This window comes from Streptomyces sp. NPDC093111 (genome assembly GCF_040683955.1).
Classification (GTDB): Bacteria; Actinomycetota; Actinomycetes; order Streptomycetales; family Streptomycetaceae; genus Streptomyces.
The window spans coordinates 1-57,146 of the sequence record NZ_JBFBNW010000016.1 but is presented as its reverse complement, the minus strand read 5'-3'; the positions used below and the strand labels follow the sequence as shown (position 1 = coordinate 57,146).

Sequence of the window (57,146 nt, the reverse complement as noted above, 5' to 3'; positions counted from 1 at the left end):
CCGACGATGCCCAGCGTCTCGCCCTGGTAGAGGTCGAAGGAGACCCCGTCCACGGCCTTGACCGCACCGACCTGCTTCTTGAACAGGACGCCCTGCGTCAGCGGGAAGTGCTTCTTCAGGTTGCGCACCTGGAGGATCGGCTCACCGCGCCCGACGGGAGCGTCGAACGCCGCGGCCACGGCCTCGTCGTTCTTGCTGAGCTCAGCCATGGATCGTCTCCTTCCAGAAGTGGCAGGCGCTCTTGCGGCCCGGCAGATCGGCGCCGTCCTGCTCGGTGACCGGCGCCAGGGCCGGGATCTCCGTACGGCAGATGTCCTCGGCCTTCGGGCAGCGCGGGTTGAAGGCGCAGCCCGTGGGCACGTGGAGCAGGTTGGGCGGCAGGCCCTTGATCGCGTAGAGCTCCTGGCCCTTCTGGTCCAGGCGCGGGATCGAGTCCAGCAGGCCGCGGGTGTACGGGTGCGCCGGGCGCTTGTACAGCTCGTGCACGGGCGCCTGCTCGACGATCCGGCCGGCGTACATGACCGCGATCTTGTCCGCGACGTCGGCGACGACGCCGAGGTCGTGGGTGATCAGGATCAGGCCCATGTTGTACTCGCGCTGGAGCTCCGCGAGGAGGTCCATGACCTGGGCCTGGACCGTCACGTCGAGCGCCGTGGTGGGCTCGTCCGCGATGATCAGGTCCGGCTCCAGGGCGAGCGCCATGGCGATCATGATGCGCTGGCGCATACCGCCGGAGAACTGGTGGGGGTAGTCGGAGACCCGCGCCTTGGCGGCGGGGATCTTGACCTTGTCCATCAGCTCGATGGCCTTGGCCTTGGCGTCCTTCTTGGACAGGCCGTGGTGCACGCGGAACATCTCGCCGAGCTGGTAGCCGACGGAGAGGACCGGGTTGAGGGAGGACAGCGCGTCCTGGAAGATCATGGCGATCTTCCGGCCGCGGACCTTGCGGCGCTCCTCGTTGGACATCTTGAGCATGTCCTGGCCGCGGAAGAGGATCTCGCCGCGCGGGATCTTGCCGGGCGGCATGTCCAGGATGCCCATGATGGCCTGGGCGGTGACGGACTTGCCGGAGCCGGACTCGCCGAGCACGGCGAGCGTCTCACCGGCGTCGACCGAGTAGTTGACGCCGTTCACCGCCTTGGCGACACCGTCACGGGTGTGGAACTCCACGTGCAGGTCACGGACTTCGAGCAGCGGACCGGTCTGGCCGCCGTCACGCGGCGCGGGGACCGTCGAGGTGTTGTCGATGATGGTCACGTACGCCCTCCTCAGCGCATCTTCGGGTCGAGGGCGTTGCGGACCGCTTCGCCGAGCATGATGAATGCCAGCACGGTGATGCTCAGCATGATCGAGGGCCACAGCAGGATGTGCGGGGACACTCGGATCTGGTCGACGGCGGTGGAGATGTCGACGCCCCAGGAGACGGTCGGGGAGGCGAGGCCGAGACCAAGGTAGGACAGGGTCGCCTCGGCCGAGATGTAGCCGCCGAGCGAGATGGTCGCGACGACGATCAGCGGGGCCATGGCGTTCGGCAGGATGTGCCGGAACAGGATCCGCGTGGTGCCGGCGCCGAGCGCCGTGGCGGCGTGGACGTAGTCGGCCTGCTTGACCGTGATCACGGCGCCGCGCATCACGCGGGCCATCTGCGTCCAGCCCAGGAAGGCCAGCGCTCCGACGACGACCCAGACGGTGCGCTCGGTGAAGGACTGGAGCACGACCATGGCGCCGAGCAGGAACGGGATGCCGAAGAAGATGTCGGTGATCCGGGAGAGGAGCGCGTCGATCACGCCGCCGAAGTAGCCGGCGAGCATGCCCACGAGGCCACCGAAGATGGTGACGATCAGGGTGACGCAGACGCCCACGATGATCGAGGCACGGGTGCCGTGGATCAGACGCGCGTACACCGAGCGGCCCTGGCCGTCGTAACCGAGCCACTCGGCCGAACCTATGTGGCTCAGCTCGGGCTTGCCCAGGAAGTGCTTCACGAGGTCGCCGTCGGTGGGCGAGGCGCTGGTGAAGAGTCCGGGGACGGCGGCGATCAGCAGCAGGATGAAGATCATCACTGCCGAGATGATGAAGTACGGGTTGCGGCGCAGGTCCGACCACGCGTCGCCCCAGAGGCTGCGGGTCTTCTCCGGCTTCGCGGCCGGCACGGACGCGTCGGCCGAGGGGGTGGCGACGGCGTCCTCGACGGCGGCCGCGGTCTTGGTCACGTCAGGCATACCGGATCCTCGGGTCCAGGACCGCGTACAGCAGGTCGATGAGAAGGCTGGTGAGGAGGTAGACGATCACCAGGATCGTGACGAGGCCGACCAGCGTGGTGCCCTCGCGACGGGAGATCGACTCGGCGATCAGACCACCGATGCCCTTGATGTTGAAGATCTTCTCGGTGACGACCGCACCGCCCATGAGGGCGCCGATGTCGGTGCCGAGGAAGGTGATGACCGGGATCATCGAGTTGCGCATCAGGTGGACACCGATGATGCGGCGCTTGGGGAGACCCTTGGCGATGGCCGTGCGCATGTAGTCGGCGCGCAGGTTCTCCGCCATGGTCGTCCGGGTCAGTCGCGCCACATAGGCGAGCGAGAGTCCACCGAGCACGATCGCCGGGGCGATCAGTTCGTCCCAGTTCACCTCGGTCGACACGTTCGGCGCGATCCAGCCCAGGTTGAACGCGAACTGCATCTTGATGAGGAAGCCGAGCACGAAGACCGGGATCGAGATGATCAGCAGCGTGAAGATCAGGATGGCGTTGTCGGCCAGTCGGCCGGCGCGCAGACCGGCGATGATGCCGAGGCCGATACCGAAGATCAGCTCGAACGTGAAGGCCAGGAAGGCCAGCTGGAGCGTGACGGGGAACGCCTCACCCAGCACCTCGGTGACCGGCCGGCCGTTGCGGATCTGGGTGCCGAAGTCCAGATGCAGGATCATGTCCCGCATATAGACGAGGTACTGCTCCGGGAGGGAGCGGTCGAGACCCAGTTCATGGCGCTTCGCGGCCAGGGTCGCAGGATCTGCCCCCTTGTCACCGAACATCGCGAGCACGGGGTCACCGGGCAGGCTGTGCACCATGAGGAAGATCAGCAGGGTTGTCCCGAGGAAAACCGGGATCATCTGGAGCAGTCGTCGTGCGACATAGCGCCCCATCATGCCTCCGTTGAGATGTGACGGCCGCAGCCGACGGGCCCTCCCCGACAGCCTGCCCAGATCCGGGCACGCTGATGTCGTGGAAGGGCCCCCCAGCCACTGCGTAAGGCACCGAGGCGGGGCTGACGATCCGTCAGCCCCGCGCTACGGCGAGCGGACTACGCTTGGGTGATTACTTCTTGACCTCGACGCCGGTCAGGATCGGGTCGCCGTCCTGTCCGTACGCCACGCCGGTCACCTTCTCGGAGTAGCCCGCGTTGACCTTGTAGTACCAGAGCGGGATCGACGGCATGTAGTTGACCAGGTCCTTCTCGATGGCCTGGTATGCCTTGACCGACTCGTCCAGCGTCTTCGCCGAGTCAGCCTTCGCGATCTTGGCGTCCAGCTCCTTGTTGGAGAAGTCGCCCTGGTTGCCGCCCGCACCCGTACGGAACAGGTCCGAGATGAAGTTGGCGTTCACCGGGTAGTCGAGCACCCAGCCGGAGCGGTACAGGGACTTGACCTGCTTCGTCTTACGAGCGGTCAGGTCGGCCTGGAAGTCCGGCTTGCCGTCGCCGACGCACTGGACGCCGGTGGACTGGGTGATGCTGTTGCAGACAGCCTCCACCCACTCCTTGTGACCGCCATCCGCGTTGTACTGGATGGAGATCTTGTTGTTCGGGACGCCGCCGCCGGCCTTGATGAGCTCCTTGGCCTTGGTCGGGTCGAACTTCGTGACCTCGACCGCGTTCGGCTGGTAGCCGAGCACGCCCTTGGCGACCCAGCCGGTCGCGGGCTCACGCGTACCGTTCAGCACCGTCTTGGTGATGGTGGCACGGTCGATGCCCATCGACAGGCCCTGGATGACCCGCGGGTCGACCTGCTTCGGCTTCTTCCACTGGTCGGCGTAGAAGGCGACGGCGATCGTCTGGATCGCGGAGTACGCCTGGTCGACCGCGCGGTCGCCGAGGTCCTGGCGGTAGACCGGCAGGTCCTTCGGGGCGAGCTGACGCAGAACGTCGACGTTGCCCGACTTCAGGTCCTCGTACGCGGCCTCGAGGGTGGTGTAGTTCTTGAAGACCACACCGCCGTTCTTCGCCTTGTTCGGGCCCTTGTAGCCGTCGAAGCGGGTGATCTCGATCTGCTTCTTGTGGTCCCACGACTTGAACTTGTAGGGACCGTTGCCGACCGGCTTCTCGCCGCCGGCCTTCGGGTCCTTGTAGAAGGACTCCGGCAGCGGAGCGAAGACGATGTAGGCCAGCTTGTGCGCGAAGTACGGAACCGACTTCGTGAGCTCGATCGTGAAGCTCGTGTCGTCGATGACCTTCAGGCCGTCCAGCTTGTCGGACGTGGGCTTGGCGCCCTCGGCCTCCGGGTGGACCTTGTCGTAGCCCTTGATGTCCGCGAACCAGGACGAGAGGCCCTGGGCGTTCTTGACGTTGGCGTTCCAGTTCCACGCGTCCACGAAGGACTTCGAGGTCACCGGGGTGCCGTCGTGGAAGGTCCAGCCCGGCTTGAGCTTGACGGTCCAGGTCTTCGAGTCCGTCGTGGTGACCGACTCGGCGTTGATCATCTCGAGCGAGCCGTCGGCCTTGTAGTCGACCAGGGTCGAGAACAGGCCGGCCATGACCGCGGAGCCGTTGGACTCCATCGTGTCACCGGTGAGCAGGGGCTTCTCAGGCTCACCCAGCTCGATGGAGAAGATGCCGTTCGGGTCAACAGCGCCCTTGGCGTCATTGCTGCCGCCGTCGCTCTTACCCCCGCCACAGGCGGTCGCTGCCAGGGCGACGACGATCGCGCCCGCTACCCACTTGGCGCTCTTGGCACCGCGCATGGGTTCCTCCTCATGAGTCCACTTGTCACTACAAGAGGGGCACTTCGAGTTCTGCCGACACCCCTGACGGCGTTGCACTCAAGTGCCCCGAGTGTGCTCGTGAGTCGGCACTCCCCACAGTGCGTGACCCATTGACCCGAGCTCAATGGAGCCAACTATTAAGTACGTCCGGGCCGTAAACCACACTTAAGTGGTCTCGTTTTGACAACATCGCCAAGCCACCGAAGACCGAAATCCGGACAAAGCGAGCACAGACAGACACCGACGAAACGGACCGTTAACACACGTTCCGGAGAGCGACGACCGATATCCGGACAGCTGGGTTCCGTAATGAACTTGACTGAACGTTGAAGAAGGGCCCGGCCCCCCGCCTGTTCAGGCGGGGGGCCGGGCCCTTCGACAGGGAGCCGCGTCAGAGCGACGCGGAGCCGTGTGTCAGCCGTTCTTGGCGCGCGAGGAGGCGCGACCGCGGGCGTTCTGGTCCAGGATGACCTTGCGGATGCGCACGGCCTCCGGGGTCACCTCGACGCACTCGTCGTCGCGGCAGAACTCCAGGGACTGCTCCAGGGACAGCTTGCGCGGCGGGACGATCGCCTCGAAGGAGTCGGCGGAGGCGGAGCGCATGTTGGTGAGCTTCTTCTCCTTGGTGATGTTCACGTCCATGTCGTCGGAGCGGGAGTTCTCGCCGACGATCATGCCCTCGTACACCTCGGTGCCGGGGTCGGTGAACAGCACACCGCGCTCCTGCAGGTTCGTCATCGCGAAGGCGGTGACGGCACCCGCGCGGTCGGCGACCAGCGAGCCGTTGTTACGGGTGGTCAGCGTGCCGAACCACGGCTCGTGGCCCTCGTGGATCGAGTGGGCGATGCCCGTACCGCGGGTGTTGGTGAGGAACTCCGTACGGAAGCCGATGAGGCCGCGGGACGGGACGACGAACTCCATGCGGACCCAGCCGGAGCCGTGGTTCGACATGTTGTCCATGCGGCCCTTGCGGACGCCCATGAGCTGCGTGACGGCGCCCATGTGCTCCTCGGGCACGTCGACCGTGAGGCGCTCGACGGGCTCGTGGGTCTTGCCGTCGACCTCCTTGGTGACGACCTGGGGCTTGCCGATGGTGAGCTCGAAGCCCTCACGGCGCATCTGCTCGACCAGGATGGCGAGCGCGAGCTCACCACGGCCCTGGACCTCCCAGGCGTCCGGACGCTCGGTGTCGAGGACGCGGAGCGAGACGTTACCGATCAGCTCGCGGTCCAGACGGTCCTTGACCTGGCGGGCGGTGACCTTGCGCTGCTTGACCGCGGACTTGGCCTCGGCGCCCTTGCCCGTGCCGCCACGGCCGACGAGCGGCGAGGTGTTGGTGCCGATGGTCATGGAGATCGCCGGCTGGTCGACCGTGATCAGCGGCAGCGCGATCGGGTTCTCCGGGTCGGCCAGGGTCTCGCCGATCATGATGTCCGGGATACCGGCGACGGCGCAGATGTCGCCGGGGCCGGCCACCTCGGCCGGCTTGCGGGTGAGCGCCTCGGTCATCATCAGCTCGGTGATGCGGACGTTGGAGATCGTGCCGTCCCGCTTGATCCACGCGACCGTCTGGCCCTTGCGCAGCTCGCCCTGCTCGACGCGGAGCAGCGCGATGCGGCCGAGGAAGTTGTCGGCGTCCAGGTTGGTGACGTGCGCCTGGAGGGGGGCCTCCTCGTCGTACGACGGGGCCGGGACGTGCTCCAGGATGGTGCTGAAGAACGGCTCCAGGTTGTCGCTGTCCGCGGGGACCGTGCCGTTCTCCGGCTTGGTCAGCGAGGCGATGCCGTCACGGCCGCAGGCGTAGACGATCGGGAACTCGATCTGGTCCTCGTCCGCGTCCAGGTCGAGGAACAGGTCGTAGGTCTCGTTGACGACCTCGTCGATCCGGGAGTCCGGGCGGTCCGTCTTGTTGATGCAGAGGATGACGGGCTTGCGCTGCTGGAGGGCCTTGCGCAGCACGAAGCGGGTCTGCGGGAGCGGACCCTCCGAGGCGTCCACGAGGAGGACGACCGCGTCCACCATCGACAGACCGCGCTCGACCTCGCCACCGAAGTCGGCGTGGCCGGGGGTGTCGATGATGTTGATCGTGATCGGGGCCCCGCCGTCCTTGGGGTGATACTTCACCGCCGTGTTCTTGGCGAGGATCGTGATGCCCTTCTCACGCTCCAGGTCGTTCGAGTCCATCATGCGGTCGTCGAGCTGCTGGTGGGCGGCGAAGGCACCGGCCTGCTTGAGCATGGCGTCGACGATGGTCGTCTTGCCATGGTCGACGTGGGCGACGATGGCGACGTTACGGATGTCGTGGCGCGTGGGCATGGGTGCTTGCGCTTCTCTCGGATCGTGGGATGCGGCGTCAGTTCCTCTTACGCCCGCCGGGCGGACGCGCCACGGCTATGTCCTATGGTACGGGGCTGCCGTGCAAGGGGCTTCCCCACCCGGGATCCGAGGGGTGCTACTGGGGGGTTCCGCCGGCGCGGGGACGCCTGCGGAACCGCGTGGGGGCATACGCGGGGAGTGCGGTACGGGTGACGTACGGGTGTGGTGAGGAGGTCGTGCGGCCGGGTCAAGGGGCCGACGCGATCCTGCCCGCCGGGATCACCGGCGGGCAAGGAACTTGAGCTGCTTCTGAGCTTGCGACTTGGACTTTCGGCGGCTTTAGGGTATTGCGCTCACTTGCGGGTGTTGCGCTCCGGTCCCTGTGCGGACGCGGGCTTCTTGTAGCCGATGTCCTGGTACCGCGGGGCGGCCATCCCCCACGCCCCGGCGTTCACCACGTCGCTCTTGGCGGCGACCAGCTGGGGGCGCTGGTACAGGGGGATGGAACCGGCCGCGGCCCAGATCCGGGCGTCGGCCTGGCGGACCAGGTCACGGGCCTCGTCCTCGTCGAGGGTGCCCACCGCCTGGTCGAAGAGCTGGTCGATCCGGTCGGTGCCGACCCGGGCGTAGTTCTGCTCGACCAGCAGCGAGCCGTCGGAGGCGGGCTCCGGCTTGGCGAAGATCGGCCGGGCGTCGGTCGCCGGGAAGGCGCTGGCGGGCCAGGAGTAGAGGGCCAGGTCGTAGTCGCCGGAGGCGATGTGGTCCTTGAAGAAGCTCTCGTCGGAGACCTTCGTCACCGCGGTGCGGATGCCCACGGCGTCGAGCATCCGGACGATCCGGTCGCCGACCGCCCGCAGCGACTCCGAACCGGGGCCCGAGGGCAGCACGAAGCGGAGGCTGAGCGGCTTGCCGTCCTTGCCCAGCGCCTGCGCCGCCGCGTCCACGACCGCCGGGGCGGCGGAGCCGCGCGGGGCGTAGGCCCCGGCCACGCCCTTGGCCTCGGACCTGGCCTCGGACCCGGTCTGCGCCTGCGCCTGCGACTGCGCCTTCGCGGCGGCCGGGGCGCCGGCCCCGGTCCCGGTGGCCGTGCCGGTGCCGGTGTCCAGCGCCTCGGCCTGCCGGAGCAGGGCCGCGCTCTGGAAGGCGGCGACGGGGGCGGGGGCGAGGACGTTGGTGCCGTTCTCGGGGCCGCCCGCGCCGATCAGGGGGGCGGCCGGGCGGGCGCCGGGCTTGTCGTCGCCGACGATGTAGAGCCCGTCGTCGGAGGCGGTGTCGGGCTTTCCGGCGGGCTTCCCGGCGGCCTTCCCGGCGGGCTTCTCCTCCCCTTCCTTGCCCTCCTCCCCCGGCTTCGCCTTCTCCGTCCCCGCCGCCTTCTCCTTCTCCTTCTCCGTCTTCGTGGCGGTGCTGCCCGCCTTCGCCCCGGCCGGCTTCTTCAGGGCGCCGCCCGGCACCCAGCCCGCGTCGGCGAGGAGCGCCCGCGCCTCCTTGGTGTCCTGGTCGCCGAGCGCGTCGCTGCTGTCGGCGTAGGCGGCCTGCCCGGCGAGGGCCAGGTGGCTGCCCGGGGGCTTGGCCGGGAGGCCGAGCGGCTTCAGCACGGTCTCGGCGAGCTCCTGGCGGTTGATCGCGCGGGCCACCGCCCGGCGGACCCGCTCGTCGGACAGCGCGCCGGACTCCCCGTTGAGGGAGAGCTGGGTGTACGCGGGCTCCAGGGACTTCCGTACGACGTACCCGGCCAGCGCGTTCTGCTCGGTCGCGTACCGGGCGACGGCCTGCTGGTTCTTCTCGCGGGCGGCCTGGACCTCGGCGGCCTTCTCCTCGTCGGAGCCGTGCGCGAGGGCCCAGGAGCGCAGGGCCGCGGCGGGGGTGATCCCGGCGCCGGGCCCGTGGGTGAGGGCCTGCCCGCCGTTGCGGCCGGCCCGGGCGTCCCGTACCGCGAGCGCGATCCGGTCGGCGGCGGAGCGGTCGATCTCGGCCAGGTCCAGCTTGCCCGCGGCGAGCGCGGTGGCCCGGTCGGCGCGGGGGACGGCCTTGAGGACGATGCTGTCCAGCTTGGTGGTCCGGCCCCACCAGCGCGGGTTGCGGGTGAGCGTGACGTCGCCGCTCTTGCGGTCCACCGTCTTCAGCAGGAACGGTCCTGCGGTGGCCTTGAGCGCGGTGCGCGCGCCGTCGTTGAAGGCGCTCGGGGAGCCCATCACCTGCTTCGGGTAGAGCGGGGTGAAGAGCGAGCGCCAGTCGGCGTACGGCTTGCCGAAGGTGACCCGTACCTCCAGGTCGTTCTTGCCGCGCTCGATCTTCTCGATCCGCTCGTAGCCGGCGTTGCGCGCGGTCCAGTACGCGGTGTCCCGGCCGCTCAGCGCGCGCCACTGGGCGACGAAGTCCGGGGCGCCGATCTCGCGCCCGTCGCTCCAGACCGCCTGCTGGTTGAGCTTGTAGAGGACGACCTGCTTGGGCTCGGTCTCGACGACCGCGGCGGACTCCAGGTAGTCCGGGTTGATCTGCGGACGGCCTCGGCCGTCCAGGGTGTAGAGGGAGGGGAGCACGGCTCCGGCGATGCGGTTGGTGGCGCCGTCGGCGTCGGCCTGGAAGGCGTTCAGCGTGGTGGGCAGCGCGTCGACGGCCCAGCGCAGGGTCCCTCCGTCGGCGACCTGGTCGCGGGCGGCCGGCGCGTTGTCCTGGGCGGCGGCGGGGGTCTCGTCGGCGCTGTCGCCGGAGCCGCATCCGGTGAGCACGGCGAGGGCGAGCACGGCACTGCTGAGGGTGGCTACGGAGCGGAGCGTGCGGGAGCGGGGGCTCCTGGAGCATGTCCTCCCGCGAGGGGCGCCGACCTGGGACATGACTTGTACCCCTTCGTCCAGTTTTATGCCATTTGGAGATGATCACACCTATTGCTCATACACTGAAAAGGACGGAGCGGATCCGGCCACGGCGACACGGCGGCACGGACGGCGAACCCCACTCGTGCGGCCCAACCGCCGACAGATCGGGACGCTCCGGACGAGTGGAATCCCGTACGCACTGCTTCACAAGCGCGATGTGACGCGCGACACTCTCCCCCAGGTCCCGGCTTCGCCCGACCGGAGCTCGACCAGCGGGGAACCCCCTCGCGTGATCACGGACCGCGCGTTCGCGGAAGTGAGGGCAACCATGTCCGTTCAGGACGATCTGGCGGCCGTCAAGCGTCGCCTGCAGGACCTGGAGCACACGGTCGAAGAGCTGGAACGCCGCGTCGGGACGGAGCGGGCCGCACCCCAGCCGCCGGAGGGCCGCGCCGAGAGCCTGGTGACCATCCCCGACGCCCCGTACGACAGGGGACTGTGGACGGACGCCGACGACGAGGGCCTGGGAGCGCGCGACCACCACGCGCCGTAGAACCGAGGAGGCCCCGTTGGCCACAGGTACCCGACCCCCGCCCAGGACCGGAGCGGCGACGGGGGTGCGCTCCCCGGGGCGCGCCTCCCTCGCCGCCCGCCATCTGCGCACCGACCGCTGGTGGCTGGCGCCCGCCGTCACCGCCGCGGGACTGCTCGCCTTCGTCGCGTACTCGACGTGGCGGGCCTTCGCGAACGCCCACTACTACGCCGCCCCCTATGTGTCGCCGTTCTACTCGCCGTGCCTGGCGGAGAACTGCGTCCCCATGCGCGGCGGGCCGAACTGGGCGCTCTTCGGCAGCTGGTGGGGCCTCTCCCCCGCGCTGCTGATCCTGGTCTTCCCGCTCGGCTTCCGGCTGACCTGCTACTACTACCGCAAGGCGTACTACCGGGGTTTCTGGGCGTCTCCCCCGGCCTGCGCGGTCGCCGAACCCCACCGCGCGTACACCGGCGAGACCCGGCTCCCGCTGATCCTGCAGAACGCGCACCGGTACTTCTTCTACCTGGCCCTGCCGGTCGCCGGCATCCTCACCTACGACACGGCGCTGACCTTCCGGGACTCCTCCTACGCCTGGGGCCACGCGGGGCTCGGGACGGTGCTGTACGTCGTCAACATCGCGCTCATCTGGTCGTACACGCTCTCCTGCCACTCCTGCCGGCATGTCGTGGGCGGGCGGCTGCGGCACTTCTCGAAACACCCGGTCCGCTACCGCCTGTGGACCTGGGTGGGCCGGCTGAACCGGCGCCACATGCTGCTCGCCTGGTCCTCGCTGATCAGCGTCGCCGTCTGCGACCTGTACGTGTACCTGCTCGCCACCGGTGCCTTCGACGACCCGAGGTTCTTCTGAGATGAGTCCTGTGGAACGACAGCGCTGGGACGTGGTCGTGGTCGGCGCCGGCGGCGCCGGGCTGCGCGCGGCGATCGAGGCGCGGCGCCGGGGCGCCCGTACCGCCGTGATCTGCAAGTCCCTCTTCGGCAAGGCCCACACGGTGATGGCCGAGGGCGGCATCGCCGCCTCCATGGCCAACGCCCATCCGCACGACAGCTGGCAGGTGCACTTCCGCGACACCCTGCGCGGCGGGAAGTTCCTCAACCAGTGGCGGATGGCCGAGCTCCACGCGCGGGAGGCGCCCGAGCGGGTGTGGGAGCTGGAGACCTGGGGCGCGCTCTTCGACCGCACGCCCGACGGGCGCATCTCCCAGCGCAACTTCGGCGGCCACGAGTACCCCCGGCTCGCGCACGTCGGCGACCGGACCGGGCTCGAACTGATCCGCACCCTCCAGCAGAAGATCGTCTCCCTCCAGCAGGAGGACTTCCGTGAGACCGGGGAGTACGAGTCGCGGCTGAAGGTCTTCCAGGAGTGCACGGTCACCCGCGTCCTGAAGACGGCGTCCGGGGAGCGGGTCGGCGGTGTCTTCTGTTACGAGCGGGAGACCGGCCGCTTCTTCGTCCTGGAGGCGCCGTCGGTGGTCCTCGCGACCGGCGGGATCGGCAAGTCCTTCAAGGTGACGTCCAACTCGTGGGAGTACACGGGCGACGGGCACGCGCTCGCCCTGCTCGCGGGGGCGCCGCTGGTCAACATGGAGTTCGTGCAGTTCCATCCGACCGGGATGGTCTGGCCGCCGTCGGTGAAGGGCATCCTCGTCACCGAGTCGGTGCGGGGGGACGGCGGCGTGCTCAGGAACTCCGAGGGCCGGCGCTTCATGTTCGACTACGTCCCCGAGGTCTTCAAGGAGAAGTACGCGCAGTCGGAGGAGGAGGGCGACCGCTGGTACGAGGACCCCGACCACAACCGGCGCCCGCCCGAGCTGCTGCCCCGCGACGAGGTGGCCCGCGCGATCAACTCCGAGGTCAAGGCGGGGCGCGGCTCCCCGCACGGCGGGGTCTTCCTCGACGTGTCGACCCGGATGCCGGCGGAGGTGATCCGACGCCGGCTGCCCTCGATGTACCACCAGTTCAAGGAGCTGGCCGACGTCGACATCACGGCCGAGGCGATGGAGGTCGGGCCGACCTGTCACTACGTGATGGGCGGGGTGGCCGTCGACTCGGACTCGGCGGCGACGGTCGGCGTTCCGGGCCTGTTCGCGGCCGGCGAGGTCGCGGGCGGGATGCACGGATCCAATCGCCTGGGTGGCAACTCGCTGTCGGACCTGCTGGTGTTCGGGCGCCGGGCGGGGCTGCACGCGGCGGAGCACGCGCTGGACCCGGGATCGGGTGCCCGGGAACCTGGATCCAATATCCAGGATTCCGGATCCACCGCCCGAGGCACGGGATCCGATCTCCACCGTCCTGGATCCGATCTCCACCGTCCTGGATCCGATCCCGTGCCCGAGGAAGCCGTGGCCGCGGCGCGGGCGGAGGCCCTGGCCCCCTTCGAGGGCGGCGCGGCGGCCCCGGAGAACCCGTACACCCTCCACCAGGAGCTCCAGCAGACGATGAACGACCTCGTCGGGATCATCCGGCGGGAGGGCGAGATGGCGGAGGCGCTGGAGCGGATCGCGGAGCTCCGCGAGCGGGCGGACCGGGTCGCCGTGGAGGGGCACCGGCAGTTCAACCCGGGCTGGCACCTGGCCCTGGACCTGCGGAACATGCTGCTGGTCAGCGAGTGCGTGGCCCGGGCGGCGCTGGAGCGCACCGAGAGCAGGGGCGGCCACACCCGCGAGGACCACCCGACGATGGACCGCGCCTGGCGCCCGGTGAACCTGCTGTGCCGGGTGGACGGCCCCCGCGTCGCCCTGGAACGGGTGGGCACCGAACCGATCAGGGCCGACCTCCTCGCGCTCTTCGAGCGGGAGGAGCTGGCCAAGTACCTGTCAGCGGAGGAGCTGGAGTCATGAGCACGTACCAGGCCCGCTTCCGGATCTGGCGGGGCGACGCCGACGGCGGCGAGCTGACCGACTACACCGTGGAGGTGCACGACGGCGAGGTGGTCCTCGACATCGTGCACCGCCTCCAGGCCACCCAGACCCCGGACCTCGCCGTCCGCTGGAACTGCAAGGCCGGCAAGTGCGGCTCCTGTTCGGCCGAGATCAACGGGCGCCCACGGCTGATGTGCATGACCCGGATGTCGGTCTTCACCCGCGAGGAGACCGTCACCGTGACCCCGATGCGCGCCTTCCCCGTCATCCGCGACCTGGTCACGGACGTCTCCTTCAACTACGCGAAGGCGCGCGAGATCCCGGCCTTCGTCCCGCCGGCCGGGCTCGCCCCGGGCGAGTACCGGATGCGACAGGAGGACGTCGACCGCTCGCAGGAGTTCCGCAAGTGCATCGAGTGCTTCCTGTGCCAGGACACCTGCCACGTCGTCCGCGACCACGAGGAGAACAAGCCCGCCTTCGCCGGCCCCCGCTTCCTCATGCGGATCGCCGAACTCGACATGCACCCCCTCGACGCGGCCGAGGAGTCGGGCCTGGACCGCCGCCGCACCGCCCAGGACGAACACGGCCTCGGCTACTGCAACATCACCAAGTGCTGCACGGAGGTCTGCCCGGAGTCCATCCGGATCACGGACAACGCCCTCATCCCGATGAAGGAACGGGTCGTGGACCGGAAGTACGACCCGGTGGTGTGGCTGGGGAGCAAGATCCGGCGACGGGGGCGGTGATCAAGGGGGAGGATCCGGGGGTGGTGACCCGGGGTGCTGACCTCTGAGGTGGTGACCCGGAGGCGGTGACCCCGGGGGCGGTGACCCCGGGGGCGGTCAAGGGGGCCCGACCCGCCGCTCGACGGGCCACCCGTCGGCCAATTTGGCATGCTCACGTAACGAGAGGGTCACGAAGGGGTGCTCCGGCCCGCGCCGTGGGGACGCTCGGACGCGTCGGCAGGACGCACACCTCGTGCCTGCCGGCGCCCCGGCGGATTCCGGCGGCGGTCGCCGGACACCCCGTGGCGAGCGACGTCGGACCACACACCACGGAGGTCCCACGTTGCAGACCCGCAGGCGCCGCGGCGCCGTCCGCTCGCTCCTCGCCACCGCCCTCGCCCTCGGCCTCGCGGCCGTCACCACCGGCACGGCGCAGGCGGCCACCCCCGCCGCCGCCCGCACGGCGAACGCCGTCACCGGAGCCGGTGCCACGGCGGACTGCTCGGGCTCGGTGTCGGTCTACGGAGCCCTGGCCGACGGCCGTCTGACCTACTCGCAGATCGACCCGTCGAACGGCGACCGGGTCAAGACCCTGGTCGGCCCCGACCTCGGCTTCGTCCCCAAGGCCCTGGCGACGCTCAACTTCAACACCGTCCTCGCCACCGACAGCGCCGGCACGCTCTACCGGATCGACATCAGGACCAACAACCTCTCGCTCGCCCTGCTCAACGCCCCGGTCGCCATCGGCACCGGCTGGACCCACGACAAGCTGACGTACGACGGGCACGGGCACCTGTACGGGACCGCCGGGGGCGTGCTCCTCCAGTACCTGGTGTCCCAGCCCAAGCCGGCCGGCTCCCAGCACATCGGCCAGCGCGTCGAGATCGGCACCGGCTTCGTCCTGAAGACCCTCACCGCCACCGGCGACGACCGGCTGCTCGCGAACACCTCCGACGGGCGGCTCCTGGAGTACCGGATCGACGGCGCCGGCGGCTGGTCGAGCCGGCTCCTCGCCGCCGCCAACTGGTCCGGCTTCGACCGGCTGGTCTCCCCCGGCGGCGGCCTCTACTACGGCGTGACCGCGGCCGGCGGCATGTACTGGTACCAGGACGTGAACCCCACCGACGGCTCGGGCGCGGACATCGTCTACCACAACGACGACCCGGTCGACCTCTCCGGCTGGACCCAGACCGTGCTGTCCGCGGAGCCGGAGACCGCCACCTGCGCCGGCCGCGACTTCGCCTACGTGCTGCCCGCGGGCGCCGTCCCCCGCACCGAACTGGACGACCCGCACCACGACTACGCGGCCATCGACATCCAGGTCCCCGTCGGCACCCCCGTCTACGCGATCACGCGCGGCACGGTCGGCTACATCGACGGCGGATTCGGCAACGGCATCACCCTGACCGGATCCGACGGCACCACGTACATCTACGGGCACCTCGACTCGCGCGGGGTCGCCGCGGGCAGCACGGTCAGCCCCGGGCAGTACCTCGGCGAGTCCGGCAACACCGGCCAGTCGACCGGCCCGCACCTGCACGTCGAGATCCGGATCGGCGGCGTGAAGCACTGCCCCCAGCCGCTGCTCCTCGCCCTGTACGACGGCACGACCCCACCCGCGCCGAACACCCTCCCCACCAGCGGCTGCTCCTACTGAGCCGGCACCCGGGGCCGCGCGGGGCGGCACCCCCGGTCCCGGGCCGGCCCCTGGGCCCGCGCGGTCAGTGCCAGCCCTCGCGGTAGGCCGCCCAGTCCTCGTCCCGGGCCGCGAAGTCGACGTACAGGGCGAGGCCGAAGCGGGCGCGGTCCGGGTCGGTGCGGCCGAGGCCGAGGCGGGCGCCGCGCACGGCGGCCTCGACGGTCTCGGCGGACTCGTGGTGGCCGAGGTCGTCCTCGTGGAAGAACGGCAGGCCCATCAGGAGGTCCGTGCTCTCGGGGGTGACCTCCAGGGCGAGGCTGGTCTGCTGGGCGACATACCCGCCGTAGAGGCCCTCCAGGGGCATCCAGGTGTCGTACGACATGAGGGCGATCTGGTCGACACGGCGGGCGACCTGGCCGAAGAACGCCTGCGACCACCACTTCTCGCTGCCGCTGAGCCCGCCGAGGACGGTGTGCGCGGCCGGCAGCGGGTCGATCTGGTGCGCGGCGACCGAGAGCCACGCCTTCCGGGAGCGGGTCAGGGCGCCGAGGTCGTCGAGGAGGGAGAGGTAGGAGGCGTCGTCGGAGTGCAGGGGCTCCAGGTCGAAGTGGACGCCGTCGAAGCCCGCGTCCAGCACCTGCCGGGCGGAGGTCACCACGGCGGCGCGGGAGGCGGGCCGCTCCAGGCGCAGCCCGTCGGGGCCCTCGGTGGCCAGGACGTCGCCCAGCCAGGCGTGCACGCGGATGCCGGGCAGGGTGCGGTGCACGGCGCCGACGAGCCAGGTCGCTCTCGGGTGGCGGGCGGCGGGCAGGGTGCCGTCGTGTTCCAGGGGGCCGGCGTGGACGTACAGGTCGCGGATGCCGGTCCCCTTGATGCGGGCGGCGAAGGCGGCCAGGTCGGCGTCCTTCTTCCGGCCGTCGACCCAGGCGTGGCCGAGCCAGATGGCGTCCTTGCCGCGGCTGAGCGTGCCGTCCCGGAGCTCACCGCCGTAGTTCAGGCGCAGCGCGAGTCCGCCGGCGAGCGGCGGGAGGACCAGCAGCAGGGCGAGCGCCAGGGCCCACCGGCGGCCGCGCCGCCACCGTCGTGTGCCTCGTCCGTCCATCTGGGCCCCCCGGTCGCGTCCTGTCGCCTCGGCCACCGTAGCGGCGGCTACCGACAGTGACGCCGGACGGTCGCACGCGGTTTCGCCCCGGGCGGCCCGGTCGCGGAGGTCCCGGGGCGGACATAGCCTCCGTTCTGTGACGCGAACAGCCACCCGAGCCCTGCTCGCGGTGCTGGTGGCGGCGTGGTGGCTGGTCGTGCCCGCCGTCCCCGGTGCCCGCGCCGACGACCCGGTCACGCTGTCCCGTGAGGGGCAGATCACCGACCGGGTGGGAGCGCTGGGCGACCGGCGTCCCGAGGTGGTGCGGGCCCTCGACGCGCTCTACGACGCCCGCCGGGTGCAGCTCTTCGTCGTCTACGTACGGGACTTCTCCGGCCGTCCGGCCCAGGGCTGGGCCGACGCCACCGCCGAACGCAACGGGCTCGGCCGCGACGACGTCCTGCTCGCCGTCGCCACCCACGACCGGCAGTACGGCTACTCCGCCGACCCCGACTCGCGCTTCACCCAGGCCCAGCTCGACGACGTGGCCCGGACCGCGATCGAGCCCGCGCTGCGGCAGAACGACTGGGCGGGCGCGGCGATCGGCGCCGCGAACGGCTACTCCGCCGTCCTCGCCGGGCAGCCCGTCCCCACCCCCGCGATCACCCCGGGTCCGGCCGACCCCGGCACCGGCTCCGCCGCGTCCGGATCGCCCTCCGCGAGCGACCTCGTGCTGCCCGTCGTCCTGGTCGGCGGCGCCGGCGCGGTGGCGGCGTACGCGTACACCCGGCGGCGCAGGAGGAGCGGCCCCCGCCCCGCCCCGCCGCCCGGCGACGGGCCGGGCCGGGGCGCGCCGAAGGCGCCCGCGCGGCCGACGCTGGAGGAGCTGGACGGTCGGGCCCGGCAGGCGCTGGTCGCCACCGACGACGCCGTCCGCACCAGCAACGAGGAACTCGGTTTCGCGGCGGCCCAGTTCGGCGACGAGGCGGCCGAGCCGTTCACCGCGGCCGTCCGGTACGCCGAGGGCGAGCTGACGGCCGCGTTCCGGCTGCGCCAGCAGCTCGACGACGCGTTCCCGGAGGACGACGCGACCCGCCGCTCCATGCTGGAGGAGATCCTGCGGCGCTGCGCCGACGTCAACGCCCGGCTCGACGCCGAGTCGGCGGACTTCGACCGGCTGCGCGCCCTGGAGCACAACGCCCCGCAGGCCCTCGCGGCCGTCGAGTCGGCCTTCCGCGAGCAGACCGGCCGGATGGGCACGGCGCAGGCGGCGCTCGCGGCGATGCGCGAGCGGTACACGGAGTCCGCGGCGGCCCCGGTCTCCGGCGACGTCGAGCAGGCCAAGGACCGGCTGGTGTTCGCGACCGCCACCGTCAACCAGGCCCGGCAGCATCTCGACGCCGGCGACAACGGCGCCGCCGCCGTGCAGATCCGGGCCGCGGAGGGCGCCGTGGACCAGGCGGCCCGGCTGATCGAGGCGGTCGACCGGCGGGCCAAGGAGCTCGCGGAGGCGGTCGGCGGGCTGCCGGGCGCGCTCGCCGAGACCGAGGCGGACCTGGCCGACGCCCGCGGACTGCTCCAGGGCACCGCGGAGCGCGTGTCGACGGCGGACCTGCGGGGCCGGATCGGCCGGGCCGAGTCCGTACTCGCGGATGTGCGGGCGGCGGTGGACTCCGGGCGGTACGACCCGATCGAGGCGCTGCGGCGGGTCGAGCAGGCGGACGCCGCCCTCGACGAGGCGCTGGAGGGCGCCCGGGAGCGCGAGTCGGGCACCCGGCGCGCCCGGGCCCTCCTCGACCAGGCCCTGCTGACGGCCCGTTCCGCGATCGGGGCGGCCGGCGACTACGTGACGACGCACCGCGGCGCGGTCGGCGCCGAGGCCCGCACCCGGCTGGCCGAGGCCGGGCGCCGGCTCGACCGGGCGGGCGAGCTCGCCGAGGACGACCCGCAGTCGGCGCTGACGGAGGCGCAGCAGGCGGACGCGCTGGCCCGGCGGGCGCAGGAGCTGGCCGAGCGGGACGTACGGACGTACGGGAATCCCGACGGGTTCGGCGGCGGCACGGGGGCGGGCGGGTCCGGCGGGAGCGGGCTGGGCGGCGCGGTGCTCGGCGGCATCATCCTCGGCGGCCTGTTCGGCGGCGGCCGGGGCGGGGGCGGGTCCGGTCACGGCGGGGGGTTCGGGGGCGGCGGCTTCGGCGGCGGCCCCGGCAGCTTCGGCGGCGGGGGCACGCGCGGCCGGCTCGGTGGCGGTGGCCGTTTCTGAGCGCGCGCTCGCGCGCTGTCCCTGTCGTCCCATCCGAAGGAGACCGAGCATGAGCAAGCAGACCATCCTGGGCCGGGTCGCCCAGCTGGCGAAGGCCAACATCAACGCGCTCCTCGACCAGGCCGAGGATCCGCAGAAGATGCTGGACCAGTTGATCCGCGACTACGCGAGCAACATCGCGGAGGCGGAGGAGGCGGTCGCCGCGACCATCGGCAACCTGCGGATGATGGAGCAGGACCACCAGGAGGACGTGGCCGCGGCGAAGGAGTGGGGCGAGAAGGCGCTGGCCGCCAGCCGCAAGGCGGACGAGCTGCGGGCCGGCGGGCAGCCGGCCGAGGCGGACCGCTTCGACAACCTGGCGAAGGTGGCGCTGGGCCGCCAGCTCCAGTCGGAGAAGGAGGCCCGGACGGCGGAGCCGACGATCGCGGCGCAGACCGAGGTGGTGGCGAAGCTCAAGAGCGGTCTCACCCAGATGAAGGCCAAGCTGGGCGAGCTCCAGGCCAAGCGGGACGAGCTGGTCGCGCGGGCGAAGTCCGCGCAGGCGCAGAACCGGATGATGGACGCGGTGAAGAGCGTCGACGTCCTCGACCCGACCAGCGAGCTGAACCGCTTCGAGGACAAGGTGCGCCGGGAGGAGGCGAAGGCCCTGGGCAAGCAGGAGCTGGCGGCCTCCTCCCTGGACGCGCAGTTCGAGCAGCTGGACGCGCTCGGCGACCAGGCCGAGATCGAGGCCCGGCTGGCCGCCCTGAAGGGCTGAGCCGGGCCCGTTCCCGCCGGGTGCGGTGGAAGGCTGCTCAGAACATGCTGAGCAGCTGGTCCACCGTGGGCTCGGCGAGGCCGTCGCCGTCGGGCAGCGGCAGCTCGAACCAGACCGTCTTGCCGCGCGGGGTGCGGCGCGAGCCCCAGGCGGCGCTGAGCAGTCCGACCAGTTGCAGCCCGCGACCGCCCTCGTCGGTGTCCTTGGCGCGGCGGCGGCGCGGCTGGACCAGGCCCGCGTCCCACACCTCGCAGACCAGGGTGCGGTCGCGCAGCAGCCGCAGCCGGATCTCCCCCTCGCCGTAGCGCAGGGCGTTGGTGACGAGCTCGCTGACGAGCAGTTCGACGGTGTCCACCAGGGCTTCGAGCCCCCAGGTGGTGAGCTGGGCGCGGGCGAGCTCGCGGGCGCGGCCGACGGAGCGGGGCTCCCTGGGCAGCCGCCAGTCGCCGACGGCCTCGGCGGGCAGTCCCTGGATACGGGCCATCAGCAGCGCGATGTCGTCCTCGCCGTGCCGGGTGTCGAGGGTGCTGAGGACGTGGTCGCAGACGTCCTCCAGGGGCCGGCCGGGGTTGCTCAGGGCGCTGCGGAAGGCGCTCAGGCCCTCGTCGAGCGGATGGTCGCGGGATTCGACGAGGCCGTCGGTGTAGAGGGCGAGCAGCGCGCCCTCGGGGAGTTCGACCTCGACCTCCTCGAAGGGTTCGCCGCCGACGCCCAGCGGCATGCCGGGCGGTACGTCGAGGAGGAGGGCCTCCTCGCCGGGTTCGACGAGCACGGGCGGCAGGTGGCCGGCGTTGGCGAAGGTGCAGCGCCGGGTGACCGGGTCGTAGACGGCGTACACGCAGGTGGCGAGGTAGACCTCGGACAGCTCGGGGCCGCGTGCCTTGTGGGTGCGGGCGGACTGCTGGGTGCCGCCGGGGGCGCCGAGGCCGCGGGCGATCTCGTCGAGGTGGGACAGCACCTCGGCGGGTTCGAGGTCGAGCTGGGCCAGGGTGCGTACGGCGGTGCGGAGTTCGCCCATGGCGACGGCGGCGCGCAGGCCGCGGCCCATGACGTCGCCGACGACGAGGGCGGTGCGGTGGCCGGGGAGCTGGATCACGTCGAACCAGTCGCCGCCGACCTCGGTGGCGGCGGTGCCGGGGAGGTAGCGGCAGGCGATGTCGAGGCCGGCCGCCTCGGGGTCGCCGGGCGGCAGGAGGCTGCGCTGGAGGATGAGGGCCCGCTCGTGTTCGCGCCGGTAGAGGCGGGCGTTGTCGATGCAGACGGCGGCGCGGGCGGCGAGTTCGACGGCGAGGGCCCGGTCCCGTTCGCCGAAGGGTTCGCTGCCCTTGGCGCGGGAGAACTGCACGAGTCCGACGACGGTGTCGTGGGCGACCATCGGGACGACGAGGGTGGACTGGACGAGGCTGCCGTCGGCGCCGGGGACGGTGTGGACACGGCCGGTGCGCAGGGCGCCGGCGCAGGGCGAGTTGAACGGGTAGCGGTGGACGGAGCCGAGCTCGATGGGGCCGTCGTCGCAACAGACCTCCCTGTCGGCCCCGGCGGCCCCGGCGGCCCGGGCCGCCTCGTCGTCGTCGCCGGCGGCCCGCGGCCTGCCGACCTGGACGCGGCTGTCGGAGACGGCGCTGGCGACGGCGACCCTGCGCAGTTCGGCGCTGCCGGCGCCGTAGCCGACGTCGTGGGAGCCGCCCATGCGTCCGGGCGGGGCCTCGTCGCCGGTGAGCAGGCCCTGGTAGAGGTCGACGGCGGCGAGGTCGCAGAAGCCGGGGACGGCGACGGCGAGCAGCTCGCGGGCGGTGGCCTCCAGGTCGAGGGAGGTGCCGATGCGGGCGCCGGCCTCGTTGAGGAGGGCGAGGTTGCGGCGGGCGCTGGCGGCCTCGCGGGCCGCGTTGTGGCGGCGGGTGACGTCGATGCCGAGGCCGGCGACGCCGACGGGGCGGCCGGTACCGCCGTGCACGCGGTAGAGGTTGATCGACCACTGGCGCCGGTCGGTGGAGCCGGGGGCGGCGCCGACGATCTGGAGGTCGGCGACGGACTCGCCGGTCTCCAGGACCTTGCGCAGCGCGGCGGTCATCCGGTCGGCCTCGCCGCGGGGCAGGTAGTCGTGGACGGTGCGGCCGCGGTGGTCGTCGGCGGAGCCGCCGAAGACGGTGGCGAAGCGCCGGTTGGCCCGCTTGACGGTGAGGTCGGTACCGAAGAGGAGGAAACCGAAGGGGGATTGGCCGAAAATGGCCTGCGAGGCGGCCAGGTCGGTCTCGATCCGGCGCAGGGCGCGGACGTCCACCACGATGCAGAGGGCGGCCCGGCGCCCCGAGGCGGTCTCGCTGGGCATGACGTACATCTCGGCGATGCCGCGCGGGCGGTCCTCCCCCGGGATGCGGAACGGGACCAGGCCCGTCCACTCCCGGCCGTCGAGGATCTCCTTGACCCGGCGATGGCCGCGCTCGCGCAGGTCGGCGGGCATGAACGCCTCGACCGGGTCCTTGCCCATGGCGTCCTCGGCGGTCACGCCGAACAGCTCGACGGCCCGTCTGCTCCACTGCTCGACGAGCCCGTCGGGGCCTATCGAGAAGGAGGCGACCCGGATGTAGTCATAGATCGATCCGGGCGGGCTGCTCTGCCACACGACCCCGCTCGCCGTCTCAGGTATCTCGCTCACGCGACCGTCCCCTCCAGCTCACCGCACCGGACCGGCCATGAGCGCAGTATTCAGCACCATGGCCCCCGTCGGCACGACGTTCACGATCACAGGGTGGTCTCGTTCGTTTCCGGCCGAGGCCCGCTGATCGTCGTCCCACTCTGTTTACTCACCAGGCAGGGCCAGCTCGAACCACACGGTTTTCCCCGTCCTGCCCGCGCGGGTACCCCAGCGGCGTGCGGAACAAGCCACCAGCTGCAGTCCGCGCCCCCCTTCGTCCTCGGGTCCGGCGGGGCGCTCGGTGGGTCCATCCGGAAGGGGATCGGAGACCTCCACCAGGAGCGCCGGGCCGTGTCCGGGTCCGTCGCCGTCGGCCCGGAGGCGGACCAGACGGACGCCGATGGGCCCGGAGGCGTACCGCAGGGAGTTGGTCACCAGCTCGCTGACCAGCAGGATCGTCACATCGCCGATCACCGAGTCGAGCTGCCAGGCCCTCAGGGTGTCCCGCACCGCGTGGCGGGCCGTGCGCACGGCGTTGGCCTCCGCCGGAAAGTGCCACTCGGCACAGTCGCCTTCGGTGTCGATCACGAGGCCCACGTCCTATTTCGGGGGGTTAATCAGCACATACCCGATATTCGGAGTGGGATATCGCGCCGGGCGGCCGCCTGGGCGCACGGTGGCACGAACGGCGTAGGGCTCAGGGGCGCGCGCCGTCGGCCGGGACCGCGGGCAGCAGCCGGGCCGCCTCGGCGACGGCGGGCCGGTCCTGGTCGAGCCAGTCGACGGAGTCCAGCTCGTGGCGGGCCAGCCAGCGCAGCTCGTCGTGGTCCTCCAGCGGGCGCGGCTCGCCGGAGAGCAGTCGGGCGGTCCACACCCGGAGCACGTATCCGGGCTTCAGCGGCCATTCGCCGGGGAGGCGCTCGCCCGGCTCGGTCTCGATGCCCAGCTCCTCGCGGAGCTCCCTGACCAGGGCCTCCTCGGGGCTCTCGCCCGGCTCCAGCTTGCCGCCGGGCAGCTCCCAGCGGCCGGCGAGTTCGGCGGGGGCGCTGCGGCGGGCGGCGAGCAGGCGCCCCTGGTCGTAGAGCGCCCCGGCCACCACCACGACGGGAGCGGGGTCGGAGGCGGTGGGACGGGCGGGGTGATCGGTCATGGGGCGGAGCGTAACGCGGGCGGCCGGCCGGGCCGCCCGGACGCGGTGGCCCGGCCGGCTCAGAGGGCGGGCGAGCCGATCCGCTCGACCCAGTAGAGCTGCTTGTGGCCGCGGGCGTCGAGACTGTCGGCGATCCGCCGGGCCTCGTCCTCCGTCGCGTACTGACCGACGCGGTAGCGGTTGCCGTTGTCGTCCTGCCGTATGACCAGCCAGGGAAGGACGGGGCCGCTCTCGCTCATCGGGCTTCTCCCTCCGCCGGTCCGGGCATGTCTGACGATCTCCAGGAAATCGCAATCCGCATATGCCGGAGCTTACGCCTGACCTTTACACAGCGGATACGTGTTTTCACGAAGAGATACGCATCTGGCCAGTAACCGGCGGAGGGCGGCCGGGCTCAGGCCACGGGCGGGGCCGGGGGGACGGTCGGCACCGGCATCAGGACGGTACCGGCGGCGGCCGGGTCCTTGCGGCAGAGGTCCCCGCAGGTGGCGTCGAGGGAGCAGCAGAGCGAGCAGACCGGTCCGGAGTGGGCGGGGCAGTCGGCGATGTCGGGCAGCTCGTACGCGGTGGCGCAGACCGCGCAGGTGTGGGTGGCGGTCACGTCGGGGACGGCCACGCCCGGACCTCCCCCGGAGCCTTCGGCCTGGGCGTACCCCCACACGGGGTTGGGCCGGGCCAGGTAGTACCTGCCCTTGGTCGCCCAGGCGATGAGCGGGCAGAGCGTCAGGGCGAGACCGGCGGCGATGAAGGTGGAGAAGGCCTCGGCGTAGGTCCCGAAGAGGCCGAAGAAGGCGAGGATCGAGACGACGGAGGCGATGCCCATGGCGCCGAAGCCGGCCGGGTTCACGGCGTACAGATAGGCGCGTTTGAACTCGATGTACGGCGGGCTCCAGCCGGCCCGCTTGTTGATGACGAGGTCCGCGGCGACGGCCGCGATCCAGGCGATGCCGACGTTGGAGTAGAAGCCCAGCAGCTTGCCGAGGGCCGCGAACATGTTCATCTCCATCAGCGTCAGCGCGATGGCGAGGTTGAGGAAGATGTACCAGACCCGGCCGGGGTGGCGGTGGGTGAGCCGGGAGAAGAAGTTCGACCAGGACAGCGAGCCGCTGTACGCGTTGGTGACGTTGATCTTGATCTGGGAGACGATCACGAAGAGGGCCGCGGCGGGCAGCGCGAAGGAGCCGAGCCAGGGCCTGAGCGCCTCGATCTGCGGGGCGATCGGCTCCAGGGCGTGGGTCTTGCCGACCGCCTCCAGGGCGACGAAGGCGAGGAAGGCGCCGCCGAGCTGCTTGGCCGCGCCGATGACCACCCAGCCGGGGCCGGCGGCGAGCACGGCGAGGTTCCAGCGGCGCTTGTTCTCCTCGGTCCTGGCGGGCATGAAGCGCAGGTAGTCGGCCTGTTCGCCGATCTGCGCGATGAGGGACAGGGCGACGCCGGTGCCGAGGCCGAAGCCGATCCACGAGAAGCCGGAGCCGGCCCCCTCGGTGCCGCCGAAGGAGGCGAAGGAGCCCCAGGCGTCGGGCGCCTCGAAGGCGAGCACCAGGAAGGGCAGCACCAGGCCGACGAGCCACAGGGGCTGGGTCCAGGCCTGCACCTTGGCGAGGGCGCCCATGCCGCGGAAGACGATCGGGATCACGATCAGCGTGGTGACGAGATAGCCGATCTCGACGGGCAGTCCGAAGGCCTGGTGCATGGCCTGGGCCATGATCGAGCCTTCGAGCGCGAAGAAGATGAAGGTGAAGGAGGCGTAGATGAGCGAGGTGAGGGTGGAGCCGAAGTAGCCGAAGCCGGCGCCCCGGGTGACGAGGTCCATGTCCAGGCCGTAGCGGGCGCAGGCGCGGGCGATCGGGATGCCGGTGAGGAAGATGACGACGGCGGCGGTGAGGATCGAGGCGGTTCCGCTGGTGAAGCCGTAGGTGAAGACGATCGAGGCGCCGATGGCGAAGTCGGCGAGGTAGGCGATGCCGCCGAGCGCGGTGCCGGCGACCGTCGCGGGCGACCAGCGCCGGAAGGAGTGCGGCGCGTAGCGCAGCGAGTAGTCCTCGCGGCTCTCGTCGGCGGCCAGTGCGGCGTAGCGGCGGCGGGGCGGCGGGGCGGGCGCCGAGGTTCCCGGCGGGGTGACCGTGTCCGTCATGAGGGTTCCTGTTTCCTGTCGTCCGACCGGATTGCGGGTACGGACGAGGAAGGTAGGAGCGGGGCGTGACGATCCGTCGCCAGGCGTGGTTGCCCCGGTGTTACGGCACCCGGCGCCCCGTCAACTCGGCGTGAACGGCGCCGGACACCCGGCCCCGCCCAGCGGTCACGGCCGCGCCGCGCCCCCGGCCCGCCGCCGCCCGGCCGGCCCGGTCAGGCGCCCCGCCCGCTCGCGCCGCTCACCCGCTCACCGCACGGGCAGGTGGTAGGCGATCCGGTAGCGGTCGGCGGGCACGACGACGTCCGCGGTCTCGACCGCCCGCCCCGAGGCGTAGTAGGTCCGCTCGACCACCATCACCACGTGGCCGGGGACGCCACCGAGGGTCAGCAGCTCCTCGGCGAGGCCGGGCCGGGCGCCGACCTCCTCCACCACGTTGTCCACCACCACGTCGATCGCGGCCATCCGCTCGACCACCCCGCAGCCGCCCAGCGGCCCCTCCTCGGGCAGCATGACCGGCGTCCGGCCGGTGACGGCGAGCGGCTCCCAGGAGGTGGAGAGCATCATCGGCTCGCCCGCGTCCCGGTAGACGTACCGCGTGCGCATCACCCGCTCCCCCGGCTCGATGCCGAGCCGGGCGGCGGTCTCGGCGCTCGCCGGCTCCTGCTCGCTGTTCGACTCCCAGGTGCCGCGCGCCCCTTCGGCCGCCTGCTCCTGGCGGAAGGGGGTGGCACCCGCGGCGGGGCGGTAGCCGGAGCGGGCGATGGGGCGCGGCACGGGCCGCTCGCGCACATAGGTCCCCGAGCCCGAGCGCCCCTCGACCAGGCCCTCGGCCATCAGGACCTTGCGCGCCTCCAGTGCGACGGTGTCCGACACCCCGTACTCCTCGCGGATGCGCGCCTGGGAGGGGAGCCGGGTGTGCGGGGGAAGCGAGCCGTTGGCGATCTTCTCCCGGAGATCGCTCGCCACACGCAGATAGGCGGGCTGCTCACCGAACGTCACTGGACACTCCCCTCAGGTTGACTGACAGCTACAGACTGACAACCGAGGGTGCGCGACCGCAAGCATGGGCCAAAGTTTCACCCGAAGTGATGACTTGCCTTTACGTGGGGGCTTACCGCAGGTATAGCCACCGAACTCCCGTCGGAATCCTTGACGTTGATGGTCCAGACCAATACGTTCCGCCTCATGCGTCGCAGAAGCCTTTCCCGGATGTCCGTCGCCGCCGTCTCCCTCGGCCTGCTCGCCGCCCTCGCCCCCGCGGCGGGCGCGGTCCAGACCCCTCACCAGCACGAGAAGTCCGCCAAGCCCGCGTACAAGCGCGTCGGCTACTTCACCCAATGGGGCGTCTACGGGCGGAACTTCCAGGTCAAGGACCTGGAGACCAGCGGCACCGCCGCCAAGCTGAGCCACATCAACTACGCCTTCGGCAACGTGAGCGCCGAAGGGAAGTGCTTCACCGGGAACGTACCCGGCGAGGCCGACCCGTGGGCCGACTACGTGCGCCCGATCGACGCGGCCGGCTCGGTCGACGGGGTCGCCGACACCCCCGACCAGCCGCTGGCCGGCAACTTCAACCAGCTGCGCGAGCTCAAGGCCGCGCACCCCGGCCTCAAGGTCATGATCTCGCTGGGCGGCTGGAGCTGGTCCACCCACTTCTCGGACGCGGCCCGCACCCCTGCCTCCCGCAAGGCCCTCGTCGCCTCCTGCGTCGACCTCTACATCAAGGGCAACCTGCCCGTCGACGGAGCCCGTGGCGGCGCGGGAGCCGCCGCGGGCCTCTTCGACGGCATCGACATCGACTGGGAGTGGCCGGGCTCGGCGGGCGACACCGACACCGTCTTCCGGCCCGAGGACAAGCAGAATTTCACCGCCCTGGTCCACGAGTTCCGCACCCAGCTCGACGCGTACGCGAAGGCCGAGCGGAAGCGGAAGCACTACGAGCTGTCGGCGTTCGTGCCGACCGCCCCCGCCAAGATCGACGCGGGCTTCGAGGTCCGGAAGATCATGCGCGACTTCGACTTCGTCAACCTCCAGGGCTACGACTTCCACGGCAGCTGGGAGTCGACCACCGCCCAGCAGTCCGCGCTCTTCGCCCCCCGCGGCGACTTCAGCGTCGACCAGACCGTGAACGACTGGCTGCGGCGCGGCGCGCCCGCCCGCAAGCTGGTGGTCGGCATGCCGTTCTACGGCCAGGGCTGGACCGGCGTCACCGGCGGCGGCACCGGCCTGGGCAAGCCCGCGACCGGCGCGGCGGCCGGCACCTGGGGCGCCGGCTCCGAGGACTACGAGGCGCTGAAGAAGCTGGCCGAATCGGGCGCGTCCACCGTGCACCGGGACCGCCGCAACGGGCACGCCTGGCTGTTCGACGGCACGACCCTGTGGACCTACGACGACCCCCAGGTCCTGCGTACCAAGTCGGCGTACGTACGGGCCAAGGGGCTCGGCGGCGCGATGTTCTGGTCGCTCGACGGGGACACCCCGGACGGTGAGCTGATCACCGCGGTGAACGGCGTCCTGGGCGGACGGCGTTGAGACCTGCCGGGGCGAGGGCCTGACGAAAGCACGGACGCACGGACGCACGGAACAAGGACGGGGCCCGGTCTCGACAGAGACCGGGCCCCGTCCCCCGTGCGCGGGCGGAGGGCGGAGAGCGGAGGGCGGAGAGCGGAGAGCGGAGGTCAGACCTTCTCGCTGTCGCGGTTGAGGGTGTCGGCGAGGCCGAGCGCCCGGCGGGCCGCGGACTCCATCTTCGGGTCGAGCGCGTCGTACGCCTGCTCGTACTCCGCCCAGAACGTGTCGTCGTCCGGCGCCGCCGCCAGCTTCCGCCACTTCTTCGCGGCGGCGTCCAGCTTCTCCGCCAGCGCGACCACCGGACGCTCGGCGGCGGCCGGCCAGCCGCGGGTGCGCAGCCCCTGGGCCTCGGCCGTGACGGTGGAGTGGACCTCCCGGGCCCAGGCCGTGTTGGCCGCGAGGTCGGCGTCGGCGTCCTCCTCGGGCTCCTTCATCAGCGCGGTGTCGATCGCGTTGACGGCCAGCAGGAAGGCGTGCTGGTCGGCGTTGAGGGTGAGGCCGTCCTTGCGCAGGGAGCCGGAGAAGGGCGCCTTGTCGGTGCCGTAGGTGCAGGTCACCGTGCGGTCGCCGCCCCGCCAGGACATGCTGCTCGGCAGGTAGTAGTAGGTCCAGACGTCGTCCGGGACGGCCCACTTGTCCAGCGTGTACGCGTCGTTGATCTCCTGGCAGCGCTCCTCGGCGAGGGCGTCGAGGGCCTTGTCGCCGGGCCACTTGCCGTAGCCGGTGATCTTGAAGCTGCCGGTGACCTCGCCCTCGTGGGGCTTCGCGCAGTCGACGATGTCGACGTTCTCGGTGTACTCGTCCAGCTTCCCGGGCACGTCGAAGCACTCGCCCTTGCGCAGCGAGAAGGCGGACTTGGAGGAGCCCGCCTCGTCCATGCCCTCCTGGACGCCCTTCCAGAACGAGGCGAAGCCGCCGGTCGCGAAGCCGAGGACGATCAGCAGGCAGCTCACCGTGGACAGGGCGATGCCCGCGATGGCGAGGCCCTTGCCCTTCTGCCGCTCCCTCCGGATCCGGGGCAGGGCGACCAGGCCCAGGATCAGCCCGAGCGGCGGCAGGCAGCAGACGATGCCGGAGACGAGGGAGGCGACGGCCAGCCCGTTGGTGCCGGGCCGGGGCGCCCCGTACGGGCCGGCGGCACCCGGACCCTGCGGCCCGTAGGGGCCGTACGGCGTGTAGGGCCCCGGCGCCTGGTACGGCCCGGGGACACCGTAGGGCCCGGCGCCACCGTACGGCCCGGGCACGGCCGGACCGCCGGGACCGACGGGCGGCGCGGGCGGTCCGGCGGGCGGCGCGAACGCCCCGGCCGGGGACTCCGCGGGTCCGGCCGGCGGCGCGGCGGGCGGCTCCGCGGGCGGCGGCGTCGGGGTGCCCGGGGCCGGAGAATCCTGGGGCGGCTGGGACGGGTCCACGAGTACGGTGCTCCTGATCGGGGCGGACGAACAGACAATCGAAACGGGCGCGCGCATCGTACGTGGTCCGGGCGACGGGGGCGATATGCGGGGCGGAACGGTACGGGCGGTCAACCGGATGACGGGGCGCTGGGCCGGTGCGCTTCCGGCGGGCGGCGGCACCGTCCTGTCGGCGGCGGGTGTCTGGCCGCTGCTGGCCGCCCTCGCGGACGGCGCCACGGGAGCCGCCCGGGACGAACTGGCGGACGCGCTCGGGCTGCCGGCGGAGGAGGCCGCCGGGGCGGCCCGCGAACTGGCCGCCGGACTCGGCGCGATCCCCGGGGTGGCCTCGGCCGTCGGCCTGTGGGTCCGCGCGGACCTGCGGCTGCGCGAGGCGTGGGTGGCGGGCCTGCCGGACGCGGCGCTCGGCCGGTTCACCGGCGACGCCGCGGCCGACCGCGAGGCCCTGGACGCGTGGGCGGCCGAGCGCACCGGCGGCCTGGTCCCGACGCTGCCGGTCACCCTGGACGAGGAGACGCTGCTCGTCCTCGCCTCCGCCCAGTCGGTGCGGACGACCTGGGCCGCGCCGTTCATGGCCCGCAAGGCCCGGATGACGAAAGGCCCTTGGTCGGGCCGGACGGTGACCTGGCTGCACCGCTCCACGGCCGCGCTCGACGAGGTCGGCCTGGCCGACACGGCGGCGGGGCCGCTCACCGTGCTCCGGGTCCTCGGCGACACGGGGGTCGACGTGCACCTCCTGCTGGGCGAACCGGCGGCGACGGCCGGTGCCGTCCTGCGCGCCGGGCTCGACGTCCTGGAGGGCCGCGCGCCCGCCGTCCCCGGCGACCGGCTCCCGGTCGGTGCCCTGGGCCCCGGCCTGGAGGTCCGCACCGCGCGCCGCACGACGCCCGGCGCGCGCCTCGGGGTGTCGGTCCCGGCCTTCGCCCTCGCCGCCGGGCACGACCTCCTCGCCCACCACGGCCTGTTCGGCCTGACCACCGCGCGCGAGGCCGACCGCGGTCACTTCCCCGGCGTGGGCGACGTCCCGCTGGCGATCGGGCAGGGCCGGCAGGCGGCGACGGCCGAGTTCACGGCGCGGGGCTTCGAGGCGGCGTCGGCGACGGCCTTCATGGGCTTCGGCGCGGGTGCGCCGCCCTCGCCGTACACGGTCCGGATCGTCGACGTCGACATCGAGCGCCCGTTCGGCTTCCTGGCCGTCCACCGCGCGTCGGGGCTGGTCCTGACGGCGGGCTGGGTGGAGCGGCCCTGGAACTGAGGGGAACTGAGGGGCGGCCGCCGGTGACCGGCGACCGCCCTTCGTCCGTGCGTCGGGCGGGTCAGAACTGGAGCGCCCAGGAGTCGATCTTTCCGGTGTCGTAGGTCGCGTTGTCCGTGACCCGCAGCTTCCACGTGCCGTTCGCGACCTCGGAGGAGGCGTTGACGGTGTACGTGGTGTTGATGTTGTCCGCGCTGCCGCCGGTGCCGAAGGCCTTCAGGGTGTACGCCGAGCCGTCGGGGGCGATCAGCTGGACCTGGAGGTCACCGATGTAGGTGTGCACGATGTTCACCGGCACCTGGAGCGCGGCCGGGGCGTTGCCCGTGACGCCGCTGACGGTCACCGGGGACTCGACGGTCGCGTTGTCGTTGATCGTGTAGTCCGCGGTGTTCTCGAACTTCGGGCCGGTGGGCGGGGTGGTGCCGCCGTCGCCCACGTTCAGCAGCCGGTTCGGCGAGCCGGTGCCGGGGCTGGTGACGACGTTCGGGGTCGCGGCGGCGACCAGTGCCGCGGAGACCTGTGCCGGGGTGGCCGTCGGGTTGGCGGCCAGGTAGAGCGCGGCGGCGCCGACCACGTGCGGGGTCGCCATCGACGTACCGGAGATGGTGTTGGTCGCCGAGTCGCCTGTGTTCCAGGACGAGGTGATCGACGAGCCGGGGGCGAACAGGTCGAGGCCCGCGCCGTAGTTGGAGTAGCTGGCCTTGGCGTCGGTCGATGTGGTGGCGCCGACCGTGATGGCCTCCGCGACCCGGGCGGGCGAGTGGTTGGCCGCGTTGTCGGTCTCGTTGCCGGCGGCGACCCCGTAGGTGACGCCGGAGGCGATGGACCGGCGCACGGCGTCGTCGAGGACGGTGTCGACGCCGCCGCCGAGGCTCATGTTGGCCACGGCCGGCTTGACGGCGTTCTGCGTCACCCAGTCGATGCCCGCGACGACCTGCTCGGTGGTGCCGGAGCCGGAGTTGTCGAGGACGCGGACGCCGACGATCTTCGCCTTCTTGGCGACGCCGTACGACGAGCCCGCGACGGTGCCGGCGACGTGCGTGCCGTGGCCGTGCCCGTCCTGGGCGGTGTTGTCGTTGTCGATGGCGTCGTAGCCGTAGGAGGCGCGCCCGCCGAAGTCGCCGTGGGTGATGCGTACGCCGGTGTCGATGATGTACGCCGTGACGCCCTGGCCCGCGCTGTCCGGGTACGTGTAGCTCTGGTTGAGCGGGAGGGCCTTCTGGTCGATCCGGTCGAGGCCCCAGGACGGCGGCGAGGGCTGCGTGCCGTCGACGTGGAAGACGCGGTTCTGGCTGACGGACTCGACGGCCGGGTCGGCGGCCAGCTTCCTGGCCTGCCCCTCGGAGAGCTCGACGGAGTAGCCGTTGAGGGCCGCGGTGTAGGTGCGCCTGATCTTCGCGCCGAACTTGGTCGCGACGGCCCGCCCCTTCGCGGTCTCCGCCTGCGCGGCGGACTCGCGGAGGGTGACGATGTAGCTGTTGGCGACAGTGCCCTCGGCCCCGGCGTTCAGGATGACGCCTTCGGCGGCGGTCCCGGCGGCGGTGGCCGGGACGGCGGAGAGGGAGCCGAGCGCGAGGGCGGCGACGGCGATGGCGCTCGCGGCGGCCAGCCTGCGCCTGGAATCACGCATCACGGACATGTGAGGGGTCCTCCTCATTGGTGGTGCGCTGCTGTGGGGGTACGGCAGGGACATGACAACAGGCAGCGAGGTGCCCGGGCGGTTCGTCATGTCGGGGTGCCGAGCGAAAGATTGGCTGATCCATAGGAAACGCACAAGGGCGTCGGACACCCCGCCACACGGCCGCCACACCGCTGACATGCTGGCCCTCATGACCGCCTACGTGTGCCCCCGCTGCCAGGTCCACGCCCCCGCGTCCACCCTCACCTGGTGTTGTCCACGGTGCCGCGGGCCCTGGGATCTGGAGTTCACCGGGGCACCGGTGTCACTCCCGTCCCTCACGTCACGTGTGAATTCCTTGTGGCGTTACGAGGAGGTCCTGCCCCTCGCGACCGAACCGCCCCAGGCGCCCCACGTCACCCTCGGCGAGGGCCGCACCCCGCTGATCCCGCTGACCCCACTGCCCGGGGCCGGGACCGGAGCCGGCGCGGCGGGCGAGGGCACCGTCTCGGCCAAGCTCGACTTCCTCATGCCGACCCTGTCCTTCAAGGACCGCGGCGCCGTGATGCTCGCCGAACTCGCCCGCCGGCTGGCCCCGGACACCGTGCTCGCCGACAGCAGCGGCAACGCGGGCACGGCGATCGCCGCGTACTGCGCCCGCGCCGGACTCGACTGCGCCGTGTACGTCCCCGAGGGGACCTCCGCCAAGAAGCTGGAGCAGATCCGCGCCCACGGCGCCCGTACCGTCGTCGTCCCCGGCGACCGCGAGGCCACCGCCCGGGCCGCCCGCGCCGCGGCCGACGCGCCCGGCGTCTTCTACGCCTCGCACGTGTACAACCCGCACTTCCTGCACGGCACGAAGACCTACGTCTACGAGCTCTGGGAGGACCTGGGCGGACGGCTCCCCGACACCCTCGTACTGCCCGTCGGCAACGGCACCCTGCTGCTCGGCGCGGCCCTCGCCGTCGAGGAGCTGTACGGCCACGGGCTCGTCGAGCGGCGCCCCGCCCTCGTCGCCGTCCAGGCCGAGGCGGTCTCCCCGCTGGCCGCCGCCTTCCACGCGGGAGCCGCGGAACCCGCCGCTCCGGCCGCCGTCCGGCCCACCCTCGCGGAGGGCATCGCCATCCCGGCGCCGCCGCGGGCCGCCCAGATCCTGCGCGCGGTACGGGCCTCCGGCGGGACCTTCCGCACCGTGACGGAGGACCAGATCCGGGCCGCGCAGCTCGACCTGGCCCGCCGCGGCCTGTACGTCGAGCCGACCGGCGTCGCCTGCTGGGCCGCCGTCCGGGCCGCCCCCGCACGTCCCGGCACCACGGTCCTGCCGCTGTGCGGGGCGGGGGCGAAAACGGGACTGGCCGCCTGACGGGGGGCAGGCGGCCAGTCGGTCCGGTGCGAGCCGCGCCCCGGGACGGACGCGGCACGGCGCTCGATCAGAACTCGTCGGCGCCGTTGCGGAGCTCGTAGGTCCAGTAGCCGGTCTTCGCGGCGGCCTCGTCGACGGCCAGGCCGCCCGCCGGGGCCTTGACGACGACGCTGCCCTCGGCGGGGTCGGAGCCCGCGAAGAGGTTCACGTTGAAGCTGGTGACCACCTTGTTGTCCTCGTGCGCGCCGCCGAGCGCGATCCGCACGTTGGCGTACGCGGGCGCACCCGGCTGGAGGACGATCGGGGCGGCCGGCTTGCTCTTGGCGACGGCCGGGACGTCCTTGGCGGTCTGGATCTGGCCGAAGGCGATCAGCGGGTAGCCGTCGAGGCGGCAGGTCTTGCCCGAGGTGTTGGTGGCGGTGAGGGTGATGTGCTCGGTGGGCGTCTCGTCGGCCTTGGCCGCCGTGATCTTCACGTCGTTGTAGGCGCAGGACGGGGCCTTGGCCGCGGACTTGCCGGTGGAGGCGTTCTGGGCGGAGCCCTTGCCGGAGCCGCCGGTCGAGCCGCCGGCCGTCGAGCCGCCGGTCGAGCCGCCGGTCGAGCCGCCGGCCGTGGAGCCGCCCTCGGTGGAGCCGCCCGAGGTCCCGGCGGTCGAGGAGCCGCCGGTCGAGGACCCGCCCTTCGTCGAGCCGCCGGTCGCGCTGCCGCCGGTGCCGCCGGTCGTGTTCTGGGACTGGGCGGCGGCGCCCTCGTCGCGGCTGCCGGCGTCGTCGCCGCCACCGCAGGCGGTGAGGCCGAGCGAGAGGACGGCGGCCGCGGTGACGGCGAGGACGGCGTTCTTGCGCTGGATACGCATGGTGGTTCTCCCCCGTGAAACAAGGTCGGTGGTGCCGGCACCGCGTTCGGTGCCGACACCACCTACCTTCCCGCCCGGCCCTGCCGTCCTGCTTGCGTACCGCTAACGCTCCGCTGCCGCCTCCTGGGCGAGCCCGCGGGCCGCGGCCGTGACGTCCGCGAGCAGGGCGTCGATGTCGTCCTCGGTCGTCGTCGGGTTGAGGAAGACCAGCTTCAGGTGCACCCGCGGGGTGCCGTCGGGACCGGCGATCTTCGTCCGGGCGAGCAGGGCGCGGCCGTCCGTCATCAGCCGCCGCCGCACCGCCGCGTTCCAGGCGCTCTCGTCGTCCACCGGGGTCCCGTCGGCGGGCGCGCAGCGGAAGATGACCGTGCTGAGCAGCGGGTCCGCGACGAGCTCCAGGCCCTCGGTGGCGGCGATCCGGCCCGCGGCGTAACGCGCCTGCTCGTGGCAGGCGTCCACCCAGGCGCCCATGCCCTCGCGGCCGACGGTGAGCAGGGTGGCGGCCATCTTGAGGGCGTCGGAGCGGCGGGTGGTCTGGAGCGAGGTGCCGAGCAGGGCGGTGAAGCCGAGGGCCTCGTCGTCGGACGGGTTGAGGTAGACGGCCTGCTCGTCCAGGCACTCCATGTGCCGCCGGTCGCGCACCACGACCACGCTCGACGAGGCCGGGACCCAGCCGAACTTGTGCAGGTCGAAGGCGACCGAGTCGGCGCGGCCGAGGCCGTCCAGCAGCGGGGCCAGCTTCGGCGAGAACAGCGCGCCGATGCCGTACGCGGCGTCGACGTGCAGCCAGATGCCGAACTCGGCCGCGAGGTCGGCGAGTTCGGGAAGCGGGTCGAAGGAGCCGTGGTCGGTGGTGCCGGCCGTGGCGACGAGGGCGACGGGCACCTCGTCGGGCGCGAAGCCCTCGACGATCCGGCGGGCCTCGTCGGCGAGCATCCGGCCCCGGTCGTCGACCGGCACCTTCACCACGGCGGACCGGCCGAGGCCGAGGAAGCCGGCGGCGCGGGCGACGGAGAAGTGGGCGGCGGCGGAGCACAGGATCCGCGGGCGGACCGCGCGGCCCGCGAGCCCGGTCGCCGACACCTCGCCGGAGTCCTTGAGCGCGCGGTCCCGGCTGAACAGCAGGCCCATCAGGTTGGAGATGGAGCCGCCGGGCGTCAGGGTGCCGCCGGCCTCGGGCCCGAAGCCGACCCAGGAGGCCATCTCCGCGATCAGCCGCCGCTCCAGTTCGAGCGCGAAGGGGCCGCTCTCCCAGGCGTGCAGCGACTGGTTGAGCGAGGCGGCGAGCAGTTCGGCGGCGGCGGCCGCGGCCGTCGGGGCGCACTGCATGCGGGCCACGGCCGACGGGTGCGTGAGGTCGACGGACCAGCGGGCGTACGCCTCGAACAGCTCCGTCACCCGCTCGGCGCTGGGCTCCTCGGCGAGGAACCGCCCGCCGCCCAGCACCTCGCCCACGGCGGCCACCGCCGCCTCGGGGCCGCCGGCCGCGACCGGACCGCCCCGCTTGAGCGCGGCGTCACCGAGGGCGCCGAGCACCGTGTCCAGGAGGCCCCTGAGCTGCTCCTGCCCCTCGGGACGGCCCGCGAGAGCTGCGTTGCTGCCGGTGGTGATCATGACTTGTCGGTTCCTTCGGTGAGGGCGGGAGAAGCGGGAGCGGCGTGCGGGGCGGCGGCCGACGGAGGGGCGGCCGGGGAGGCGTGCGGGCCGGCGGCCGGGGACGCGTGCGGGGAGGCGGCCGGAGACGCGTGCGGGCCGGCAACCGGCGGAGGCGCGGCCCGGAGGGACGTCTGGAGGGCCGGGTCCCGGAGGTCCCGGTCCGGGGCCGCCGCCTTGCGGGAGCCGCGGATGACGCCGATCGAGGCGACGACGACCGCGGCCAGGCCCGCCACCTGGGCCGGCGAGAGCGTCTCGCTCAGCACGGCCAGGGCGACCAGGGCGCCGATCGCCGGCTCCAGGCTGAGCAGCACCCCGAAGACCGTGGCGGACACCCGGCGCAGTGTCTCCATCTCGCAGGTGTACGGAACGAGCGAGGACAGCATCGCGACGCCGAAGCCGAAGGCCAGCACCTCGGGCCGGGCCAGCGAGGCCGCGCCCTCGGCGAGTCCGGCCGGCAGCGAGCAGAGCGTGCCGAAGGCCATGGCCAGCGCGAGCCCGCCGCCACCCGGCAGCACCGCGCCGACCCTGGCCGACAGCGGCACGTACGAGCCCCAGAAGACGGCGCAGGCCAGCGCGATGAGCAGGCCGGTGAGGCCGGCGGCGCCGCCCTGCCAGCCGAGCAGCGCGATGCCGAGCGCGGCGAGCACGATCCACAGCCGGTCGGCGGCGCGGCGGGAGGCGAAGCCCGCGACCGCGAGCGGGCCCGCCATGCCGACGGTCAGCGCCACGCCGACCGGCATCCGGGCCATGGCCAGGTAGAAGCAGATGTTCATGCCCGCGATGGCCACGCCCAGCGCCGCCACCGCGCCCGCCGTCCGCCGGTCCAGGCGCACGGAGGGCCGCCACCACAGCAGCAGGACGAGGGCCGAGAAGCCGAGCCGCATCAGGGTGACCGTCGCCGGTCCCACCGTGCCGAACAGCTGCTTGGCGAAGGCCGCGCCCAGCTGGGTGCTGACCATGCCGATGAGCATGAGCACCGGGGCCGGGACCACGCCGAGGCCGAGGCCCCGGCGGCCGGCCGCCTCGCCCCGGGGGGCGGCGGCGGTGCCGGTGCCCGTGCTCACGCCGGTCGGCGCGCTCGTTCCGATGTCGACACTCATGGCGTCAGCAGCACCTTGCCGGTGGTGCCGCGGCCTTCGAGCAGCTCGTGCGCCTTCGCCGCCTCGGCCAGCGGCAGCCGCGCGCCCACCTCGGGGCGGACGACGCCCTGGGCGACGTAGCGGAAGAGCTCGGCCGCCGCCGCCCGCAGCGAGGCGGCGTCCGGCACGTGGTCGGCGAGGGTCGGACGGGTGAGGTAGAGCGAGCCGGAGGTGCGCAGCAGCTCCACGTCGAAGGGCGGGACGGGGCCGCTGGAGAGGCCGCAGACGACGAGGGTGCCGCGGCGGCGCAGCGCCTTGACGCTGGTCTCGAAGGTGGCGGCGCCGACCGAGTCGTACACCGCGTGCGCGCCCTCGCCGCCGGTGAGTTCGCGGACGGCGTCCGCGAAGCCCTCGTAGGGGACGGCGTGGTGGGCGCCGGCCGCGCGGGCGATGGCGCGCTTCTCCTCGGTGGAGGCCACGGCGACGACGGTGGCGCCCCGGTGCGCGGCCAGCTGTACGAGCAGCTGCCCGAGGCCGCCGGCGGCGGCGAGGACGACGACGGTCTCGCCGGGCGCCACCGGGTGGCTGGTGTGGCTGAGGTAGTGGGCGGCCAGGCCCTGGAGGAGCACGGCCGCCGCGTCGTCCAGGGTGACGGTCTCCGGCACGGAGACCAGCTTGGCCGCCGGGACGGCCGTGAACTCGGCGTAGGCGCCGAGCTGGGTCGCGTAGGCGACCCGGTCGCCCGGGGTGACCTCGTCGACGCCCTCGCCGACGGCGGTCACGATGCCGGCGGCCTCCTGGCCGGGGACGAGCGGGTACGGGGCGGGGTAGGTGCCGTTGCGGTAGTAGACGTCGATGAAGTTGAGGCCGATGGCGGCGTTGCGGACGACGACCTGGCCGGGGAGGGCGGCCGGTTCGGGCAGCTCGGCGAGGGTGAGGGCGGAGGGGGCACCGGCCTCGGTGACATGGACGGCTCGCATCGGGATCAGTTCCTCGGTTCGGTGGGCACGGTTGCGGGGTCGGGGGCGGGGACGGGGGCGGTGGGGGCGGCGGCGGGCCGCTCCTCCTCCTGGAACACGTGGCGGAAGTGGTTGATGTCGCCCGTCAGTCCGCGCATCAGCGCGTCCAGGGCGGGGTCCGGGCCGTCCACCGCGTGCAGGAGCTCGGTGTTGCGGGCCAGGTGGGCGGCGGAGAACGGCAGGGCGCCGGTGGACAGGTAGCGGATGGCGCCGGAGCGGTCGCGGCGCGGGATGAGGTCGGAGCGGGCGTACCGGCTGGCGCTGAACGGGATGTCGAGCCGGCCCTCCGCGAAGGCCTCGACGATCGCGCCGATCAGGTCGGGGCGGGCGAGGAGCGGCTCGACGAGGTCGGCGACCTCCGCGAGGATCCACTCCAGCTCCCGGCCGACCTGGTCCTCGTCGACCCGGATGAAGTCGAGCAGGGGCGAGTTGGCGCGGTCGGCGAGCCGCAGGCCCTCCACGTTGGCGGCGGTGTCGGGGATCCCGTACGCCTCCTGGTGGGTCTTGGTGATCAGCTTGGAGGCGCCGCCGAGCCGGGCGACCAGGGCGCCGTAGAAGATGAGGTCCTCGGCGTTGCCCCGGTCGCGCGGGAAGACGCCCATGAACTCGTGGAGCACCGCGTGGACCGTGACGTCGGCCGGCAGGTAGCGCTCGGCGAGCACGGCGATGGCGCGCAGGGCCGCGACGTCCTGGGCGAGGTGGCCGCCCTGCGGGTAGGCGACGGAGATGCAGCGCACCCCGGCGCGGGCGGCGAGCACCGCCTCCAGGACGCTGACGGCGAGGCTGATCGACGGCGGCACGAGGACGGCGGTCAGGGTGCCGAACAGCTCGCGGTCGACGACCACGCCGTGCTCGGCGAGTTCGCCGCAGCGCCGGTCGACGTCCTGCCAGGCGCCGAGCGACTCGGCGAGCGGCACCGCCTTCGAGTAGGGCAGGTTGTACGAGATGCCGCCGCCCTCGAAGGAGGTGATGCCGGCGGCCACGGAGACGTCGAACAGGGTGCGGGCGTCCGGCGAGCCGTGCCGGATCTCCAGCGGCGCCGCGACCAGCTCGTTGAGCTCGCGGCCGCGCTGCCAGCCGTGCGCCACCATCGGGTAGCCGTTGAGGTCGGCGGGGCGCAGGTTGAGGGTGCGCAGGGCCTCCTCGAAGCGCAGCAGCCGGGTGTGCGAGTCGATGGTCAGGGTGAGGATGTCGGGCTTGGCCTCGGCCTCCAGGGTCGCGAGGAGGGCCTTCATCTCCTCGTGGCCGCCGACGCCGCAGCGGGGCTGGATGGCGACCCGGCCCTGGGCGCGGCAGCGGTCGAGGACCTCGGCGGCGGTGGGCTTGCCGAGCGCGCGGATGTACGCGGCGGACTCGGCCGGTGTGGGAAGCGGCGCCGCGCCCAGGTCGGGGTGCGGGGCGGTGCCCCGGGACGGGAGGGAGGTCAGGCTCATGACGCGGCCCGCCCGGAGGTCACGGCGGTGCGCTCGCGGTCGGCGCGCAACGCGTCGAGCAGGCCCGGCAGTTCGGCGGGGTCGGACAGGATGTGGTCGACGCCGGCCGCGTACAGGCGTTCGTGCGAGGAGCCGTCCTTGTGGCTGCCGACGGACAGGTTGCCGCCGACTATCACGGGGCAGGCGATCCGGCCGGACTGCTTGGCCCGGTCGAGGCCGCGCAGGTCCTCGTGGACGTGCCCGTTGAGGCTGCCGATGACGACGGCCTCGGCCTCGGGGTGCTGGGCGCACGCCTCGGCGAACTCGTCGACCGGGGTGCAGGTGCCGAGGTTGACGACGTCGAAGCCGAGTCCGCGCAGCGAGTAGGCGATGAGGTGGTTGGCCACGGCGTGGCTGTCACTGGCGGCGACGCCGAGGATGACCGTACGAGCCGCTGGTTCCTGGTGGGAGGTGGTTCGCATCGATGGGTTCCTGATCCGGAGGGGGGGAGGTGGGTGGCGGGCGGTGCGCGGTGCGCGGGGGCCGGTCAGTCGTCGAAGGCGGCGAACAGCTCGCGCTTGCTGACCGACTTCAGGCGCTTCACGTCGAACTCCTCGGCGTCGGCGACGGCCAGCGAGTCGAAGACGAAGCTGATCGCGGGCACCAGGCCCCACACCTCGTGGTACGGCGGCCGGTTGGGGTCGCCGGCGGCGACGGCCTCCTCGGCGTCCTGCTGGCGGGCGAAGATGTAGTTGGACCAGTCGGCGCTGCGCGGGTGGCGGTGGTGGTAGTCGTGGACGACCGTGTCGCCGGTCAGCACCAGGTAGCGGGCGGGGGCGTGCACGAACAGCATCCGCAGGGTCCAGCGGCTCCAGGCGAGGGCGCGCCGGGCGGCCGGCAGTTCGGGCGAGGGGGCGCGGTCGCCGATGAAGATCGCGTTGGTGAGCGAGGTGAAGTAGGCGCGGCTGCGCCGGTCCTCCAGGCCCGCGACCGGGAAGGTGTGCTTCACGCACAGGCGCAGGGTGTTGCTGATCTGGAAGAGCGGGACCAGCGGCACGAACCAGACGACGAGCAGGGCCTGCCAGGTGCCGGTCAGGACGGTCGCGGCGACGGCGGTGCCGTACAGGGCGAGCGCGGTGACCTTCTCGCTGCGGGCCGACTCCTTGGAGAAGGACAGCACGCGGGAGACGCCGAACGCGAAGTGGAAGCGCGGCGAGACCAGCTTGAGCAGCAGCCGGCGCCACATCTGGCGCCGGGTCATGCCCGGGTGCATGTTCAGGCTGACCAGGAAGGCCTGGACCGTGGGGTCCTGGAGCGTCATGTGGCCGGTGGCGTGGTGGTCGGCGACGTGCTCACGGCTGTAGCGGGCGAAGTTCTGGATGACGAGCAGGCTCGATATCGCGTGGCCGATGGCCTTGTCGGGCTTTCGGCTCCGGTACATGTTCCGGTGCGAGCACTGGTGGTAGATCATCATCCGGAGGTTGCGCATCCCGTGCAGGGTCATCGCCCAGCCGGGCAGCAGCAACAGCAGGCCGAGGCCGCCGAGCGCGTACGCCACGACGCTGACCGCGAGTCCGGCGAGCAGCGCCGCCGTCGCGGTCACCAGGTGGAAGGTGGGCGTCCAGCCGAGCGAGCGCTGCTGCGGCAGGGCACGGCCGGTGAAGACCGTGAGCGGGTACTGGAGGAAGCCGGGCAGCACGGCCATGCTCTGCCGGGGCTCCACCGCGGCCGGGGGCCGGGGCCGGGCCGGGGCTCGGCGGGTGGCGGGGGCTTCCGGGTTGATCACGGACATGACGACTCCTAGAGGGAGGAGGAGAGGGAGGGGCCGGACTGGAGGCGTACGCCCACCGAGCAGGGGAAGGCCCGGGTCCGCGCGGCGGGGGCCGGCGGGGCCTGATCGGAGGCGGCCAGGAGCGCCCGGGCGTCGCCGCCGGTGAGGACGACCTCGATGTAGTCGCCGCCGTCGGAGCGGCCGGGCCCGTTGCGGACCTCGATGTGGAGGGAGATGTTGCCCTCGGCGTCCACGGTGGGCGTGACGGTGCCGTCCACGACCCCGGGGATCGTCGTCGCGGTGCTCGTCGTCATCGGGGCGCTCCTCCTGCGGGTGTCGGGCCCGCGGCGCGGAAGCCCCGCCGGTACCAGAGGAGCGGCTTGGTCTCCCCGTGGGTGCGCAGGCCGGTGAGCTCGCCGATGAGGAGCTGGTGGTCGCCCATCGGTATCCGGTCGACGGCCGTGCAGCGGAACACGGCGGCGGCGTCGGCGAGGTACGGCAGTCCGCTGTCCGGCCAGGTGGTGAAGCCGCCCTCGGCGAAGCGGTCCACGCCGCGGCGGGCGAAGCGGCCGGCGACCTCGGTGTGCTGCTCGCCGAGCACGTTGACGACGAACTCGGGCGAGGAGCTCAGCGCCTCCCGGCAGCTGGAGTCGTTGCCCAGGCCGACCAGGAGGAGCGGCGGGTCCATCGAGACCGAGGTCACCGCGCTGGCGGTGAAGCCCCAGCGGCGGCCGGCGGCGTCGCGGGTGGTGACGACGGTCAGCGGGGCGGCGAGGTGCGCCATCGCCTCGCGGAACGTGTCACTGTCCACCGGACAGGGCGGGCTCAGTTCCAGTGCCGACACGGGACACCTCCTTCGCGCGGAAGCTGCGGATGGTGAGCGGCATGAAGACCGCTCCGTACAGGCCGAGCAGGACGGCGAGGCCGGCGACGAGGCGCTGCGGGCCGACGCTCGCGCCGACGGTGCCGATGAGCAGGCCGCCCATCGGGTAGGAGAGGAGGCCGACCAGGAAGAAGGGGCCCATCACCTTGCCCAGGTGCTCCCGGGGGATGGCCTTCACCCGCTGGGTGCGGTTGAAGATGTTGAAGTAGGCGACCCCGGACATCGCGACCACGAAGGCCGCCGCGTACAGCCAGAACGACGAGGCGGTGCCGAGCAGGAGCAGGCAGCCGGTCAGGACGGTGTAGCCGAGCGAGCCGAGGAAGTTCACGTCGAACTTCTTGAGCAGCAGCGGGGTCAGCAGCAGGTTGAGCAGGCCGACGATGCCGACGAACATGTTGAGCATCGCGTACTGCGACTCGGGGGCCTTCAGGACGCCGGTGACCACCGCCGCGTTGGCGGCGAGGACGGTCGAGAAGACCAGGTTGATCGCGAAGTTCAGGCCGGCCAGCAGCATGACGGGCCGGTTGCCGGTCAGGAGCCGCCAGCCGAGGCCCAGTTCGGCCACGATCGCCCCGGCGCCCCGGGCCTGGGCCGGCGTCGCCGCGGCGGTGCGCGGCAGCACCAGCCAGCAGCTCGCGGCGGTCGCGAAGAGCGCCCCGGCGAGGCCGAGCAGCCAGATCTTGCCGAGGAACATCACCGCGACCATCGCGAGGCCGGGCCCGAGGGCCATGGCCAGGAGCTCCATGTTCTGCACCAGGGACTGGGTCCTGGCCAGGTCGGAGCCCTGCGCGAGCTGCGGGACGACCTTCTCGATGGACATCCGGATCGGCGCGACCAGGGTGGAGAGCAGGGCGCCGGTGGCCATCAGGACCGGCACCGTCCACTCCGGCCGCAGCGCGATCAGCAGCACGGCGCAGGCGACGACCGCCGCGCGGGCCGTGTTGGCCCGCGAGAACAGCCGGGGGCCGCCGTCCCGGTCCGCGAGGAGCCCCGCGAAGGGGTACGCGAGGAGGCACGGCAGCCACTCGACGGCGTAGGCGACGCCGAGCGAGGAGACCTGGCGGGTGTGCTGGAAGATGAGCAGCGGGACGCTGAACATCACCACCTGCTCGGCCATGAGCCCGATCAGGACGCCGGAGCCGAACAGGCCCCGGCGCGTCTTGTCGCCGGTCATCGGGCGCCCGCAAGGGAGGCTTCGTGCTCCTTCTCGTAGGCGCGGACGACGGGCAGCACCTTCCGGAAGAAGATCCGCATCTCGTCGCGGGCCGGCCAGCCGGAGAAGATGAACTGGCCGACGCCGGCCGCCTTGTACTCCATCAGGTAGGCGGCGACCTCCTCGTAGCTGCCGACCAGGCACAGCGCCGGGCCGCCCCGGTAGGCGACGGCGCCGGAGTACAGGACCGGGGACATCCAGCCGTGTCCGGCCTCCTCGGCGAGGCGCATCGAGTTCTTGACCGCCTCGGAGTCGCCGGCCTCGACGAAGGCCTTCACGTACGCGCGGTGGTTCTCGTCGGTCTCGCTCATGATCTCGGCGAGCTCGGTGAGCGCCTCCTCGCGGGTCTCGCGGGCGAGTACCTGGAGGCGCAGGCCCACGTCGGTGCCCGCGGCGACCAGCGGGGCCGCCGCCTTGGCGATCTCCTCGGGGGTGTCGCCGTAGCGGAACCAGCAGTCGCCGTAGCGGATCGCGGTCTGCTGGGCGACGGCCGAGTTGCCGCTGATGTAGATCTCGGGGCGCCCGCCGCCCTTGTGGCCGAGGCCGAGCTGGGCGTCGACGAGCCCGTAGTGGTCGCCGGTGAAGGTGACCGGCTTCCCGTCGCCCCACAGCCGGTGCAGGACGTCGAGGAACTCGCCCTCCCGGGCGTAGCGCTCGTCGTGGGCGAGGAAGTCGCCGTAGTAGCCCTGCTCGACCGGGGAGGTGCCGGCGACGATGTTGAGCGCGATCCGGCGGTCGGAGATCCACGACACGGTGTTGACGATCTGGGCGAAGAGCGTCGGCGAGAGCAGTCCGGGCCGGTACGCCAGGATGTACTTGACCCGCTCGGTCTCCCGGGCCAGCGCGCCGATGATCGGCAGCGGGTCCGGCAGGGTGTAGCTCTGCGCCATGAGCAGCGACTCGACGCCGAGCGCGTCCGCGTCCTGCGCGAACTCGATCGCGCCGTCCAGGTCGAGCAGGTCGGACCGGTACTTCTGCGTCGACTTCTTCTGGCCACTGTCCAGCGAAGAGCCCCAGTGGAACCTGAGTTCGGCCATGTCCTTCTTCTCTCTCGGTCTCGGGTGTGGTCGCGCGTTCGGGCGGGGCTCTACGCGACGGGGTCGGGCACGCGCGGGGCCGCGGAGCTCCGCAGGGTCAGCGAAGCGAACAGGCGCGTCAGCCAACTCCGCGTCTCCTCGGGCGAGTTCGTGCCGACGATGCCGGCGAGCGCGGTCTCGTGCGCGCCGTACGTGATGTGGTCGGGCAGCGCGGCGCCGGCCGGCAGCTCGTGCCAGGTGACGGTCTCCGGGGCGGACCGGAAGGGCTCGGCCCCGTCGAAGCGCTCGAAGACGCCCGCGCCGAGGTGGTGCCCGGGGTGCACGAACCAGCCGTACCAGGAGCGCTCGGCGGGTGCCTCGGGCAGCGTGCCCACGACGGACTCGCCGATCAGGACGCGCAGTTCGAAGGAGGGCAGGTGGACGCCGGTGGCCAGCTCGAAGGTGTCGACGACGTCGGCGCCGCCGACCCGGTTGCCGACCTCCAGGAAGACCGGGTCGGCCCCGTCGAGGATGGCCTCCAGGTGGAAGCTGCCGTCCTCGATGCGTACGGCGGCGAGCGCGGCGGAGACCCAGTCGCGCAGCTCGTCCGTGAGCGCGAACTGGAAGGAGCCCATCGGGACGCCCTGCGCGTACTGAAGGCAGGTGCCCACGTACTCGCTGGCGCCCACGGTCAGCACGGTGCCGCGCTCGACCAGGCCGTCGAAGTGCAGGATCGGGCCCTCGACGAACTCCTCGACCTCGTGCTCCGGCAGGCCGCGCCCGTCCTCGTCGATCGACGGGACGCCGCTGCGCCGCCCGGCGAGGGCCGCGTGGGCCTCGGCCGCGCTGTCGAAGACGACCACGTCGACGCTGGAGGCGCCGCGGTGCGGCTTGAGCACCGTCCGGCCCGTCCAGGGCGACGCCCCGCCGGCGGCGAGGAACTCCTCGACCGGCAGGAAGCGCGGCACCCGCAGTCCGGCCGCGTCGACCGCCCGCTTCATCAGGACCTTGTCGCGGGCGAGTTCGACCTGCTCGACCGAGGCGCCCTCGATCCCGAGGTCGGCGCGCAGCCGGGCGGCGTCGAGCAGCTCGTACTCCGACATCGAGATCACCCGGTCGAAGCCGCGCGGGTCGGCGTCGAGCCACTCCCGCGCCTCGTCGTACGGCGCGCGCGTGCCGGGCCGCTCGACCCGCTCGCAGCGCAGGTCCTCCGGGAGGGTGTCGAGCGCCGCGCGGCGCCCGAAGTAGGTGACCTCGTGCTGGTCGTGGTCGATGCCCCGGTGGTAGGCGATCTTCGGGTACGGCACGCGGTGCAGGACCAGGATCCTCATCGGGCTGCCTCCATCATGGTGGTCGGGTCGAGGGGTGCCGCGGGGGCGGCGGACGGCGCCGCCCGGAGCGCCTCGGCCCGGGGGCCCCGGCCGGTGCTCGCGTCCAGCGCTTCGGCCCAGCCGGCGCGCAGGGTGCTCACGACCTCGCTCATGTCGACGCCGGGGGCGGTGAGGACCACGCAGCCCTGGGCCGCGAAGTCCGCGTTGTCCCGGGCGGTGGCGTGCAGGTCGCGCCGGGCCGGGGACAGCCACCCGAACTCCTTCACGGCGAGCTCGTGCGGGAGCAGGCCGTGGGCGGCCGCGGTCGCCGCGACCGCGTCCTCGAAGGGGGTCGCGCCGGGGTCGACGTCGGCCGGGGCGAAGGACCGGTCGGTCCGCACGCCCAGCATCACCGTGGCGGCCGAGCACAGCGGCTCGGGCAGGGCGGATCCCGCCGTGAGCCCGAAGGCCGCGTCGACCCAGCGGTGGTAGAAGTCGATGCCGTAGACCCAGCGCGCGAGCGACCAGATCTTCATGCCCGCCGGGCGCCGGTTGGGTTCGACGACCGCCGTGCCGCTGGCGTCGTCGCTGAGCCGGATCTCGTTGTGAAAGGGCCCGTCGACCTGTCCGACCAGCCAGTTGACCTGCCGGCCAGCCCGCTCGACGGCGGACCGCTCGGCGTGGTTCAGCCGGGCGGGCAGGATCTGCGCGACCTCGACGGGGTACCGCCCGGTCGCGCTGACCTTCTCGGTGACGAAGGAGACCTGGCCGAGTCCGTCGAAGGAGTACTCCCGCCGGTAGGGCAGCAGCTCCTCGCAGATGACCCCGCCCTCCAGGTACGGGCCCACCTCGGCGAACGCTGCGTCCAGGGAGTCGCCGGGCCGGACCACGACCACGCCCCGGTTGTTGCCCTCCTTCGTCGGCTTCACCACGAAGCCGTCGGGGTGGCTGCGGGCGAAGTCCGCGAGGCCCTCCCGGGAGTCGACCGTGACGAAGTCGGGCACCAGCAGCCGCTGGGCGGCGAGCAGCTTGTGGTGCGCCGCCTCGCTCAGCCGGTACTCGTGCTTGCAGAACGCGCCGCCGGCGAGCTCCGCCGAGTCGATCCGCAGGCCGAGGCGCTCCAGGAGCACCGCGCCGCTCTGGACCGCGTTGTCGGAGAAGACGACACCGGCCCGGAACTCCGCGCGCCGGGGCCCGAGAAGCCGCTCCGCCGCCTCGACGAAGTCGGGGCTCAGCGGGTCGAGGTCGATGACCTCGTCGGAGATCTCCGCGTCGACGGCGCTCGGGTCGGCCCGGATCAGGGTGACGTCGGTGCCGTGCCGCTCGCGGGCGTACGCGCTCATGTGGCGCACGTCGTCCACGCGGGACAGGTTGTAGTCGATGATCAGGAACCGGCCGGTCGTTCGGCTCACCGCGGACCCCCTCTTTCCTGGCTCTCGTACTGGATGTCGATGGCGTGCGCGGACGCGCGCGTCAGTTCGGGGAAGCGCCGGCCGGCCTCGTCGCGCGGGTACCGCCACAGCAGCTGCCCGAGGAAGACCTCCCGGGCGGTGGCCTCGACCGTGTCGCCCGCCTTGAGCAGCAGGTGCGTGACGACGGGTGCGAGCGGCAGCTCCTCGCTGACCCGGACCGAGGCGATACGCCCCTTCTCCGCGAAGAAGACCCGGAAGAAGGTGGCGTTCGGTGTCGGCGTCTCGCCGTCGGCGGTGTAGGAGAGCGCGGCGAGCCGCGCCCTGAACCCGCCGTCGGGATCGGGCAGGAGCGAGTCGATCCACAGGTCCAGCAGGCTCGCGCCGCCGGTGAGCTCCCGGGTGCTGTGGGAGATCAGGCTGCCGCCGACCCGCGGGTTGACCTCGATCAGGTCCCAGCGGGCCCCGTCGGGGCGGGCCGCCTCGTGCCGGGCCTCGACGTGGAAGCAGCCCCAGCCGAGGTCGAGCTCCGCGAGCAGCCGGCGCACCCAGGCGATGCCCTCGGCGCGCTCGGCGGCGGTGACGCTGACCGGCGGGCTGGTGCAGGCGTTCTCCAGGACGGTGCCGGCGGTCTCGGTCACCTCGCACTTCTCGTGCAGGGCGACCACGTGGGCCGTGCCGTCGGTCACGACCACCTCGAAGCTGAACTCCCGCCCGGGCAGGTAGTCCTCGACGAGGAAGGTCAGCCCGTCGTCACCGAACGCCGAGGCGTAGACGGTGTCGTCGCGCGACTCGGCGGTGATCCGCTCGATGTCCGCCCAGGTGGTGCGGTCGGTGAGCGGGAAGGCCCCGTACGAGGCGATGCCGCTGACCGGCTTGACGAAGTGGCGTCCCCCGCCGGCCTGGTGGGCGGCGAGCGAGGCGGGGGTGAGCTCGGCGGCCCGGACGCGGGTGAGGCCCGCGTCGAACAGCCGGTTGCGCAGGGCGAGTTTGTCGCGCAGTCCGAGGACCTGCTTCTCGCCGAGGTCGCTCACTCCGAGCGTCTCGTTGGCGAAGGCCATCAGATGCCGGTAGCCCTCCCAGACCGTGACGCAGGCGAGGACGGACTCGCCCTGCCGGCGGAGGTCTTCGAGGCAGGACTCGACGTCCCGGTGGGTCAGGACGTGGGTGGCGGCGCCGGTCACGTGGTCGGCGAGGCGCCGCAGGTCGTCGAGGCGGCCGGGGTGGGCCGGCTCGGGCCGGGAACTGAGGACGAAGGTCTTCAGGCCCCTTGCGCCGAGGGCCTCGGCGAGGTCCTCCACGAAGGAGAACCCGACATGGCTGAGAAGGAGGATCCCCCCGCCCGTGTGCTGCTTGTGCACGATGCTCCTTAGCTCCTCTGGGGAGGGGCCGGGCGCGGACGCCGCCGGTGGGGCGGCGGCGTCACGCGCCGTGCCGGACCGGGCTGGATCAGACGGCCGTCTTCTCGTCCGCGGCGATGGTGTCGTCGGCGAGCTCCTTGAAGTAGAGCGCCAGGACGGTCTGGTGCTCCGCCAGGTACTTCTTGAAGGCCGCGATGTCCTGCTCGCCGCGGATCAGGTGACGCACGGCCGCCCAGACCTCGCCCGGGTGGTCGTCGTTGATGTCCGTGTGCGAGTGGCTGATCTGGCCGCCGATGTTCTTCTCGCCGATGGACTCCTTGAGCGCGACCAGCTTGCGCGGCTCCAGCTTCACGTTCACGTACTCGACCAGGTAGGAGTACGCGACGACGCCGAGCGGACCCTCGTGGTCCAGGAGGTACGAGAAGTAGCCGGCGAGCAGCTTGGTGGACAGGTACGGCTCGGTGGCGAGGAACTCCTCGCGCGAGACGCCCACCTTGGCGAGGTCCTGGATGAAGAGCTCGTCGTGGAGCATCTCCTCCATCTCGTAGTTCGCCCAGACCTGAGCCGCCTCGGGGCTCTGCTTGGCGATCTCGGTGAGCGCCTTGGACTCGGCGACGCGCAGCAGACGGATGCGCCAGGCGGTCTCTATGAGGTTGCGCTTGTAGTACGCGGAGTCGACGTTCTTGCTCTCCAGGTGGGCCGCCTCGGGCACGTTGGCGTACCACTCGACGACCTGGGCGTCGATCTGCCGGTCCATCTCGGCCCGCAGCTCCACCGCGGCGGCGGCGCTGAGGAAGGGCTTGCGGTCGCCGTAACCCACATTGGACACGCGGTTCTTCATGACTCTCCTCGATCAAGTGTGCTTACGGGTGGGCTAGTTCTCCACGACACGGACGGTCGCGGAATCCAGGAGGCGGCACTGGCAGGCCAGCCGGTGGTTGCCGTCGGCCCAGCCGAGGTCCTCCAGGAAGTCGGTCTCCTCGGGGTCGCTCTCCCCGAGGGCGTCGAGGCCGTCGATGACCTCGACGACGCAGGCGCCGCAGGCGCCGGAACGGCAGCCGAAGGGGATCAGCGGCTCGGAGGTCTCGTATTCGATGTCCGTCAGCGGCGAGCCCTGCGGCAGGGCTATCTCCACGCCTTCGGGCATGAGTGTCAGGGTGTTGAGCTTCATCGCTTCCAAGTCCCCTCAGGGCGGGTCGAAGTGGTGAGCACGCCTCGCGACGCCTCAGGCGGGCACGGGCACGGCTTCGGCGGCGGGCACGGCTTCGGGCTCCCGGGCGGCTTCGGGCACGGTGGCGGCTTCGGCGCCCGCCGTTCCCGGTACGCCGCCGGGTGCCGTGTCGGACGAGTGCTCCGGCGCGAGCCGCTGGCCCGGGCGCAGGGCGACCGCGGCGTGGTTGACCGCGGTGCCGGCCTCGCCGAAGCCCACCGAGATCAGCGGGACCCGGCCGGGGTAGGTGCAGCCGTCGCCGACCGCGTACACCTGCGGCAGGTTGGTCCGCATGGACTGGTCGACGCGGACGCGCCGGTGTTCGAGCTCCAGGCCCCAGTCGGCGACCGGGCCGAGCCCGGACGAGAAGCCGAGCGCCGCCACCAGTGCCTCGGCCGGCAGCTCCAGGATCCGGTCGCCGGCGCGGACCTCGACCCGTTCGAGCCGGTCCGTGCCGTGGCAGGCGACGACCTGGGCGTCGGTGACGACCCGCACCGGTGAGGCGTGCAGCTGCCGGACGCTGTAGTCGTGGGCGCGGAAGGTGTCCCGGCGGTGCACCAGGGTCACGCTCCGGGCGATCGGCGCCAGGGCCAGCGCCCAGTCCACCGCGCTGTCGCCGCCGCCGACGACCACCACGTCCCGCCCGGCGTGGTCCGCGAGCCGCGGCACGTGGTAGGCGACGCCGCGGCCCTCGTACGGGACGGAGCAGGGCAGCTTGCGCGGGACGAACCGGCCGAGCCCGGCCGCGATCACGACCGCGCCCGCGTGCACCCGGGTGCCGTCGTCGGCACCGAGCGTCCAGCCGGGCCCGCGCGGGGTGAGGCTGACGGCCGTGCGGCCGAGGAGGTGGGTGGTGTCGAAGGGCGCGGCCTGCTCCAGGAGGTTGTCGATCAGCTCCCGGCCCTTGATGCCGGGGTGCCCGGCGACGTCGTAGAGCAGCTTCTCGGGGTACATCGCCGAGACCTGGCCGCCCGGCTCGTCCAGCGCGTCGATCACGGCGACCGACAGCCCGCGGAACCCGGCGTAGTAGGCGCCGTAGAGCCCGGCGGGCCCGGCACCGACGATCGCGACGTCCACCGTGGTCTCGGCGGCTCCGGTACGGGCCGTCATGCCGCGCTCCCCTCGGTACGGCGCTCGGCGGCCCGCAGTTCGGCGGCGCGCGCCTCGCGCAGACCGAGGACCTGGTAGAGGAAGCCGTTGACCGGGGTGGCGACGCCGTGGCTGCCGCCGAGGCGGACCACCGCGCCGGTCCACGCCTCCAGTTCGGAGGGCAGGCCCGCGGCGATGTCGCGCTGGAGCGACGAGGTGCCCTCGGCCGGCTGCCGGTCGACGAAGTCGAGGGTCGTGGTGACGACGTCGTCCGGCAGGACGGTGCCGGCGGCCCGCGCGACCCGCTGGATCTCGGTCATGGCGTCCGCGAGCAGCCGCCGGGTGCCCGGCCGGGAGCGGAGCGCGCCGATCGGCGCGTCGGTCACCGAGCCGAGGCCGCCGAACGGGGCCACGAAGAGGAACTTGGCCCAGAGCTCGGCCCAGATGTCCCGGGGCACCACGGCGGTGACCCCGGCCTCGTCGAGCGCCCGGCGAAGGGTCTCGACCCGGTCCGAGGGACGGTCGTCCCACTCGCCGAAGGTCAGCGAGCCGAGACCGCCGACGTGGCGGATCCGGCCCGGCCCCGAGAGGTACGTGATGATCTTCGCGCTGCCCGGCAGCACCGCGTCCCGGCCGACCGCCTCGGCGACCTCGGCCGGCGCCTCCACCCCGTTCTGCGTGGTGAGGACCCCCGTACCGTCCTCGACCAGCGGCTTCAGCAGGGGCAGGGCGGCCGGCAGCTGCCAGGTCTTCACGCCGAGCAGGACGTAGTCGACCGGACCGATGCCCGCGACGTCGTCGGTGGCGCGCAGCGCGGAGGCCGGAACGGAGAAGCCACCGTCCGCGCCACCCTCGGAACCCGCGGGTCCCGCGGGTCCTTCAACGGTGAGCCCGTCGCGCCGGAGGGCCTCCAGGTGGCGTCCCCGCGCGACGAACCGGACGTCGTGTCCGGCCGCGGCGAGACGGCCACCGAAGTAGCCGCCGATGCCGCCGGCCCCAACCACCGCTACTTTCACGGACTTCCCCGTTTCTCTGCGATGCGCCAAGCGAACGCCCGATGGGCCCACGCCCCGGAGGCCGGATCGCCCCCGACGCCTTGAACCATACAGAACGTTCGCTTTGTTTTGCTAGTGGTTTCCCGCGCTGTCCACGGACCGCGCACCCCCGGACACCCCCCGGGGGCACCCGTCAGAACTCGTCGAACAGCACCCCGGCGAGGGCCAGTCGCCAGATCCGCTCCAGCCGCTCCGCGACCGTGCGCGTCACCCTGGACGGCCCGCCTGAACCGGCTCTGACCTGCGATTCCGCACCGGCGAGCAGATACACCACCATGTCCGCCACGGTCTGCCGGACCTCTTCGACCCGGGCCGAGCGGCCACCCTCGTACGCCTGGCCGAGCTGATCGCGCACGGCCGGCAGCCAGACCTCCACCCACCGGCCGACTCCCCCGGGGCGCTCCCGCGCGAGCCGCACGGAGGACCGGACGACCAGGTCCTCCTCCAGCAGCCCCACGAGCCCCACGGTCAGCCCGATGACCGCCTCAAGACCGGGCGCGCGACCCTCGCACAAGCGGTCCACCAGAGCTTTCGTGATGGCCAGGCCCTCCTCCTCGACGGCGTCGGCCAAGGCCGCCTTCGCGGGAAAGTGAAAGGTCAGGGCCCCCATCGAGCAGGCCGCCAGCTCGCTGATGTGCGACAGTCTGGCGCCTTCGTAGCCGGCCTCGTCGAACTCCGCAGCCGCTGCCCGGACAAGCGCGCCGCGCGTCCGCACGGCTCTCCCCTGGATCGCCATCCACGTGCTTCCCTTCCATGCCTCCGATGCCCCCGCTCCTTCTGTCCCCCAAAAAATAGCAAGCGTTCTGTATTTTTGTGTGCTGCGGGAGCCAATGACGTGAAAGCAACGGGGCGCGGGCAGCACGCAGGGGCGGCCGGGAAACCCCGACCGCCCCTGCGAACCCCGAGAGAACCCGCGTCCGCGCGCCTACACGGCGGTGGACCCGCCGTCGACGGCCATCGCGCTCCCGGTGACGAAGGAGGACCGGTCGCTGCACAGCCAGGCCGCGGCCTGGGCGACCTCGTCCGGCACGGACATGCGGTGCTGCATGGAGTCCGCCAGGAAGGTCTCCTCCAGGTCGGGATACGCGTCGAGGACGTCGTCCATCATCTCGGTCCTGGTGGCGCCCACGACGAGCGCGTTGACCCGGATCCCCTGCCGGGCGTAGTCCAGGGCCGCCGCCTTGGTCACCCCGATCACGGCGTGCTTCGCCGCGACGTACGCGGCGGAGGCCCCGGTGGCCTTGAGCCCGGCGACGCTCGACGTGTTGACGATCGAGCCGCCGGAGCCGGCGAGCATCACCGGCACCTGGTGGCGCATGCAGTTCCACACCCCGCGCAGGTTGACGTCGACGGTGCGCTCGTAGGTCGCGTCGTCGATCTCGTGCAGGGGCACGCCCGCCGTGGCGTACCCCGCGTTGTTGAAGGCCGCGTGGAGCCCGCCGAAGGTGTCCACGGCGGTCGCGACGGCCCGCTCGACCGCCGCGGAGTCCGTCACGTCGGCCGCCACGGCGACGGCCCGGCCGCCGGCCGCGCGGATCTCCTCGACCAGCGCGTCCAGCCGTTCCTTGCGCCGGGCCACCAGCACCACGGCCGCCCCCTCGGCGGCGAACAGCCGGCCGGCCGCCGCCCCGATGCCGCTCGATGCGCCCGTGACCATGGCCACCTTGCCGTCCAGCAGCTTCGTCCCGCTCATGCGCTCGCCCCGCCCCTCGCCCGTACCGTCGTCATCGCCGTCCCCGCCGCGGCACCGGCCGCCTCCGCGTCGAGCGTCCTCAGCAGCTCCTCGTCGACCGCGTCCAGCGAGTCCACCACGTGCCGCACCCCGGCCTCGCCCATCAACTGGCGCTGGAAGCTGTGCTCGAAGGAGCTCGGGTGCCCGATGAACGGCATACCGAGCCGCCCGGCCTCCTCCCCCACCCGGGCCACGTCGTCGATGACGAGCACCTGGTCGAAGGCGAGCCCGAAGTACTCCGTGGCGATCTCGCGCAGCCCGGGGCGGAAGCCGTCGGTGCAGATGTAGCCGGGCTCGTCGAAGAGCCCCGCGTGCTCGCCGAGGAAGGTGTCGAAGTGGTCCTTGGCGAGCCCCCCGTAACAGACGGTCGCGAGCCCGGCCGCCCGCAGCCGCCCGAGCAGTTCGACGGCCCCCGCGCTCAGCCGCACCGGATGCTCGGCGACGAACCGCGCCCGCTCCTCGAAGTACGCCTCCAGCGCCTGCTCCCCGGTCATCGACCCGCCGATCGCCTCGGCCATCAGCCGGCCGGCGACGGCACGCCGCTGGGAGAAGATGCTGCGCTCGATGTCGGCGGTGTACGTGACACCCCGGCTGACGAGGAAGTGGTGGATGACGGGACTGAAGGTGTCCTCCAGCATGACCCCGTCGATGTTGACGGCACAGAGACGCAGATGACCGAGCGGCTGACCCATGAAGAAATTCCCCCTGCTGACTTCAACTGAACTGACTCACAACACACGTAAAGAGACACGCACAGAGACACGCGCGGGCACACGCGCGGGCGCGGGCACACGCATCCGTCACGGTCACGGTCACCGTCCCCGGCAGCTGCGCGGGCCGGGGATCTTGCCGGCCCGGCGGGACGGCCGGAGCGGGGTGGCGGTGACGAGGGCGCTGAAGGCGGAGACGCCGTTCTGCTCGGCTTCGACCCGCACGCGCCCCTCCGTACCCTCCGCGTCCGCCACGTCGGCCTGGATCCAGCACCGGGCGTCGAACTCGACGTACTGGCTGAAGACCACGTCCATGGCGGAGGCGATCACCGGCCGGTTCCCGGCGGCGGCGTGCGTGGCCTGCCGGGCGGCTTCGAGCAGCAGCATGCCGGGAGCGTGGTCGACCGGGTGGTCGAAGAGGAACGGGTGCGAGTGGTCCACGCGCAGCTCGGTGCGGAGCGGGGCGTTGGTCGGCGAGAGCACCACGTCGGCGAAACGGGAGCGGGCGACCTGGCCGGGCGCCATCGGCGGGGCGAGCGGGACGGACCGCCGGACGGCCTCGGCGATGTCGGCATAGGCCCCGCGCAGTCGCGGATAGACGGTCGGCGACATGTTGGAGAACGCGGTCTCCACCCACCCCAGCTTCGCCCCGCCGACGCGCATCTCGACGTGCATGCGCACGGAGACGAGCCGCCCTCCCCGGCGGACGACGTCGGAGCAGCTGATGTCCATCTCGACCTCGGCCGGACCGCCGGTGGCGACCAGGGCCGCGGGGTCGATCTCGTACCGGAAGGTGCTCCAGGTCTGGCGGTGCCCGAAGGGCACGTCGTAGGCGACGTGGCTGAGCAACGGCACGGTCTGGCGCACGGATTCGGCGATGAGCAGCGGGTCGTGGTGCCCGTTGACCGGCCCGTAGAAGGCGTGGTCGACGGGCCAGCGGGCGGTGACCCGGAAGCGGTCGGGCCCGACCGGGAACCACCCGGTCAGGAGCACCTCCGACTGCACGGTCTTGTGGACGTACTCCCTTGGTATGGCGGTGGCGAGCAGGTCGTGGAGGTTGCTTGGGCTCTCGCTGGCGATGGTGACGGACATCTGGTTTCCCCCTGAGACGCATGGAATAGAGCTGGTGCGAGTGACAGACGCTGTTCCAGTGATGAAAATAAAGAATGCTCGTTTTGTTTTGAGCAAAGAAATAGTAAAGGAAGGCTCATTGCTTACCCAAGCACTTTCGGCCAGCGAAGCCATTTCCGGACATGCCCAGCAATAGGGCCCTACGCATACCCCGACCTCACGAGGAGGTTGGCAGCACCATCGATCCCTGCGTAACATAAGAAATGTTCTGTTTGTTCTAGGAGGTACCGTGGCGCAGCAGCCGAAACAGGAGAGGGCCATCCAGACCCGCAAGGAGATCCTGCGGGCGGCGGCCGTCGTCTTCGACAAGTCGGGCTTCGCCGGCGCGAGCATCAACCGCATCCTGCAGGAGGCGGACCTCACGGCCGGCGCGCTGTACTTCCACTTCAAGTCGAAGGAAGACCTGGCCCGCGCCGTCATGAACGCGCAGCCGGACTCGATCGTCCCGTGGCTCTCCTCCGAGGGCCTGCAGCGCCTCGTCGACATCACCCTGGTCTGGGCCCACCAGCTCCAGACGGACGTCCTCCTGCGGGCCGGCGTCCGCCTCACGAGCGAGCAGGGCTCGTTCGGCTTCCGCGACATCGCCCCGTACCAGGACTGGAGCCGCATCATGGCGGACTGCCTCCGGGTCGCGGTCGAGAAGGGCGAACTCCTGTCGGGCATCGAGCCCACGGAATTGGCCGAATTCGTCGTCGAGTCCTGTACGGGCATGCAGACCTATTCGGCCGTCGCGAGCGAGGACCGCGCCGACTTGGTCGACCGCGTCACCCGCATGTGGCGCCTTCTGATGCCCGGCATCGCGGTCCCCACGGTCATCGCCCGCACCGAGGTCAACCCGGCCCGAGCCCGCACGGCCCTCCACGAGGCCACCACCTCGGCCGCCACAGCAGCCACGCACCCGCCCGAGCCCGCCTGACCGACGGGAACCGGGGCCCCGCCCGCTCACACGGACGCCGCGGCCCCGCCCCGCCCCTTCCAGTCCATCACCGGTGGTGCGGGGCTCCTGCCGGCCCCCTAAACGCAGAAAAGCCCCGCACCATAAGGTGCGGGGCTTTCCCACAATGATTGTTCGGCGGCGTCCTACTCTCCCACAGGGTCCCCCCTGCA

49 protein-coding genes (1 of these 49 running past the window's edge) are annotated in these 57,146 nt (G+C 72.3%); 11 read left to right on the top strand and 38 right to left on the bottom strand.

What is annotated here, in order from left to right; genetic code table 11:
- The 7 genes from AB0Q96_RS27275 to AB0Q96_RS27245 form a co-directional block, all read right to left on the bottom strand.
- Positions 1-209, bottom strand: the 5' end (the start) of a protein-coding gene (locus AB0Q96_RS27275; protein ID WP_365329922.1) for a dipeptide ABC transporter ATP-binding protein. The gene continues 877 nt to the left of window position 1, outside the view; only the first 209 of its 1,086 coding nucleotides appear in the window; its start codon is at positions 207-209; the stop codon falls past the left edge of the window.
- The gene (locus AB0Q96_RS27270; RefSeq protein WP_365329920.1) at positions 202-1,257 is read right to left on the bottom strand and encodes an ABC transporter ATP-binding protein; all 1,056 of its coding nucleotides are present in this window, start codon (positions 1,255-1,257) and stop codon (positions 202-204) included. Before AB0Q96_RS27270 ends, AB0Q96_RS27275 begins: the two co-directional genes overlap by 8 nt.
- Positions 1,258-1,268: 11 nt before the next feature.
- Positions 1,269-2,222 (bottom strand): ABC transporter permease, encoded by a 954-nt coding sequence (locus tag AB0Q96_RS27265; RefSeq protein WP_365329918.1) that lies wholly within the window; start codon positions 2,220-2,222, stop codon positions 1,269-1,271.
- The gene (locus tag AB0Q96_RS27260) at positions 2,215-3,147 is read right to left on the bottom strand and encodes an ABC transporter permease (RefSeq protein WP_365330219.1); all 933 of its coding nucleotides are present in this window, start codon (positions 3,145-3,147) and stop codon (positions 2,215-2,217) included. Before AB0Q96_RS27260 ends, AB0Q96_RS27265 begins: the two co-directional genes overlap by 8 nt.
- A 172-nt stretch (positions 3,148-3,319) precedes the next feature.
- On the bottom strand, positions 3,320-4,960 hold the full coding sequence (locus tag AB0Q96_RS27255; RefSeq protein WP_365329916.1) for an ABC transporter substrate-binding protein: 1,641 nt from the start codon (positions 4,958-4,960) through the stop codon (positions 3,320-3,322).
- Positions 4,961-5,395: 435 nt separating this feature from the next.
- Entirely contained in the window at positions 5,396-7,297 is a 1,902-nt protein-coding gene (gene typA, locus AB0Q96_RS27250; protein WP_365329914.1) for a translational GTPase TypA, read from the bottom strand.
- A 353-nt stretch (positions 7,298-7,650) separates the two neighbouring features.
- Complete coding sequence (locus AB0Q96_RS27245; protein WP_365329912.1) at positions 7,651-10,131, bottom strand: ABC transporter family substrate-binding protein; 2,481 nt, start codon at positions 10,129-10,131, stop codon at positions 7,651-7,653.
- A 310-nt stretch (positions 10,132-10,441) separates the two neighbouring features.
- Between AB0Q96_RS27245 and AB0Q96_RS27240 the strand changes: the two genes are divergently transcribed.
- The 5 genes from AB0Q96_RS27240 to AB0Q96_RS27220 all read left to right on the top strand — a co-directional run bounded on the left by AB0Q96_RS27240 (position 10,442) and on the right by AB0Q96_RS27220 (position 15,906).
- A complete protein-coding gene (locus AB0Q96_RS27240; protein ID WP_365329910.1) occupies positions 10,442-10,666 on the top strand; it encodes a hypothetical protein in 225 nt (74 codons plus the stop codon).
- Positions 10,667-10,682: 16 nt separating this feature from the next.
- Entirely contained in the window at positions 10,683-11,513 is an 831-nt protein-coding gene (locus AB0Q96_RS27235; protein ID WP_365329908.1) for a hypothetical protein, read from the top strand.
- Position 11,514: 1 nt separating this feature from the next.
- Positions 11,515-13,503, top strand: coding sequence for a fumarate reductase/succinate dehydrogenase flavoprotein subunit (locus AB0Q96_RS27230; RefSeq protein ID WP_365329906.1), 1,989 nt, complete (start codon positions 11,515-11,517; stop codon positions 13,501-13,503).
- Positions 13,500-14,270, top strand: coding sequence for a succinate dehydrogenase/fumarate reductase iron-sulfur subunit (locus AB0Q96_RS27225; RefSeq protein ID WP_365329904.1), 771 nt, complete (start codon positions 13,500-13,502; stop codon positions 14,268-14,270). Before AB0Q96_RS27230 ends, AB0Q96_RS27225 begins: the two co-directional genes overlap by 4 nt.
- A gap of 322 nt (positions 14,271-14,592) precedes the next feature.
- Complete coding sequence (locus AB0Q96_RS27220; protein ID WP_365329902.1) at positions 14,593-15,906, top strand: peptidoglycan DD-metalloendopeptidase family protein; 1,314 nt, start codon at positions 14,593-14,595, stop codon at positions 15,904-15,906.
- Between the two features lie 64 nt (positions 15,907-15,970).
- On the opposite strand, the gene AB0Q96_RS27215 is transcribed toward AB0Q96_RS27220, so the two are convergent.
- Entirely contained in the window at positions 15,971-16,990 is a 1,020-nt protein-coding gene (locus AB0Q96_RS27215; RefSeq protein ID WP_365329900.1) for a hypothetical protein, read from the bottom strand.
- 136 nt (positions 16,991-17,126) lie between these two features.
- On the opposite strand from AB0Q96_RS27215, the gene AB0Q96_RS27210 reads away from it, so the two are divergent.
- Positions 17,127-19,232: a TPM domain-containing protein gene (locus AB0Q96_RS27210; protein ID WP_365329898.1), complete on the top strand. Its 2,106-nt coding sequence runs from the start codon at positions 17,127-17,129 to the stop codon at positions 19,230-19,232.
- Positions 19,233-19,281: 49 nt separating this feature from the next.
- A complete protein-coding gene (locus AB0Q96_RS27205) occupies positions 19,282-19,989 on the top strand; it encodes a PspA/IM30 family protein (RefSeq protein ID WP_365329896.1) in 708 nt (235 codons plus the stop codon).
- A 37-nt stretch (positions 19,990-20,026) separates the two neighbouring features.
- On the opposite strand, the gene AB0Q96_RS27200 is transcribed toward AB0Q96_RS27205, so the two are convergent.
- From AB0Q96_RS27200 to AB0Q96_RS27175, 6 genes are all read right to left on the bottom strand, one after another.
- Positions 20,027-22,645 (bottom strand): SpoIIE family protein phosphatase, encoded by a 2,619-nt coding sequence (locus tag AB0Q96_RS27200; protein WP_365329894.1) that lies wholly within the window; start codon positions 22,643-22,645, stop codon positions 20,027-20,029.
- Between the two features lie 144 nt (positions 22,646-22,789).
- Positions 22,790-23,212, bottom strand: a complete 423-nt coding sequence (locus AB0Q96_RS27195) for an ATP-binding protein (RefSeq protein WP_365329892.1) — start codon at positions 23,210-23,212, stop codon at positions 22,790-22,792.
- A gap of 109 nt (positions 23,213-23,321) precedes the next feature.
- Positions 23,322-23,774 carry a (deoxy)nucleoside triphosphate pyrophosphohydrolase gene (locus tag AB0Q96_RS27190; protein WP_365329890.1) on the bottom strand — a complete coding sequence of 151 codons (453 nt, stop codon included), beginning with the start codon at positions 23,772-23,774 and terminating at the stop codon, positions 23,322-23,324.
- Positions 23,775-23,833: 59 nt separating this feature from the next.
- A complete protein-coding gene (locus AB0Q96_RS27185) occupies positions 23,834-24,013 on the bottom strand; it encodes an SPOR domain-containing protein (RefSeq protein ID WP_365329888.1) in 180 nt (59 codons plus the stop codon).
- Positions 24,014-24,168: 155 nt separating this feature from the next.
- A complete protein-coding gene (locus AB0Q96_RS27180) occupies positions 24,169-25,908 on the bottom strand; it encodes a hypothetical protein (protein ID WP_365329886.1) in 1,740 nt (579 codons plus the stop codon).
- 246 nt (positions 25,909-26,154) lie between these two features.
- A complete protein-coding gene (locus AB0Q96_RS27175; RefSeq protein WP_329423684.1) occupies positions 26,155-26,907 on the bottom strand; it encodes a GntR family transcriptional regulator in 753 nt (250 codons plus the stop codon).
- 186 nt (positions 26,908-27,093) lie between these two features.
- Here AB0Q96_RS27175 and AB0Q96_RS27170 point away from each other — a divergent pair, with 186 nt between their 5' ends.
- Positions 27,094-28,440: a glycoside hydrolase family 18 protein gene (locus AB0Q96_RS27170; RefSeq protein ID WP_365329884.1), complete on the top strand. Its 1,347-nt coding sequence runs from the start codon at positions 27,094-27,096 to the stop codon at positions 28,438-28,440.
- A gap of 146 nt (positions 28,441-28,586) precedes the next feature.
- Here the strand turns inward: AB0Q96_RS27170 and AB0Q96_RS27165 are convergent, their stop codons facing one another.
- Entirely contained in the window at positions 28,587-29,891 is a 1,305-nt protein-coding gene (locus AB0Q96_RS27165) for a DUF4190 domain-containing protein (RefSeq protein WP_365329882.1), read from the bottom strand.
- A gap of 85 nt (positions 29,892-29,976) precedes the next feature.
- Here AB0Q96_RS27165 and AB0Q96_RS27160 point away from each other — a divergent pair, with 85 nt between their 5' ends.
- The gene (locus AB0Q96_RS27160) at positions 29,977-31,146 is read left to right on the top strand and encodes a serpin family protein (protein WP_365329881.1); all 1,170 of its coding nucleotides are present in this window, start codon (positions 29,977-29,979) and stop codon (positions 31,144-31,146) included.
- A 61-nt stretch (positions 31,147-31,207) separates the two neighbouring features.
- Here the strand turns inward: AB0Q96_RS27160 and AB0Q96_RS27155 are convergent, their stop codons facing one another.
- The gene (locus AB0Q96_RS27155) at positions 31,208-32,785 is read right to left on the bottom strand and encodes a S8 family serine peptidase (RefSeq protein ID WP_365329880.1); all 1,578 of its coding nucleotides are present in this window, start codon (positions 32,783-32,785) and stop codon (positions 31,208-31,210) included.
- Between the two features lie 178 nt (positions 32,786-32,963).
- On the opposite strand from AB0Q96_RS27155, the gene AB0Q96_RS27150 reads away from it, so the two are divergent.
- A complete protein-coding gene (locus tag AB0Q96_RS27150; protein WP_365329878.1) occupies positions 32,964-34,127 on the top strand; it encodes a threonine synthase in 1,164 nt (387 codons plus the stop codon).
- A 67-nt stretch (positions 34,128-34,194) separates the two neighbouring features.
- Here the strand turns inward: AB0Q96_RS27150 and AB0Q96_RS27145 are convergent, their stop codons facing one another.
- From AB0Q96_RS27145 to AB0Q96_RS27040, 22 genes are all read right to left on the bottom strand, one after another.
- Entirely contained in the window at positions 34,195-34,983 is a 789-nt protein-coding gene (locus AB0Q96_RS27145) for a DUF4232 domain-containing protein (RefSeq protein WP_365329877.1), read from the bottom strand.
- Between the two features lie 102 nt (positions 34,984-35,085).
- Positions 35,086-36,597, bottom strand: a complete 1,512-nt coding sequence (locus AB0Q96_RS27140; RefSeq protein WP_365329875.1) for a pyridoxal-dependent decarboxylase — start codon at positions 36,595-36,597, stop codon at positions 35,086-35,088.
- Positions 36,594-37,739 carry an EamA family transporter gene (locus AB0Q96_RS27135; RefSeq protein WP_365329873.1) on the bottom strand — a complete coding sequence of 382 codons (1,146 nt, stop codon included), beginning with the start codon at positions 37,737-37,739 and terminating at the stop codon, positions 36,594-36,596. The genes AB0Q96_RS27140 and AB0Q96_RS27135 overlap by 4 nt, the downstream gene beginning before the upstream one ends.
- Positions 37,736-38,698, bottom strand: coding sequence for a quinone oxidoreductase (locus tag AB0Q96_RS27130; protein ID WP_365329871.1), 963 nt, complete (start codon positions 38,696-38,698; stop codon positions 37,736-37,738). The genes AB0Q96_RS27135 and AB0Q96_RS27130 overlap by 4 nt, the downstream gene beginning before the upstream one ends.
- Before the next feature lie 5 nt (positions 38,699-38,703).
- Positions 38,704-40,170: a methylaspartate mutase gene (locus tag AB0Q96_RS27125; RefSeq protein ID WP_365329869.1), complete on the bottom strand. Its 1,467-nt coding sequence runs from the start codon at positions 40,168-40,170 to the stop codon at positions 38,704-38,706.
- Complete coding sequence (locus tag AB0Q96_RS27120; RefSeq protein WP_365329867.1) at positions 40,167-40,631, bottom strand: cobalamin-dependent protein; 465 nt, start codon at positions 40,629-40,631, stop codon at positions 40,167-40,169. Before AB0Q96_RS27120 ends, AB0Q96_RS27125 begins: the two co-directional genes overlap by 4 nt.
- A 65-nt stretch (positions 40,632-40,696) precedes the next feature.
- A complete protein-coding gene (locus tag AB0Q96_RS27115) occupies positions 40,697-41,941 on the bottom strand; it encodes a fatty acid desaturase (protein ID WP_365329865.1) in 1,245 nt (414 codons plus the stop codon).
- A gap of 8 nt (positions 41,942-41,949) precedes the next feature.
- Positions 41,950-42,234 carry a hypothetical protein gene (locus AB0Q96_RS27110; RefSeq protein WP_365329863.1) on the bottom strand — a complete coding sequence of 95 codons (285 nt, stop codon included), beginning with the start codon at positions 42,232-42,234 and terminating at the stop codon, positions 41,950-41,952.
- Entirely contained in the window at positions 42,231-42,764 is a 534-nt protein-coding gene (locus tag AB0Q96_RS27105; protein WP_365329862.1) for a flavin reductase family protein, read from the bottom strand. The genes AB0Q96_RS27110 and AB0Q96_RS27105 overlap by 4 nt, the downstream gene beginning before the upstream one ends.
- The gene (locus AB0Q96_RS27100; RefSeq protein ID WP_365329860.1) at positions 42,721-43,977 is read right to left on the bottom strand and encodes an MFS transporter; all 1,257 of its coding nucleotides are present in this window, start codon (positions 43,975-43,977) and stop codon (positions 42,721-42,723) included. Before AB0Q96_RS27100 ends, AB0Q96_RS27105 begins: the two co-directional genes overlap by 44 nt.
- A complete protein-coding gene (locus tag AB0Q96_RS27095) occupies positions 43,974-45,053 on the bottom strand; it encodes an LLM class flavin-dependent oxidoreductase (protein WP_365329858.1) in 1,080 nt (359 codons plus the stop codon). Before AB0Q96_RS27095 ends, AB0Q96_RS27100 begins: the two co-directional genes overlap by 4 nt.
- A 50-nt stretch (positions 45,054-45,103) precedes the next feature.
- The gene (locus AB0Q96_RS27090; protein ID WP_365329856.1) at positions 45,104-46,363 is read right to left on the bottom strand and encodes an ATP-grasp domain-containing protein; all 1,260 of its coding nucleotides are present in this window, start codon (positions 46,361-46,363) and stop codon (positions 45,104-45,106) included.
- Entirely contained in the window at positions 46,360-47,754 is a 1,395-nt protein-coding gene (locus tag AB0Q96_RS27085; RefSeq protein ID WP_365329854.1) for a biotin carboxylase, read from the bottom strand. The genes AB0Q96_RS27090 and AB0Q96_RS27085 overlap by 4 nt, the downstream gene beginning before the upstream one ends.
- Positions 47,751-49,112: an ATP-grasp domain-containing protein gene (locus AB0Q96_RS27080; protein ID WP_365329852.1), complete on the bottom strand. Its 1,362-nt coding sequence runs from the start codon at positions 49,110-49,112 to the stop codon at positions 47,751-47,753. Before AB0Q96_RS27080 ends, AB0Q96_RS27085 begins: the two co-directional genes overlap by 4 nt.
- Before the next feature lie 88 nt (positions 49,113-49,200).
- A complete protein-coding gene (locus tag AB0Q96_RS27075) occupies positions 49,201-49,953 on the bottom strand; it encodes a hypothetical protein (RefSeq protein WP_365329851.1) in 753 nt (250 codons plus the stop codon).
- A 33-nt stretch (positions 49,954-49,986) separates the two neighbouring features.
- Positions 49,987-50,283, bottom strand: a complete 297-nt coding sequence (locus tag AB0Q96_RS27070) for a 2Fe-2S iron-sulfur cluster-binding protein (RefSeq protein WP_365329849.1) — start codon at positions 50,281-50,283, stop codon at positions 49,987-49,989.
- A 54-nt stretch (positions 50,284-50,337) separates the two neighbouring features.
- Positions 50,338-51,432 carry an NAD(P)/FAD-dependent oxidoreductase gene (locus AB0Q96_RS27065; RefSeq protein WP_365329847.1) on the bottom strand — a complete coding sequence of 365 codons (1,095 nt, stop codon included), beginning with the start codon at positions 51,430-51,432 and terminating at the stop codon, positions 50,338-50,340.
- Positions 51,429-52,427, bottom strand: coding sequence for a 2-dehydropantoate 2-reductase (locus AB0Q96_RS27060; protein WP_365329846.1), 999 nt, complete (start codon positions 52,425-52,427; stop codon positions 51,429-51,431). The genes AB0Q96_RS27065 and AB0Q96_RS27060 overlap by 4 nt, the downstream gene beginning before the upstream one ends.
- A 172-nt stretch (positions 52,428-52,599) precedes the next feature.
- Complete coding sequence (locus AB0Q96_RS27055) at positions 52,600-53,202, bottom strand: TetR/AcrR family transcriptional regulator (RefSeq protein ID WP_365329844.1); 603 nt, start codon at positions 53,200-53,202, stop codon at positions 52,600-52,602.
- 189 nt (positions 53,203-53,391) lie between these two features.
- The gene (locus AB0Q96_RS27050; protein ID WP_365329842.1) at positions 53,392-54,159 is read right to left on the bottom strand and encodes a glucose 1-dehydrogenase; all 768 of its coding nucleotides are present in this window, start codon (positions 54,157-54,159) and stop codon (positions 53,392-53,394) included.
- A complete protein-coding gene (locus AB0Q96_RS27045; RefSeq protein ID WP_365329840.1) occupies positions 54,156-54,890 on the bottom strand; it encodes an HAD family phosphatase in 735 nt (244 codons plus the stop codon). Before AB0Q96_RS27045 ends, AB0Q96_RS27050 begins: the two co-directional genes overlap by 4 nt.
- Before the next feature lie 120 nt (positions 54,891-55,010).
- Positions 55,011-56,000, bottom strand: a complete 990-nt coding sequence (locus AB0Q96_RS27040; protein WP_365329838.1) for a ScbA/BarX family gamma-butyrolactone biosynthesis protein — start codon at positions 55,998-56,000, stop codon at positions 55,011-55,013.
- A gap of 268 nt (positions 56,001-56,268) precedes the next feature.
- Here AB0Q96_RS27040 and AB0Q96_RS27035 point away from each other — a divergent pair, with 268 nt between their 5' ends.
- On the top strand, positions 56,269-56,955 hold the full coding sequence (locus tag AB0Q96_RS27035) for a ScbR family autoregulator-binding transcription factor (RefSeq protein ID WP_365329836.1): 687 nt from the start codon (positions 56,269-56,271) through the stop codon (positions 56,953-56,955).
- The last annotated feature ends 191 nt before the right edge of the window (positions 56,956-57,146 follow it).

Coding starts and splice junctions, on each gene's coding strand:
- AB0Q96_RS27100 (WP_365329860.1), bottom strand. CDS start 43,977: ATGACCGGCGACAAGACGCGCCGGGGCCTGTTCGGCTCCGGCGTCCTG.
- AB0Q96_RS27045 (WP_365329840.1), bottom strand. CDS start 54,890: ATGGGTCAGCCGCTCGGTCATCTGCGTCTCTGTGCCGTCAACATCGAC.
- AB0Q96_RS27065 (WP_365329847.1), bottom strand. CDS start 51,432: ATGACGGCCCGTACCGGAGCCGCCGAGACCACGGTGGACGTCGCGATC.
- AB0Q96_RS27135 (WP_365329873.1), bottom strand. CDS start 37,739: ATGAGTGTCGACATCGGAACGAGCGCGCCGACCGGCGTGAGCACGGGC.
- AB0Q96_RS27075 (WP_365329851.1), bottom strand. CDS start 49,953: ATGAAGAACCGCGTGTCCAATGTGGGTTACGGCGACCGCAAGCCCTTC.
- AB0Q96_RS27205 (WP_365329896.1), top strand. CDS start 19,282: ATGAGCAAGCAGACCATCCTGGGCCGGGTCGCCCAGCTGGCGAAGGCC.
- typA (WP_365329914.1), bottom strand. CDS start 7,297: ATGCCCACGCGCCACGACATCCGTAACGTCGCCATCGTCGCCCACGTC.
- AB0Q96_RS27115 (WP_365329865.1), bottom strand. CDS start 41,941: ATGTCCGTGATCAACCCGGAAGCCCCCGCCACCCGCCGAGCCCCGGCC.
- AB0Q96_RS27145 (WP_365329877.1), bottom strand. CDS start 34,983: ATGCGTATCCAGCGCAAGAACGCCGTCCTCGCCGTCACCGCGGCCGCC.
- AB0Q96_RS27225 (WP_365329904.1), top strand. CDS start 13,500: ATGAGCACGTACCAGGCCCGCTTCCGGATCTGGCGGGGCGACGCCGAC.
- AB0Q96_RS27155 (WP_365329880.1), bottom strand. CDS start 32,785: ATGTCCGTGATGCGTGATTCCAGGCGCAGGCTGGCCGCCGCGAGCGCC.
- AB0Q96_RS27190 (WP_365329890.1), bottom strand. CDS start 23,774: ATGACCGATCACCCCGCCCGTCCCACCGCCTCCGACCCCGCTCCCGTC.
- AB0Q96_RS27095 (WP_365329858.1), bottom strand. CDS start 45,053: ATGGCCGAACTCAGGTTCCACTGGGGCTCTTCGCTGGACAGTGGCCAG.
- AB0Q96_RS27215 (WP_365329900.1), bottom strand. CDS start 16,990: ATGGACGGACGAGGCACACGACGGTGGCGGCGCGGCCGCCGGTGGGCC.
- AB0Q96_RS27090 (WP_365329856.1), bottom strand. CDS start 46,363: ATGAGGATCCTGGTCCTGCACCGCGTGCCGTACCCGAAGATCGCCTAC.
- AB0Q96_RS27140 (WP_365329875.1), bottom strand. CDS start 36,597: ATGATCACCACCGGCAGCAACGCAGCTCTCGCGGGCCGTCCCGAGGGG.
- AB0Q96_RS27040 (WP_365329838.1), bottom strand. CDS start 56,000: ATGTCCGTCACCATCGCCAGCGAGAGCCCAAGCAACCTCCACGACCTG.
- AB0Q96_RS27255 (WP_365329916.1), bottom strand. CDS start 4,960: ATGCGCGGTGCCAAGAGCGCCAAGTGGGTAGCGGGCGCGATCGTCGTC.
- AB0Q96_RS27130 (WP_365329871.1), bottom strand. CDS start 38,698: ATGCGAGCCGTCCATGTCACCGAGGCCGGTGCCCCCTCCGCCCTCACC.
- AB0Q96_RS27245 (WP_365329912.1), bottom strand. CDS start 10,131: ATGTCCCAGGTCGGCGCCCCTCGCGGGAGGACATGCTCCAGGAGCCCC.
- AB0Q96_RS27240 (WP_365329910.1), top strand. CDS start 10,442: ATGTCCGTTCAGGACGATCTGGCGGCCGTCAAGCGTCGCCTGCAGGAC.
- AB0Q96_RS27180 (WP_365329886.1), bottom strand. CDS start 25,908: ATGACGGACACGGTCACCCCGCCGGGAACCTCGGCGCCCGCCCCGCCG.
- AB0Q96_RS27230 (WP_365329906.1), top strand. CDS start 11,515: ATGAGTCCTGTGGAACGACAGCGCTGGGACGTGGTCGTGGTCGGCGCC.
- AB0Q96_RS27125 (WP_365329869.1), bottom strand. CDS start 40,170: ATGAGCCTGACCTCCCTCCCGTCCCGGGGCACCGCCCCGCACCCCGAC.
- AB0Q96_RS27170 (WP_365329884.1), top strand. CDS start 27,094: ATGCGTCGCAGAAGCCTTTCCCGGATGTCCGTCGCCGCCGTCTCCCTC.
- AB0Q96_RS27050 (WP_365329842.1), bottom strand. CDS start 54,159: ATGAGCGGGACGAAGCTGCTGGACGGCAAGGTGGCCATGGTCACGGGC.
- AB0Q96_RS27055 (WP_365329844.1), bottom strand. CDS start 53,202: ATGGCGATCCAGGGGAGAGCCGTGCGGACGCGCGGCGCGCTTGTCCGG.
- AB0Q96_RS27265 (WP_365329918.1), bottom strand. CDS start 2,222: ATGCCTGACGTGACCAAGACCGCGGCCGCCGTCGAGGACGCCGTCGCC.
- AB0Q96_RS27260 (WP_365330219.1), bottom strand. CDS start 3,147: ATGGGGCGCTATGTCGCACGACGACTGCTCCAGATGATCCCGGTTTTC.
- AB0Q96_RS27070 (WP_365329849.1), bottom strand. CDS start 50,283: ATGAAGCTCAACACCCTGACACTCATGCCCGAAGGCGTGGAGATAGCC.
- AB0Q96_RS27160 (WP_365329881.1), top strand. CDS start 29,977: ATGCGGGGCGGAACGGTACGGGCGGTCAACCGGATGACGGGGCGCTGG.
- AB0Q96_RS27185 (WP_365329888.1), bottom strand. CDS start 24,013: ATGAGCGAGAGCGGCCCCGTCCTTCCCTGGCTGGTCATACGGCAGGAC.
- AB0Q96_RS27150 (WP_365329878.1), top strand. CDS start 32,964: ATGCTGGCCCTCATGACCGCCTACGTGTGCCCCCGCTGCCAGGTCCAC.
- AB0Q96_RS27110 (WP_365329863.1), bottom strand. CDS start 42,234: ATGACGACGAGCACCGCGACGACGATCCCCGGGGTCGTGGACGGCACC.
- AB0Q96_RS27120 (WP_365329867.1), bottom strand. CDS start 40,631: ATGCGAACCACCTCCCACCAGGAACCAGCGGCTCGTACGGTCATCCTC.